Source organism: Haloarcula japonica DSM 6131 (assembly GCF_000336635.1).
Classification (GTDB): Archaea; Halobacteriota; Halobacteria; order Halobacteriales; family Haloarculaceae; genus Haloarcula; species Haloarcula japonica.
Map to the genome: position 1 here is coordinate 54,546 of NZ_AOLY01000006.1, position 48,034 is coordinate 102,579.

Annotated in this window: 52 protein-coding genes and 5 tRNA genes (1 of these 57 running past the window's edge); 23 read left to right on the forward strand and 34 right to left on the reverse strand. The window is 63.8% G+C overall.

From position 1 onward, the window contains the following. From C444_RS02945 to C444_RS02955, 3 genes are all read right to left on the reverse strand, one after another. Positions 1–323, reverse strand: partial view of a UvrD-helicase domain-containing protein gene (locus tag C444_RS02945; RefSeq protein WP_004590841.1) — the start only. It extends 1,519 nt beyond the left edge of the window; the window shows 323 of its 1,842 coding nt (coding positions 1–323); it begins with the start codon at positions 321–323; its stop codon lies beyond the left edge, outside the window. An 81-nt stretch (positions 324–404) separates the two neighbouring features. After that, positions 405–704: a DUF7521 family protein gene (locus C444_RS02950; protein WP_004590842.1), complete on the reverse strand. Its 300-nt coding sequence runs from the start codon at positions 702–704 to the stop codon at positions 405–407. A 28-nt stretch (positions 705–732) separates the two neighbouring features. Then, positions 733–1,083, reverse strand: a complete 351-nt coding sequence (locus tag C444_RS02955) for a winged helix-turn-helix domain-containing protein (protein WP_004590843.1) — start codon at positions 1,081–1,083, stop codon at positions 733–735. Positions 1,084–1,215: 132 nt separating this feature from the next. Here C444_RS02955 and C444_RS02960 point away from each other — a divergent pair, with 132 nt between their 5' ends. Continuing rightward, entirely contained in the window at positions 1,216–1,713 is a 498-nt protein-coding gene (locus C444_RS02960) for a PadR family transcriptional regulator (RefSeq protein ID WP_004590844.1), read from the forward strand. Between the two features lie 276 nt (positions 1,714–1,989). Here C444_RS02960 and C444_RS02965 read toward each other — a convergent pair whose 3' ends face one another. Beyond that, entirely contained in the window at positions 1,990–2,169 is a 180-nt protein-coding gene (locus C444_RS02965) for an HVO_0416 family zinc finger protein (RefSeq protein ID WP_004515335.1), read from the reverse strand. 197 nt (positions 2,170–2,366) lie between these two features. Beyond that, on the reverse strand, positions 2,367–2,939 hold the full coding sequence (locus C444_RS02970) for a YbhB/YbcL family Raf kinase inhibitor-like protein (RefSeq protein WP_004590845.1): 573 nt from the start codon (positions 2,937–2,939) through the stop codon (positions 2,367–2,369). Positions 2,940–3,114: 175 nt separating this feature from the next. On the opposite strand from C444_RS02970, the gene C444_RS02975 reads away from it, so the two are divergent. Then, the gene (locus tag C444_RS02975) at positions 3,115–5,397 is read left to right on the forward strand and encodes a nitric-oxide reductase large subunit (protein WP_004590846.1); all 2,283 of its coding nucleotides are present in this window, start codon (positions 3,115–3,117) and stop codon (positions 5,395–5,397) included. Positions 5,398–5,479: 82 nt separating this feature from the next. Here the strand turns inward: C444_RS02975 and C444_RS02980 are convergent, their stop codons facing one another. From C444_RS02980 to C444_RS02990, 3 genes are all read right to left on the reverse strand, one after another. After that, on the reverse strand, positions 5,480–7,240 hold the full coding sequence (locus tag C444_RS02980; RefSeq protein ID WP_049909060.1) for an alpha/beta hydrolase: 1,761 nt from the start codon (positions 7,238–7,240) through the stop codon (positions 5,480–5,482). Between the two features lie 260 nt (positions 7,241–7,500). Further along, positions 7,501–7,872 (reverse strand): hypothetical protein, encoded by a 372-nt coding sequence (locus tag C444_RS02985; RefSeq protein WP_004590848.1) that lies wholly within the window; start codon positions 7,870–7,872, stop codon positions 7,501–7,503. An 82-nt stretch (positions 7,873–7,954) separates the two neighbouring features. Next, positions 7,955–8,944 carry a ring-cleaving dioxygenase gene (locus C444_RS02990; protein WP_004590849.1) on the reverse strand — a complete coding sequence of 330 codons (990 nt, stop codon included), beginning with the start codon at positions 8,942–8,944 and terminating at the stop codon, positions 7,955–7,957. Positions 8,945–9,081: 137 nt separating this feature from the next. On the opposite strand from C444_RS02990, the gene C444_RS02995 reads away from it, so the two are divergent. After that, a complete protein-coding gene (locus C444_RS02995; RefSeq protein ID WP_004590850.1) occupies positions 9,082–9,609 on the forward strand; it encodes a phosphopantetheine adenylyltransferase in 528 nt (175 codons plus the stop codon). 41 nt (positions 9,610–9,650) lie between these two features. Here C444_RS02995 and C444_RS03000 read toward each other — a convergent pair whose 3' ends face one another. From C444_RS03000 to C444_RS03015, 4 genes are read right to left on the reverse strand one after another with little or no spacing between them, the layout of a single operon-like run. Next, positions 9,651–10,463, reverse strand: a complete 813-nt coding sequence (locus C444_RS03000) for an energy-coupling factor ABC transporter ATP-binding protein (protein WP_004590851.1) — start codon at positions 10,461–10,463, stop codon at positions 9,651–9,653. Next, positions 10,460–11,251, reverse strand: coding sequence for a cobalt ECF transporter T component CbiQ (cbiQ, locus tag C444_RS03005; protein WP_004590852.1), 792 nt, complete (start codon positions 11,249–11,251; stop codon positions 10,460–10,462). The genes C444_RS03000 and cbiQ overlap by 4 nt, the downstream gene beginning before the upstream one ends. Before the next feature lie 3 nt (positions 11,252–11,254). Beyond that, positions 11,255–11,569: a PDGLE domain-containing protein gene (locus tag C444_RS03010; RefSeq protein ID WP_004590853.1), complete on the reverse strand. Its 315-nt coding sequence runs from the start codon at positions 11,567–11,569 to the stop codon at positions 11,255–11,257. Further along, a complete protein-coding gene (locus C444_RS03015; RefSeq protein ID WP_004590854.1) occupies positions 11,569–12,207 on the reverse strand; it encodes an energy-coupling factor ABC transporter permease in 639 nt (212 codons plus the stop codon). Before C444_RS03015 ends, C444_RS03010 begins: the two co-directional genes overlap by 1 nt. 120 nt (positions 12,208–12,327) lie before the next feature. Between C444_RS03015 and nikR the strand changes: the two genes are divergently transcribed. Further along, a complete protein-coding gene (nikR, locus tag C444_RS03020; RefSeq protein ID WP_004590855.1) occupies positions 12,328–12,738 on the forward strand; it encodes a nickel-responsive transcriptional regulator NikR in 411 nt (136 codons plus the stop codon). A gap of 91 nt (positions 12,739–12,829) precedes the next feature. On the opposite strand, the gene C444_RS03025 is transcribed toward nikR, so the two are convergent. Both C444_RS03025 and C444_RS03030 read right to left on the reverse strand, forming a co-directional pair. Then, positions 12,830–12,904 (reverse strand) — tRNA-Ile (locus C444_RS03025). A 179-nt stretch (positions 12,905–13,083) separates the two neighbouring features. Further along, a tRNA-Asn gene (locus tag C444_RS03030) sits at positions 13,084–13,156 on the reverse strand. 95 nt (positions 13,157–13,251) lie between these two features. On the opposite strand from C444_RS03030, the gene cca reads away from it, so the two are divergent. Beyond that, a complete protein-coding gene (gene cca, locus C444_RS03035; protein ID WP_004590856.1) occupies positions 13,252–14,652 on the forward strand; it encodes a CCA tRNA nucleotidyltransferase in 1,401 nt (466 codons plus the stop codon). Here the strand turns inward: cca and C444_RS03040 are convergent. Genes C444_RS03040 through C444_RS03050 form a run of 3 tightly spaced genes read right to left on the reverse strand, consistent with a single transcriptional unit; the run spans position 14,631 to position 17,592 of the window. Further along, positions 14,631–15,638 (reverse strand): histone deacetylase family protein, encoded by a 1,008-nt coding sequence (locus tag C444_RS03040; RefSeq protein WP_004590857.1) that lies wholly within the window; start codon positions 15,636–15,638, stop codon positions 14,631–14,633. The two genes, cca and C444_RS03040, sit on opposite strands and share 22 nt — an antisense overlap. Then, complete coding sequence (locus tag C444_RS03045) at positions 15,639–16,076, reverse strand: histone (RefSeq protein WP_004590858.1); 438 nt, start codon at positions 16,074–16,076, stop codon at positions 15,639–15,641. It lies immediately after the preceding gene. Positions 16,077–16,131: 55 nt separating this feature from the next. Then, positions 16,132–17,592 carry a single-stranded DNA binding protein gene (locus C444_RS03050; protein WP_004590859.1) on the reverse strand — a complete coding sequence of 487 codons (1,461 nt, stop codon included), beginning with the start codon at positions 17,590–17,592 and terminating at the stop codon, positions 16,132–16,134. A gap of 370 nt (positions 17,593–17,962) precedes the next feature. On the opposite strand from C444_RS03050, the gene C444_RS03055 reads away from it, so the two are divergent. Beyond that, a tRNA-Arg gene (locus C444_RS03055) sits at positions 17,963–18,035 on the forward strand. A gap of 249 nt (positions 18,036–18,284) precedes the next feature. On the opposite strand, the gene C444_RS03060 is transcribed toward C444_RS03055, so the two are convergent. Further along, on the reverse strand, positions 18,285–18,677 hold the full coding sequence (locus tag C444_RS03060) for a hypothetical protein (protein ID WP_239641254.1): 393 nt from the start codon (positions 18,675–18,677) through the stop codon (positions 18,285–18,287). 85 nt (positions 18,678–18,762) lie between these two features. On the opposite strand from C444_RS03060, the gene C444_RS03065 reads away from it, so the two are divergent. Beyond that, on the forward strand, positions 18,763–19,380 hold the full coding sequence (locus tag C444_RS03065; protein ID WP_004590861.1) for a DUF309 domain-containing protein: 618 nt from the start codon (positions 18,763–18,765) through the stop codon (positions 19,378–19,380). Between the two features lie 26 nt (positions 19,381–19,406). Here C444_RS03065 and azf read toward each other — a convergent pair whose 3' ends face one another. Continuing rightward, positions 19,407–20,180, reverse strand: a complete 774-nt coding sequence (gene azf, locus C444_RS03070) for an NAD-dependent glucose-6-phosphate dehydrogenase Azf (RefSeq protein WP_004590862.1) — start codon at positions 20,178–20,180, stop codon at positions 19,407–19,409. Between the two features lie 74 nt (positions 20,181–20,254). Here azf and C444_RS03075 point away from each other — a divergent pair, with 74 nt between their 5' ends. From C444_RS03075 to C444_RS03085, 3 genes are all read left to right on the forward strand, one after another. Then, positions 20,255–20,602, forward strand: a complete 348-nt coding sequence (locus C444_RS03075) for a dihydroneopterin aldolase family protein (protein ID WP_004590863.1) — start codon at positions 20,255–20,257, stop codon at positions 20,600–20,602. Between the two features lie 74 nt (positions 20,603–20,676). Continuing rightward, a complete protein-coding gene (locus C444_RS03080; RefSeq protein WP_004590864.1) occupies positions 20,677–21,783 on the forward strand; it encodes a DUF7544 domain-containing protein in 1,107 nt (368 codons plus the stop codon). A 105-nt stretch (positions 21,784–21,888) separates the two neighbouring features. Continuing rightward, positions 21,889–22,335: a DUF5790 family protein gene (locus C444_RS03085; RefSeq protein WP_004590865.1), complete on the forward strand. Its 447-nt coding sequence runs from the start codon at positions 21,889–21,891 to the stop codon at positions 22,333–22,335. 157 nt (positions 22,336–22,492) lie between these two features. Here the strand turns inward: C444_RS03085 and C444_RS03090 are convergent, their stop codons facing one another. Further along, a complete protein-coding gene (locus tag C444_RS03090; RefSeq protein ID WP_004590866.1) occupies positions 22,493–23,017 on the reverse strand; it encodes a DUF6789 family protein in 525 nt (174 codons plus the stop codon). 118 nt (positions 23,018–23,135) lie between these two features. On the opposite strand from C444_RS03090, the gene coxB reads away from it, so the two are divergent. Genes coxB through C444_RS03105 form a run of 3 tightly spaced genes read left to right on the forward strand, consistent with a single transcriptional unit; the run spans position 23,136 to position 26,765 of the window. Continuing rightward, positions 23,136–23,927, forward strand: a complete 792-nt coding sequence (gene coxB / locus C444_RS03095) for a cytochrome c oxidase subunit II (RefSeq protein ID WP_080509671.1) — start codon at positions 23,136–23,138, stop codon at positions 23,925–23,927. After that, a complete protein-coding gene (locus tag C444_RS03100; RefSeq protein ID WP_004590868.1) occupies positions 23,924–26,494 on the forward strand; it encodes a cbb3-type cytochrome c oxidase subunit I in 2,571 nt (856 codons plus the stop codon). Before coxB ends, C444_RS03100 begins: the two co-directional genes overlap by 4 nt. Before the next feature lie 4 nt (positions 26,495–26,498). Continuing rightward, the gene (locus tag C444_RS03105) at positions 26,499–26,765 is read left to right on the forward strand and encodes a cytochrome C oxidase subunit IV family protein (RefSeq protein ID WP_004590869.1); all 267 of its coding nucleotides are present in this window, start codon (positions 26,499–26,501) and stop codon (positions 26,763–26,765) included. A 77-nt stretch (positions 26,766–26,842) separates the two neighbouring features. On the opposite strand, the gene C444_RS03110 is transcribed toward C444_RS03105, so the two are convergent. The 4 genes from C444_RS03110 to C444_RS03125 all read right to left on the reverse strand — a co-directional run bounded on the left by C444_RS03110 (position 26,843) and on the right by C444_RS03125 (position 31,534). Further along, on the reverse strand, positions 26,843–27,283 hold the full coding sequence (locus C444_RS03110; protein ID WP_049909064.1) for a hypothetical protein: 441 nt from the start codon (positions 27,281–27,283) through the stop codon (positions 26,843–26,845). 55 nt (positions 27,284–27,338) lie between these two features. Beyond that, the gene (locus tag C444_RS03115) at positions 27,339–28,916 is read right to left on the reverse strand and encodes an ATP-binding response regulator (protein ID WP_004590871.1); all 1,578 of its coding nucleotides are present in this window, start codon (positions 28,914–28,916) and stop codon (positions 27,339–27,341) included. 80 nt (positions 28,917–28,996) lie between these two features. Then, complete coding sequence (locus tag C444_RS03120) at positions 28,997–30,919, reverse strand: ABC transporter ATP-binding protein (RefSeq protein WP_004590872.1); 1,923 nt, start codon at positions 30,917–30,919, stop codon at positions 28,997–28,999. A gap of 39 nt (positions 30,920–30,958) precedes the next feature. After that, positions 30,959–31,534: a DUF192 domain-containing protein gene (locus C444_RS03125; RefSeq protein ID WP_004590873.1), complete on the reverse strand. Its 576-nt coding sequence runs from the start codon at positions 31,532–31,534 to the stop codon at positions 30,959–30,961. Between the two features lie 97 nt (positions 31,535–31,631). Between C444_RS03125 and C444_RS03130 the strand changes: the two genes are divergently transcribed. The 4 genes from C444_RS03130 (at position 31,632) to C444_RS03145 (ending at position 33,312) form a co-directional block, all read left to right on the forward strand. Beyond that, positions 31,632–31,705: transfer RNA gene (locus C444_RS03130), tRNA-Val, on the forward strand. Between the two features lie 478 nt (positions 31,706–32,183). Continuing rightward, positions 32,184–32,257, forward strand: a tRNA-Phe gene (locus C444_RS03135). 134 nt (positions 32,258–32,391) lie between these two features. Next, positions 32,392–32,961, forward strand: coding sequence for a hypothetical protein (locus tag C444_RS03140; protein ID WP_080509673.1), 570 nt, complete (start codon positions 32,392–32,394; stop codon positions 32,959–32,961). Positions 32,962–33,066: 105 nt separating this feature from the next. Further along, positions 33,067–33,312: a hypothetical protein gene (locus C444_RS03145; RefSeq protein WP_004590876.1), complete on the forward strand. Its 246-nt coding sequence runs from the start codon at positions 33,067–33,069 to the stop codon at positions 33,310–33,312. Here the strand turns inward: C444_RS03145 and C444_RS03150 are convergent, their stop codons facing one another. Both C444_RS03150 and C444_RS03155 read right to left on the reverse strand, forming a co-directional pair. Beyond that, positions 33,313–33,987, reverse strand: a complete 675-nt coding sequence (locus tag C444_RS03150; RefSeq protein WP_004590877.1) for a class I SAM-dependent methyltransferase — start codon at positions 33,985–33,987, stop codon at positions 33,313–33,315. Between the two features lie 158 nt (positions 33,988–34,145). Next, entirely contained in the window at positions 34,146–34,646 is a 501-nt protein-coding gene (locus tag C444_RS03155; protein WP_049909066.1) for an Hsp20/alpha crystallin family protein, read from the reverse strand. Positions 34,647–34,865: 219 nt separating this feature from the next. Here C444_RS03155 and C444_RS03160 point away from each other — a divergent pair, with 219 nt between their 5' ends. Beyond that, a complete protein-coding gene (locus C444_RS03160) occupies positions 34,866–37,931 on the forward strand; it encodes an FAD-binding and (Fe-S)-binding domain-containing protein (RefSeq protein ID WP_004590879.1) in 3,066 nt (1,021 codons plus the stop codon). On the opposite strand, the gene C444_RS03165 is transcribed toward C444_RS03160, so the two are convergent. Then, positions 37,923–38,450 (reverse strand): hypothetical protein, encoded by a 528-nt coding sequence (locus C444_RS03165; RefSeq protein ID WP_004590880.1) that lies wholly within the window; start codon positions 38,448–38,450, stop codon positions 37,923–37,925. The two genes, C444_RS03160 and C444_RS03165, sit on opposite strands and share 9 nt — an antisense overlap. A gap of 52 nt (positions 38,451–38,502) precedes the next feature. Beyond that, a complete protein-coding gene (locus tag C444_RS03170) occupies positions 38,503–39,699 on the reverse strand; it encodes an ATP-binding protein (protein WP_004590881.1) in 1,197 nt (398 codons plus the stop codon). A gap of 222 nt (positions 39,700–39,921) precedes the next feature. Here C444_RS03170 and C444_RS03175 point away from each other — a divergent pair, with 222 nt between their 5' ends. Together C444_RS03175 and C444_RS03180 are read left to right on the forward strand one after the other, a co-directional pair. After that, positions 39,922–40,116 carry a cold-shock protein gene (locus C444_RS03175; RefSeq protein WP_004515390.1) on the forward strand — a complete coding sequence of 65 codons (195 nt, stop codon included), beginning with the start codon at positions 39,922–39,924 and terminating at the stop codon, positions 40,114–40,116. 2 nt (positions 40,117–40,118) lie between these two features. Next, on the forward strand, positions 40,119–40,313 hold the full coding sequence (locus C444_RS03180; protein ID WP_004515391.1) for a cold-shock protein: 195 nt from the start codon (positions 40,119–40,121) through the stop codon (positions 40,311–40,313). A gap of 166 nt (positions 40,314–40,479) precedes the next feature. Here the strand turns inward: C444_RS03180 and C444_RS03185 are convergent, their stop codons facing one another. The 3 genes from C444_RS03185 to C444_RS22170 all read right to left on the reverse strand — a co-directional run bounded on the left by C444_RS03185 (position 40,480) and on the right by C444_RS22170 (position 41,717). Continuing rightward, the gene (locus C444_RS03185) at positions 40,480–41,220 is read right to left on the reverse strand and encodes a DUF429 domain-containing protein (RefSeq protein WP_004590882.1); all 741 of its coding nucleotides are present in this window, start codon (positions 41,218–41,220) and stop codon (positions 40,480–40,482) included. A 111-nt stretch (positions 41,221–41,331) separates the two neighbouring features. Further along, a complete protein-coding gene (locus C444_RS03190) occupies positions 41,332–41,517 on the reverse strand; it encodes a hypothetical protein (protein WP_004590883.1) in 186 nt (61 codons plus the stop codon). A 41-nt stretch (positions 41,518–41,558) separates the two neighbouring features. Further along, positions 41,559–41,717, reverse strand: a complete 159-nt coding sequence (locus C444_RS22170; protein ID WP_004590884.1) for a hypothetical protein — start codon at positions 41,715–41,717, stop codon at positions 41,559–41,561. A 74-nt stretch (positions 41,718–41,791) separates the two neighbouring features. Between C444_RS22170 and C444_RS03195 the strand changes: the two genes are divergently transcribed. Continuing rightward, positions 41,792–42,514: a nucleotidyltransferase family protein gene (locus C444_RS03195; protein ID WP_004590885.1), complete on the forward strand. Its 723-nt coding sequence runs from the start codon at positions 41,792–41,794 to the stop codon at positions 42,512–42,514. Between the two features lie 65 nt (positions 42,515–42,579). Then, entirely contained in the window at positions 42,580–43,182 is a 603-nt protein-coding gene (locus C444_RS03200) for a DUF4864 domain-containing protein (RefSeq protein WP_004590886.1), read from the forward strand. Here C444_RS03200 and C444_RS03205 read toward each other — a convergent pair. The 3 genes from C444_RS03205 to C444_RS03215 are packed head-to-tail and all read right to left on the reverse strand — an operon-like array spanning position 43,179 to position 46,510. After that, positions 43,179–44,258 (reverse strand): sugar ABC transporter permease, encoded by a 1,080-nt coding sequence (locus tag C444_RS03205; RefSeq protein WP_004590887.1) that lies wholly within the window; start codon positions 44,256–44,258, stop codon positions 43,179–43,181. The two genes, C444_RS03200 and C444_RS03205, sit on opposite strands and share 4 nt — an antisense overlap. After that, positions 44,258–45,220, reverse strand: a complete 963-nt coding sequence (locus tag C444_RS03210; RefSeq protein WP_004590888.1) for a carbohydrate ABC transporter permease — start codon at positions 45,218–45,220, stop codon at positions 44,258–44,260. Before C444_RS03210 ends, C444_RS03205 begins: the two co-directional genes overlap by 1 nt. 9 nt (positions 45,221–45,229) lie before the next feature. Next, positions 45,230–46,510 carry an extracellular solute-binding protein gene (locus tag C444_RS03215; RefSeq protein ID WP_004590890.1) on the reverse strand — a complete coding sequence of 427 codons (1,281 nt, stop codon included), beginning with the start codon at positions 46,508–46,510 and terminating at the stop codon, positions 45,230–45,232. Between the two features lie 212 nt (positions 46,511–46,722). Between C444_RS03215 and C444_RS03220 the strand changes: the two genes are divergently transcribed. Further along, the coding region (locus C444_RS03220; RefSeq protein ID WP_004590892.1) for an alpha-amylase family glycosyl hydrolase at positions 46,723–48,034 on the forward strand (1,312 nt) is incomplete at its 3' end.

Below are 48,034 nucleotides of genomic sequence, written 5' to 3' on the forward strand. Positions count from 1 at the left end.
TAGTCAATGCCGAACTCCTCGCAGAAAGCCTCCTTGTCGTCCTCGCCGACGACGTCGCCACGGGAGAGGTTCAGCAGTTCGTACGCCTTCGCGTGCATCGTACAGACGTTGCCGCGGAGGGCACGAGGGGACAGGCCGAGTCGGTCCGCGAGTCGCTCACGGATCTCGGCGGCCGCCGCACGCGTGTACGAGACAACCAGTACGTCACGGAAATCGACGTCGTCGTCTTCCAGCAGTTCGTCGACGCGGTCGAGTAGCGCCGTCGTCTTCCCGCTACCGGGCCCACCGAACAGGCGGACAACCTCGGTGGTCGAATCAGTCATTGAACATGTAGTGGGACCGCGGCCAAATAAACAACGTGCTTTACCGAGGCGACAACTGACGGGCGCACCCGAACGGTTTTCTCATCGGTACAGCGATACGTACAGCATCGCGAACCCGATGATGAACGGGATCGTCTCCGACATCTGGAAGAAGACGCGAACGAGGGCCCCGGTCTCGCCGGCGCTCAATTGCGTGATGACGCTGGATATAGCGACGCCCATACTGATGAATGCAAAGCCGACGAACGCGTACTGGAGTCGTTCTGACGGGCGTTTTCGGTAGGCCTGGAAGCTAATCAAGGTGATACCGAGCGTCAGTCCGAACACCACCATCCGCATCAGGATGAGCGCGCTACGTGCGATAGTCACGCCAGTCGTCATGCGGTCACCCGTTCACTGATCGGCACGCTCATTCCGGATTCAGCTCGTCCCAGAGCTGACTGAACCGGTCCGGGAGGTTTTCTTCCCGATAGATGCGTACTTTGTACTCCTCGTCTTCAAGCGAGATGACCGTCGACTCGAAGTTGGACTCGTACACTTTGTAGTGGTTTCCGTCCTCGGCGACGAGCGTCCGGTCGGTGACGAGGTCGTACTCGTCGAGAAGTTCGATACGGCGATACACCGTCGGCAGCGAGAGGTCACACTCCTCTGCGAGGTCCTTCGCCGACTGCGGTTCTCGACTGATCGCAGCGAGCACGCGGCGTGCGTGCTTATCGCCGATAGTATCGAGAATCTCCTCGATGCTCTGTTCCTCAGCCACTACACCAAGATTCGCGTCATGTTATATAAGCGTTTTCGAGCACTGTGGTGGTTTCACTCTCAGAAAACACTGCCCCGTTTATATCACGATAGCCACTGTAGCACTCACTGCGGATTGCGTTCAGGTGAGACGATGTCCGGAGACAACCTCCGTCGCGTGACGACGGGCAAGCTGCAGGGCCAGAACGCCGACGAGCAAGTGACCCCTCTCGGCGATACAGAGCGCCCGGAATCGCATGACCCACCCAGTCGTGACGCCATCACGGAGTCGCTGTTGGCTCCGGTCATTGACGACGTCGTCGACGGCGAGACCGCAGTCGATGACGGCCTGGTCACACAGAGTCTGGAAGAGATCCTACTGGCGATGATCGCAGTCGCCGATGGTGGCACCCACGGGACCGGACTGATGGAGGAACTGGAATCCCAGTTCGGTGCCGAACTGAGTCCGGGGACAGTGTACCCCCGGCTGCACGAGTTAGAAGCGGATGGCACGCTCCAGATGCACGAACTCGTCCAGACGAAACAGTACGGAATCGCGGACAGTGCGGCTGCGAAAGAGCAGATCGCGACGTCCGCGTACCAACATCTCGCGCTCGGGCTGTTCCTCCATGCGTCGCTCGATGCGCTGTAACCACCACAAGCCGGTCAGCCCGTCGACACACGACCCCCCAATCGTCGGCTACGAACCGGTCGGCCTGCCGACACACCTCCCCCCAACCGTCGGCTGGCCACGCAAAGACTCCCCATTTCCTTTCTGCGCAACGTGATACAGTCCCGACTGCCTGAGCCGTTGCTGTCCTGATAGGAGACGTAGCGAGGCACATCCCGGCAGAGAGGAACTGTCGGTTCTGCGGATCAGCACCACCGCTACCGGATAAAAGATGGAAGACCGAAAAACGGAGTATCCTTACCGTACCGGTGTCCAGCCACACACCGAGCACTGTGCCGCTGTCGACTCGTGAAGACCGCCACAATCAGGGCACTGCTTCTTGTTATAGCTCTCTTCCCAACCACTCTGGTCCACGTCGTGGCCACGCTGGGAGAGGAACTCGTCGAACATATCGTCACTACTCGGTGCGGACGCCATACATGATATGGTATAGCACATCAGTATATAGGTTTAATGGTATTGTGAAACATTGCCATAAGTAACGACGCACCACGCATGACGAGACGGTCAGTCACAGCGAGCAGTGCCACTCAGGAGCCGTACGACCAGAGGCAGCGTTAAATGAGCAGTCGGTCAGACGGTGCGCTGGACCCGAGCATGTCCGGTACCACCGGTTAGCTTTCGGTTTCAGCCGGGTGGGTGTAGTCAACAGTGATGCGGGTGCTTGCGATGAGCGCGTTCGCGATGGTCTCTGACGCTTCTTCCTGCTCAGTTTCGCCCTCGATAGATAGTTTCTCACCGAGTGCGTACACCTGAAACCGATGTTCATAGGGCTGTCCGGCCGGTGGACACGGCGGCTCATACCCCGGCTCGTTGGGGGGCTGTGTTCCCTGTCGAGCGCCGCCGAGCGTATCGAGGGCCGGCTCGCGCGGGAGTCCGGCCGGAATCCGCTCCGTCTCCGGCGGGACATTCCACAGCGTCCAGAACACTGGCTGGCTGAACACGCCGCCGTCGTACTCAGCTGTGACGGCAAGCGCTGCCGTCGGCTCCGGGACGCGCTCGATGACAAACGGCGGCGAAACGCCGTTGCCGTCGCAGGTGAACCGGGACGGGAGCTCGCCTCCGGAACTGAACGCGGGGCTCGACACATCGAAAGTCGATGTTGTGTCGTCCGACTGCCCGATACAGCCCGCGTTCCCGACCAGGGCTGACACCCCGAGCGTCTGGACGAAGTGGCGACGGCGCATATCAGAGAGGGAGGGGCAGGTCGTAATCTACCTTGTGATACCCAGCCACGTCTCACGTCGAATCCAGAGACAGGAGACCACCGGTCCCTATCAGGGCGAACATGTTCTCCCCCGTCGCCAACGACTGGGAATGTCTTACCCCCTTCTTATTTTGGGGTACTTGAGTTCTAACTACATGGAACTCAAACGCAAAACGATCGCGAAGGTGATCGCCGCCGCGTTCGTCTTCAACCTCATCGTCATGGGGGCTGGCGCGTGGATCGCGTATCAGGAAGCGCCACCCATCCCGGAGCAGGTTGTCGGACCCGACGGCGAGACGCTCGTCACGGGTGAGGACATCCGTGAGGGCAAGAAGACGTTCCAGAAGAACGGGCTGATGAACCACGGTTCGATCCTCGGGAACGGCGCGTACTATGGCGCGGACTACACCGCAGACTCGCTGGAGTTGAAAACCCAGCATATGCGGACGTACTACGCCGAGGAGCGCTACGGGACCGAGTACGAATCGCTGTCGACGGCCGAACAGGCCGCCGTCGATGACGACGTGAAACAGGACCTCAGTGGGGAGTTCGAGGGCGGGAATATCGAGTACTCCGCCGCAGAGCTATACGCCCACCAGCAGGTCCGTCAGGAGTACGTCGAGCGGTACCACGAGGGAAGTCACGAACGGGGCGTCCCCGAGGGGATGATCGACTCCGAAGCCGACGCCCGGCAGTTCGCCGACTTCGCGATGTGGACGGCGTGGTTCTCCCACACCGACCGCCCGGGCGGCGAACACTCCTACACGAACGACTGGCCCTACGAGCCCGCCGCCGGCAACGACGCGACCGGTGCGGCGATGACCTGGAGCGTCATCGCGATGGTCCTCCTCGTCGCAGCCGCCGGTGGCGGCATCTGGCTGTACCAGTCTGTCAGTCTCCCGGAGCCGTCTGCCAGTGATCTCTCGGTGCCCGAACCGGGCGATGTGAGCATCTTCCCCAGCCAGCGGGCCGCCTTGCGGTTCATCCCGGTCGCCGCCGGGTTGTTCCTCGCACAGGTGTTACTCGGTGGGTTGCTCGCCCACTTCTACATCGAACGGGCCGGCTTCTTCGGCATCGAGGAAATATTCGGCGTCCACATTCTCCAGCTACTGCCCTTTGCCATAGCGAAGACCTGGCACATCGACCTGGGCATTCTCTGGATTGCCGCGACGTGGCTCGGCGCAGGACTGTTCCTCCCGCCGCTGCTGACCGGCCACGAGCCCAAGCGCCAGTCGACGTACATCAACATCCTCCTTGGAGCCATCGTCGTCGTCACCGTCGGCGGCCTCGGCGGTATCTGGCTTGGCTCGCATGGTTACTTGGGTGACCTCTGGTGGATCGTCGGCAACGAAGGACTGGAGTACCTCGAAGTCGGGAAGCTCTGGCAGGTCGGGCTGTTCGTCGGCTTCGGCCTGTGGGCTGTCCTGTCGATTCGGGGCCTGAAGCCGCTGCTGGACCGCGAGCCGGTGTTCGGTCTCGCACACATGATCCTCTACGCCGGCGGCTCCATTGCCCTGCTGTTTACCGCCGGGTTCTTCTTCACCCCGGAGACCAACATCGCCGTCACGGAGTTCTGGCGCTGGTGGGTCGTCCACATGTGGGTCGAAGGGGCCTTCGAGTTCTTCATCGTCGCCATCATCGGCCTGACGCTGGTGTCGATGAACCTGCTCAGCCGCCGCAGCGCCGAGAAGGCGGTCATGCTCCAGGCCTTGCTGGTCATGAGTACGGGCGTCATTGGCGTCTCCCATCACTACTGGTGGGTCGGGATGCCCGACATGTGGGTCCCTATCGGGAGCGTGTTCTCGACGCTGGAACTGCTTCCGCTGGTGTTCATCCTCTATGAGGCGCTGGGCCAGTACCGGGCGATGTCCGAGACCGGCGGCTTCCCCTACAAGCTCCCGTTCATGTTCATCATCGCCAGCGGTGTCTGGAACTTCGTCGGGGCCGGCGTGCTCGGGTTCTTCATCAACCTCCCGCTGATCAACTACTACGAGCACGGCACCTACCTCACGGTCGGCCACGCCCACGCCGCGATGTTCGGGGCTTTCGGCTTCCTCGCGCTTGGGATGGTCACCTACATGCTCCAGCTCGCCATCGAGCCCGGCCGCTGGGACGGCTCCTGGCTCCGGGCGGCGTTCTGGTGCTGGAACGTCGGCCTGGCGCTGATGGTGTTCGTCTCTGTGCTGCCCGTCGGCTTCCTCCAGCTGGAGGCGGCGTTCACCGGCAGCTACGCCGCGGCCCGGAGCGTGGCGTTCTACAACCAGCCGCTCGTCCAGACGCTGTTCTGGGCACGGCTCCCCGGTGACACGCTCATCATCCTCGGGACGGCTATCTACGCGGCCGACCTGATCCGCAAGCGGTTCGTCCTCCGGAGATCTGAGGACGACCCCACGGTCGAGGACATGGCCGTCGCTGAGGGCGTCATGAGCGACGACTGAGTCACTGCCGGGTTTCGGCTGGGTCGTCACCGCCGAAACACGACTTGGCCGACAGAAACGAGAAGAGAGTGAAACGCCGGATCTACACGGGGAACTGTGTCGCCGTTCCGGCGACGATGACCCACGTCACGAGGACGGCGTTGATCGTCGCGCCGACCCAGATCCGACCCGTCTTTCTGAAGAAGTAGGTACTAACGAAGGCCACGATACTGAGCAGGGCGACGAACTGCAGCGCCAGAATGGTCAACAGTGGGTGGCCAAGCGGCAGGGGCTGGCCGGTCAGCAGCGGGATATACTGAATCGCCAGCAGGACGACGAACCCACCGACGACGATGAGCCAGTTCGTCGCCATCGCACGGCGAAGCGACCGGGATTCGCCCGCAGGGCGGAGCTGGCCGTGCAGGAGCGCGCCGAGAACGACGAAGAAGGCAAACAGCGGCAGGAGATACGAGAAGCTGATCCGGAACTGCGCCGGAGACAGGAGTTTGATGGCGAACACCCAGATGCGGAAGTCCGTCTGGAACAGGAACGCCACGGCGGCTTCCAGCAGGTACAACACGGCGACGGTAGCGACGCCGGCCAGTACCGAGACACCGACCGTTCGCGCACCGTCGCCCGTATCGAGGCCGTAGTTCGCCAGCGACACCGACGGGTCGTCCGCGTTGCTCGTGTAATGCCACACCGCGAACAACACCGCCGTGATGACCGTGTTCCCCAGCGCCCAGACGATTACGCCGTTGTTGATCTGCTGTGGGAACAGCCAGCTGAGCCCGATGATCGACGGTGCGATGTCCTGTAACGGGAAGTACGTCACAATCGGGATGGCCGCTGCGAGGAGTGACGCCGCGTACCGCTTGCCACCGGTCATCCCCTTCCCGTCAGGATACTCCCGCCGGAGCCTGTCAGTCGATGCCCGTTCGGTGAGTAACCCACCGACCGGGAACAGCGACAACACACCGCCGATGAGGGCGATAAAGGTCCCCAGCGATTTCCAGTACCAGACCTGATTGCTGGGATCCATCTCGTCTTCGCCGTCGAGCGTGAGTTGGAGCCATTCGATGGACGCGCCGATGGCTGTGGTCGAGAAGTGGTCGCCAGGATGGGTCGTTGCCGGGGTGTACAGCCGGCGTGCGGTTCCGTCCTCGACGCTGCCGTAAGTACGCCCCTCCTCGACGGCGCTGTCCGTCCCGAACACCGTCTGGAGTTTTTCGCTCTGCTCAACGTCGGAAGCACTCGCAGTCCCCCACATCAGCGGGGAGAACTCGTCGTATTCGCTGAACACGACGGCGAAGTTCCGCGGGAACGAGTCAGTGCCTTTGGGGGCGCGGTTCGACCCCGTCGAGGAGCCTTCGATGACCATCGATTCGTACCCGTCCGGGTGGGCCGCGGCCGCCGTGACGACGGTCCAGCCACCCATCGAGTGCCCTTCGAGACCGATGTTTTCGTTGTCGACGTAGTCCAGCGACCGGAGGTATTCGAGGCTGTCGGGGCCGCCGTACCCGTTCTTGAACGCCGGCGGGTCCGAGTAGCCGTGGCCGGTCTGGTCGATAGCCAGCACGACAAAACCACGCCGTGCGTACTCAATCGCGAACGGCGACTGCGTTTCTTTCGAGTTGATGTACCCGTGGACGGCCAACACCCCCGGTTGCGGGGAAGCGCTGCTCGCCTCCTCGGGGATGTACAGCGTCCCGCTCATCATCGTTCCGTTGGTCCCGGAGAACGTCACGTCGCGAACCTCTACGGAACCACTGTCTGTCTGTACCGTCCATGCGAGCCCGCTCCCGCTGAATATCAGGAGCAGCGACACTGCAGCTACGACCCAAAGTCGTCTATCATCGTTCATTATAATTCCACGAGCACAGGTGAAACACTCAGGGAATTAAAGTTACTATAAACTCCAAGCCGACGGTAAAGAATTGAGAGAAAATCCTGACAAGGGCATTCTAACCCTCGTTATAGGGGCAATATTCTGTCTCGCGTATCGTGCTTCGGCCAATCCACCAATTCGTTACCAACTAGTCTGGGGCATCAATAAACCGCGTTCTAGGCGTTTACGGGCAGAGAGAGCAACTCTCGTCTCTGCTGCTCGTCTCACCGACGAGGTTACGCGCCGCCGAGTTCGTTGGTCCAGAGGTGTTCGATATCGGCTTCGAGATCGGCCGTATCGAGCGCCTCGACACCGGAGAGGTACTCGCGGGCGTCAGTGAGGTGCTGCTGGACTGCGGCCACGTCATCGACCGACTTTGCGGCACAGAGCGATACCCGCGCGCGGTTGATTTCCAGTCGCTCCGCGAGCGCCTCCGTCACCGGGATGTCGTGTTCGTCGCTGAGCTCTGCCATGCGGTCTAGCACGCTCGTCGGGACTTCCAGCTGAGCCGCAAGCTCCCGCGACGGCAGGTCGACCGTCACGTCGGTCGTCTCACACTCACTCTCCCCCCATGGCGCGATAACGTACTCCTGTCCCTCTGTGGACATATGACACAGGACACTCCGGGTACTGATATTTACTCACAGGCTACCAGGAAGAATAAAGCGGATACCGGTCGGTTCGGCGGCGTTAGTCGTCAGCTTCGGCCGTCTCTGGTCGGGGAATCGTCACGTCCGTGAGCCCCGCCTCGATTTCCTCCCGCCGGCCCTCGAACTTGCCGGGCAGCACCAGCCGGCCACCGAGGTCATCGAGCGGTTCGTCGCTGTCGTAGCCGGGGCCGCTCGTGGCGAGTTCGAACAGCACACCGCCGAACTCCCGGAAGTAGACCGAGCGGAACCAGTGGCGGTCGATCTGTGACGTGGGGCGCAGCCCCGCACCGCGAACGGCCTCACGCATCGACTGCTGGTCCTCGTCGGTCGGCGTCTGGAAGGCGACGTGATGGACCGTACCGTGGCCTTGCCGGCCGCCTTCGATAGTCGGCAATACGTCGACGTACTTCCCGACGGACCCCGTCGCGGCGAAGCGGGTCCGCTCGTCGCCGGGCGTGTCACCCTGTGCCTGCTCGGTCCCGACTTCCTCTAGGCCCATCGTCTGGAGCAGTTCCTCCGTCGGTTCGGGGTCAGCCAGCCACAGCGTCACGGAGTGGAAGCCGCGGATCGCGGCGTCTTCGGGGACGAACTCTGTCCATGGCTCAGTCGGGTCGTCGTCAGGAACCTCGACTTCGACCAGTTCGACCGGCAGTCCGTCCGGGTCACGGAACGGAAGAACCGTCTCACCGAACCGTTCAACGCGGTCGTCGTAGTCGACGCCGTACTCATCGAAGCGGTCTTCCCAGTAGTCGAGGCTTCCTTCGGGAACGCGGAACGCGGTGCGTGAGACCTGTCCGGAGCCGACCTTCCCCTGTGCGTGGTCCTCCCACGGGAAGAACGTCATGCTCGTCCCCGGGTTCCCTTCGGCGTCGGCGAAGAAGAAGTGGTACGTACTGGGGTCGTCCTGATTGATCGAGCGCTTGACGAGCCTGAGCCCGAGCGTCTCGACCCAGAAGTCCATGTTCTGCTGTGGGTCGCTCGCGATACACGTGACGTGGTGGATACCCGGTGTCGGGGTGATTTCGGTCATTGGTATCGATACGTACCGAAACTACTTGAATGACTGCTGACGCGAGTGTTACCGGGTTACTGTCGACAGAAACAGCTGGGACTGATGAGTCGTGTGATGGACAGCAGTTATATATAACGCTGGTGGGACATTCGCGTATGGCAGACGCGGATCGGACGGCGATTCTGGGCGGAACCTTCACACCGATTCACAACGGCCACCGGGCGCTCCTCCACAAAGCGTTTCAGACCGCAAGCCACGACGGGAGCGGCGACGGTCACGTCATCGTCGGTCTGACCAGTCCCGAACTGGCCACAGAGACGCGGAGCGACCCGATGCATGTCGAGCAGTTGGGTGCGTACGATGACCGTCGAAGCGCGCTCGCTTCCGAGTTGGACCAGTTGGGTGAGCCATACACCGCCACGTATGAGATTGTTCGGTTAGACGATACACAGGGACCGGCCGCGACACGAGCGGACGTGGATGCCCTCGTCGCGTCCCCGGAAGCAAAGGCGCAGCGCCGCGCTTACGAACTCAATCAGCAGCGGCGGGAGTCGGGGCTCCACCCGCTTGAGATCCACACGCCGCCGTTCGTCGTCGCGGAAGACGGCACGCGAATCAGCAGCACCCGGATTCGGAACGGCGAGATCGACGTACACGGCCGCCTACTCGATGCGTCGGAATGAGAGACGACTACTGGAAAACGGAACTCCAGCACGGTAGACCGTCACTCTATGGTATCTAAGCCAGCCCCGTCCAGCCGCTCGGCGGCCTCCTCGACGGTCAGTGGCACGTCCTTCGCTCGGCCTTCGAACAGTCTGACGACCTGTGGCGGGCGCAGGTCACAGTCCCTCAGTAACTCGGTGTCGGTCAGGATACGCCGAGTCGTCCCCCTCGCAGCAATCGTACCGGTATCGTCGAGCAGCAGTACCCGGTCCGCGACGTGCGGGACGAGTTCGGTATCGGGCGTCGAGACGACGAGCGTGACGCCGTCGGCCGCGAGTTCGTCGAGCAGATCGAGAATCGTCGCCCGGTTCGCGGCGTCGACGTTGCTCACCGGCTCATCGAGGAGGAGCACGTCCGGGTCGACAGTGAGCGCGCTGGCAAGGGCCGCCCTGCGCTGTTCGCCGCCGCTGAGCCGGAACGGCGGCTTCGACAGGAGGCCGTCGAGGGCAAGTCTGTCTGCGACTCGCTCAACGCGACGGTCGACTTCCGCACGGTCGCAGTCGAGCTGTGCCGGCCCGTAGGCGAGGTCCTCGCGGACGGTCGGATTGAACAGGTAGTCGGCGGGGTTCTGCGTGAGGACGCTCAGGCGACTGCGGACGGTGTCGGCATCGGTCGTTTCCTCGAAGTACCGTACCTGCCCGCCATCAGGGTCGACCAAGCCACCCAGCAACTCTAGCAGCGTCGACTTGCCGGCCCCGTTCGGGCCGAGCAATGCCACACGCTCGCCGTGCTCGATGGACACGTCAACGCCGTCGACTGCCAGCGTCTCGTCGGGGTAGGCGTAGCGGAGGGCAGTGGCCTCGATGGCAGTCACGCGACCACCACCATGACGGCGAGTACGACGACCAGTCCGAAGGCGAGGTCGGCCCGCCCGAGCGGTTCTCGGGGCCGTGTCGGCGTCGAGCCGGTGCCGCCGCGGGCGCGAGCGGCCCGCTGGACCCGCTCGCCGCGTTCCAGGCTCCGAACAAGAAACGATCCCACGAAGTTCCCCGAATCGCGCCAGTTTCGCCGGAGGCTCGGCTCGGCGATGGTTCGGCTTCGTCGAGCCCGGACCATGCGTTCGAGTTCGGCGAAAAAGAGGAGCAGATAGCGGTACGTGATTCCGAGCAGCGAGACGGCAATCGGCGGCGCTCGGAGCCGTCGAAACGCCGCTAGCAGGTCGGCGAAACGGGTCGTCAACAGCAGGACGGAGAGGAAGCCGACACACGCAGTTACACGGACAGCGAACGTGAGTGCGTAATCGACGCCAGCGGCCGAGAGTGGGAGCGACCCCACTGAGGGGCCACCCATCAGGACAGCCTGCGGCGCGACGACGACCAGCGCGAAGGCTGGCGGGCCGGTCAGGCGACCCAGAAAAGTACGGACGGGGACCCGCGACAGCGCCGCGAGCACTGTGGCGAAAAGCGCGAGCGCGCTGACGACTGCCAACGCCCGCTGTGTCACGGTCAGGGCGACAAGCGTTGCGATGCCGACGAGCTTGACCGTCGGTGTGACGGCCTGAAGGAATCCGTCCCGATCCGGCAGGTCTTCGGCGAGCAAGAACCACTGGGCGCTAGCCGCGATGGCCGCGACGGTCCGGTCGAGCAGGTCCCTGCCGGACATACACTACTGTCGCCCGTCGGTATCCGCCCCGAGCAAGCGGCCGATGCCAGCCCCGAGGAGGAGCGTCAGCGCTGTCCCGACGACAGCCGATACGAACGTCCCGGTTGCACCGCCGAGGCCGGGAACACCATAGTCGGGGAACAGCGCGGTACCGACGGCGGTGGCGTGTTCTGTCGCGCCGGTCGCCTCGGCAGCATTCTCCAGCGGTTCGGCGTAACCGACCTGACCGGCCGCCCACCCGAACACCGGCGCTAACAGCGACAGGACCAGCAACGTGGCGAGGGCACGCGGAAGCCAGTCGGGGTATTCCCGGGCCATCACGCGCTCACCTCCGAAGCGGCATTTGGCCGGAGGTCAGGGCGAGCGCGGGCGAGGTAGCGGTACACCGAGGCGGTGATGGCTCCCTCAACCAGCCCCAGCACGAGGTGCCCGACGCCCATTATCGACAGCGTCGTCAGCAACTGGTACTGGAACGCCGAGGAGAGGCCGAGCTGGAGTGCGGCGGTCAGTGCGCCAGCCGTGATTCCCAGCCACCCCGCGGCGAAGGCGGCACGGAACTCGCCGTAGGGGACGAGCAGGCGATAGAACGCGTAGCCGACGTACACCTCAACGACAGCCATGTTGAACACGTTCGCGCCAAGCACCACGAGCCCGCCGTCACCGAAGACGAGCGCCTGAATCGTGACGACAGTCGCGACACAGAGTGCGCCCAGATGCGGGCCAAGGAGAATCGCCGCGAACGCGCCTCCGACGAAGTGGGCGCTGGTCCCGCCCGGAATCGGCCAGTCGAGCATCTGTGCGGCAAAGATGCTCGCCGCCACGACGCCGAGCAACGGTGCGCGCGCGTCGGATATCTCACCGTTGACGCGCTTGGCAGCGACGCCCAGAACGACGACCGCAAGCGCACCGAACAGCAGTGCGAGCGGCAGATCGATATATCCGTCGGGAATGTGCATGCTACTCAGGTCTGGTTTCGGCGCGGTAATAATACTTTTTCATCGAACAGTATTATCGCTGGCGGGTGAGTATTACCGAAGCCCGAGTATCCATATGCCGGCCCGTCCCTATCGACACACATGAGTGAGGATCTCGACCGGATCAGCCTGACACTCCCGTCGTCGATGGTCGACCGACTCGACAGTATCGTCGACGACTGGGAGTACGCGAGCCGGTCGGAAGCGATACGGGACTCGCTCCGTGACTTCTTTGCCACCTACGAGTGGGAATCCGGTGACGAACAACACCACCATGGGACCATTGTCATTGTCCACGACCACCACGTCTCGGGTATCGCCGACGAACTCCAGACGGTCCAACACGAAATGGCTGACATCATCACCTCCGTCCAGCACATCCACCTCTCCCACGACACCTGTATGGAGACGCTGGTCGTCGAGGGCGCGGGCGGCACGATCACGGAGTTGGCAAACCGTCTCCGGGCGATTGGCGGCGTCCAGCAGGTCAAGGTCGTCGTTGTCGACGAGTGAGTAGTGGACGGTGACCTAGAGTGGTCCGAAGCGATGGGGCTGTTCGGTTCAGCGGATGGCCATCTTATAGGCGACTGTGAGACAACAGAAATGGGCCCTGCCGGATTTGAACCAGCGCTCAATCGGTTATGAGCCGATCGCTTTAACCAGACTAAGCTAAGGGCCCTCAGAATGGTGTTGATGAGTCCGCATCTTTAGCCTGTCGGGTTGGAGTGGTGGGGTTCGGAGATACAAGCGGGCCGATACAGAGAGTTCTGAGCATTGCCTGTATATTCACCATCCAGCGGCCACGAAAACCGACAGTGAGGAGTCGCAACACTCGTCGGTTTGTGAATGAAAGAACGACGCCACCGCCAGGGCTCGAACCTGGGACAACCTGGGTAACAACCAGGTGCTCTACCAACTGAGCTACGGCGGCGCGAACGCATTCAGTCATTGCCAGAGTTGGTAATTAGGGCTTTCGTTTCCAGTCGGCATCGACACGCTTTCACGCACTTGTGTGCAAGCGGCGGTATGAGCGATGAGTTCGACGCCGTCGTCGATGCGGTGCGAGCGCGGGTCTCGCCCACTGACGACGAACGAGCGCAGTTACAGCGGGTCGCCGACGCGGTGATGGCCGACGCCGAAGCAGCTATCGCCGATCTCCCAGTTGAGGCAGAAGTGGTGCAGGTCGGCTCGACGGCGCGAGGGACGTGGACCGCTGGGGACCGAGACGTGGATGTGTTCGTCTGTTTTCCGCCGTCACTCGACCGCGAAACGCTGGAGGAGTACGGACTGGCTGTTGGGCACGACGTCCTGCCGGATGGGCGCGAAGAGTACGCCGAACACCCCTACGTCGTCGGCGAGCGTGAGGGATACGCCGTGGACTTGGTGCCCTGTTATGCGGTCGAGGACGCCACCGAGATCCAGTCCGCGGTGGACCGGACGCCGTTTCACACCAGATATTTGCAGGAGCGACTCGACGATGATAGCGCGGGCGAGGTCCGGGTGGCGAAGCAGTTCCTGAAAGGCATCGGTGTCTACGGGAGCGATCTCCGAACACGCGGGTTTTCGGGGTATCTGACGGAACTGCTGGTGCTTGAGTACGGCGACTTCCGGGCATTCCTTGAAGCGGTCTCGGACTGGCACCCGCCGATTCGGCTGGACCCCGAGGACCACGGGAGCGAGACGTTCGACGACCCGCTGGTCGTCATCGATCCGACGGATCCGGAGCGCAACGTCGCGGCGGTGCTGTCCGAAACGAACGTCGCCACGCTCCAGCACTACGCCCGGGACCTCCTCACCGAGCCGTGGGTGTCGCTGTTCACCGAGGAGGACTTGGACCCGTTCGCAGCAGCAGATGTCGAGGCCGCGGTGTCACGGCGAGAGACGACGCCGGTCGCACTCCGCTTCGCGGCCCCGGATGTCGTCGACGACCAGCTCTGGCCACAGCTCCGGAAGTCCCTCAGCGGACTCTGTAGTGAACTCGACCGACGCGGGTTCGAGATCCTGCGGTCGGTCGCGTTCGTCGAGGACGACAGTGGTTCGGAGGAAATGCCGGCCAACGAGAGTCAGGAACGGGACGCCGTCCTGCTGCTCGAATTCGCCGTCGCCAAGCGGCCGGCTATCGAGCGTCACGAGGGGCCGCCGGTACATGTCCGCGAGCACGCGAGCGGGTTCTTCGGGAAGTACGACGACGACCCCGAGGTGGCCGGTCCCTTCATCGACGGCGACCGCTACGTCGTTGAGCGGCCCCGGGCGTTCACCACAGCCACTGGTTTCCTGTCGAGTGATGCTGTCTACGACGTTGGGCTGGGACCGCGGATCGAGTCGGCACTGAAGAGCGGGTACGAGGTACTGGTTGGCACAGACATCGCAGCGCTTGCCGACGGCTTTGGCGTCGATCTGGCGAGCTACTTCGAGCCGAATCCCTGATCGGCGAGCTCGTCGAGAACATCGCGGGCGTCGTCGCTGACGTCGTCGTCTGGCTCCATCGGCTGGTAGCCGTCGAAGACTTCGTGAACGGTTGTAACCGAATCTGAGAGCGTATCAAGTCCGTACCCGCCTTCGAGAATGATCCCCAGTGCGGCGTCACAGGCATCTGTGAGCGAGCGCATCCGATCAGTCATCGCGCCGTATCCCTCTGTCGAGACGCGCATCCGTGAGATTGGGTCGTGTTCGTGTGCGTCGAAACCGGCACTGATGAGCAGCAGATCGGGGTCGTAGTCCTCCATCGCCGGCGCGATACACTCGTCGATTGCGGCGAGGTAGTCAGCGGTATCAGCACCGGGCTTGTACTTCACGTTGAGATTTGTGCCGTCGGCGTCGCCCGTGCCGGTCTCTTCGATGTCGCCGGTCCCAGGGTAGAGCCCGTCCTCGTGAATCGAGGCGTAGAACACGTCCGAACGGTCGTAGAAGATGTCCTGTGTACCGTTTCCGTGGTGGACGTCCCAGTCGAAGATTGCGACGCGCTCGGCATCGGCTTCGAGGGCGGCCTGTGCAGCGACGGCCGCGTTGTTAATGAAACAGAAGCCCATGGCGTCGTCGCCCACAGCGTGATGGCCGGGCGGTCGGCCCAGAGAGAACGGCGTGTCACGGCCGGAGTTCCCGTCAAGCGCGGCTTCCGCCACCCAGACGGCGAGGCCGGCTGAGGCAAGTGCGGCATCCCACGTCTCCTCGACCGCGACGGTGTCGGCATCCCAGTTCCCGCCGCCATCGTCGCAGAACTCGCGGAACTCCGCGATGTAGTCGGTGTCGTGGACCTCGCGCACGAGGTCGACATCGGCGTCGTCGGCAGCGACGTACTCGACCCCGTGGTTTTCCTTGAGCGCTCGTCGTATCGCTCGAAGTCTGTCGGGACTCTCCGGATGTCGCGGGCCGGTGTCGTGGTCCAGACAGACCTCGCGGTAGCCGAAATTCATTCAGTAGTACTGTTCGAGTTCGAAGTACGTTTCGACGTCAGCTGCCTTGATCGTCCGACGGTCAGCGTGACGAGCCAACGCGGCGGCCGCGGCGGCCGTGTCGTCGGCGTACGTTTCGAGGAGCGACGCGAGCGCGACGCGGGCGTCCATGGCGACGCGGTAGTCGTCGTCGATGTCGAGCCGTGCGATGCGGTCGACCGGCGCGACGGGGAGTTCGAGGCCGTCTTTCTCCGGGACCTGCTCAATGCCGAAGTCGGCCGGCATCAGCGTCTTTCGCCCGTCCGTAGTGGCCTCCGTGGCTGCCGTGACGGCAAGCGATGCGCCGTGGTCCTGTATTCGACGAGCCAGTTCCTCCGCAGCGTCGGCACTCACCCGGAGCCCGTCCGCGTTCCGCCGAATGACCGCATCCACCGGTGCGAACGGTAGCTCGACACTCATACCCAAACCCGGGAGTGTTGCGGTCTTAAGAGTTTCCGTAGCGTCGTTCGGCGACTCAGAACACGTCCTCAGCGTGGAGCCGGTCGTCACGGAGTTCGCCACGGACAGTTATCTCCTGCCCTAACTGCACGCGCTCGCCGGTTTCGACGCTCATCGTCTGCTCACCGTCGTCGAGTACGACCGGATCACCGGTCTGAACGACGGTGCCGGTAAATTCTACCTGCTGGCCAGCGCTCTGTGCGCCGCCGTCCGGAGAAGTGTCGCCGGAGCCAGCGCTGACAGCGGCCGCCTCGTCGCCGCTGCTGTCAGCGTCGTCCGTTTCGTCGCCGAAGGAGGACAGGCCGGCGTGTTCGGCGTCGGTCGTCTCAGCGCCGGCTCCGCCGCCTGCGCCACCAGTCGCCAGATCTGCGCCGTCGTCGAGCACGACAATCGTGGAGTTCCAGCTCGCCGACGCTTCCTTGTCGTCCTGCCAACCGTCCTGGATTTCGACGTCCGCCGCAAGCACTTCATCGCCCGGCGCGATGTCTTTGTCTGCCTTGTCGCCCCACAGCGCCACGCGGATGTCGCCCGTTGCGTCCTGAATCCGGACGTTCCGGACCTGCCCCTCGCTGCCGTCGTCGCGGTCGAACGTCCGCTTGGGGTCGGCCGAGCGGACGACGCCGGCGATGTCGACCGTCTCTTCGAGTTCGACCTCCGAGATGGGGTTGGCATCGGGCTCGAACGCCACGTCGTCTTCCACTTCATCGACGGCCCCCTGGTCGCCGACGTGGAGTTCCAGCGAGCCGTCCCGCTCCCGGACGTAGCCGTCGATTATTTCGACGGCCGCCCCTGCGTCGAGTTCCTCGGCGCGGTCGGCCCGGTCGTCCCACAGCGTCACCCGGATGCGCCCCGTCTCGTCGCCAAGCGTGAGATTCGAGACGCGCCCCTCGCTGCCGTCGTCGCGGTCGAAGGTCCGTATCGAGTCGGTGTCCAGAACGAGTCCGCGAAGCGACACGTCGGACTGGCCCATCGTCAGCGCGTCGATGGACGAGCCCGCGCCCGGCTCCACGTCGATTGTGGCGTCCTCGTCAGGCTCCGCCTTGTCGACGGACACCTCCAGCCCGTTGTAGCCGTCCTTCGGCCGGCCTTTGACCCGGAGCACATCGCCGACCTCCAGTTGCCCTTCGTCGATATCGACGGCCTGGCCGTCCCAGAAGGCGAGCCTAAGGCTGCCGCTCTCGTCGGCGGCCTCGACGTTGATGACCCGGCCGTCCTCGTCCTCGTCGTCACGTTCGAAGGTCTTCAGATCGCCGATGGCCATCACTTTGGCGAGGAATTTGACCTCGTCCATCCCAGGTTCGATATCGGCGACGGCGTTGACCTCGTTCTCGTTGAGCTCGTGGGCCAACAGCATCGCGGCCGTCTCCTCGTCGGCGAGCCCACCCATCTGCTCGACCTTCTCCTCGACGGCCTCGCGGAACTCCTCCTCGGGGACGTCCGTCTCTAGGTCCTCGTAAATGTCCTCTATCGCACCCATCTATCTATGGGACGCTGGGCTGGGGCGCGCTTAAGCGTTGTCGTTGGGCGAGCGAGCGGCCGCTGTCGGTCGATTTCGGTCGTATCTCGTCCATGACTCGAAGGTGGTCACGGGATGGGATATAAACCCTCGGAGCGAACGCTGCCTACCGCCCCATCACGCCAGTCGAGTCTTCACCATCACTCGATGCCTGTCCAGCAACCGGGCAGCGTATCGCTGTTGCCATATTCGTCGGGTCGACGCTGTCGTGTGTAGGTAACCCATCGCTATGGCTGGCGAGTCGCCGCTCTCAAGCGAGGTATGTCGACTCACCGCGTGACGGTACGCGAACCGTCACCCTTTTTAGGTGCACCATCCTCTCTCGATATGAGTCCGGATAGGGTAGTGGACTATCCTCTTGGCTTGCGGAGCCAGGGACCGGAGTTCAAATCTCCGTCCGGACGTTTCTACCGACGCAAACCGCCGAGCGACAGCGAGGCGACTGCGTCGGCGAAGTTCTGTGCGGAGATTTGAGCAGACGAGGAACGCGCAGCGAAGCGAGCATTTCTCGGCGAGTTCAAATCTCCGTCCGGACGTTCACTTCGTTCACGACCGGACGTGCTCCACGCTCGCTTCGCTCGCGTGGAACTCCGTCCGGACGTTTCTGCTGACGCAAACCACCGAGCGACAGCGAGGCGACCGTCTGTTACCGTTCAGACCTCTGTTCGGTCGTTTCCGTCACGGCTAGTCGTCCCGTTTTCGGTCGATGCTATCGTCAACGCGCTCCCGACGGCCAGGCTAAACGACGCGAGGCCGAGGACGGTGAGCGTCACCACGAACGCTTGACCACCGGGGAGCGCAAGCTGCTGCTGGAGCGTCACGACGACGTAGGTGGTGACGCCGGCGAAGGCTCCACCCCAAGTACCGCCCCTGCTGAATATCGGGAGGGCATTTCGTTGCGTGTAGAGGCCGACAATAGCGGCGAACAGCGTCAGGGCAAACGTCGACAGGAGCACGGGGTCGGTGACCAAGAACTGCCAGACGAAGACCGTTAGGGCGGACGCACCGGCCGCGCCGAACAACCATCGACGCCAGGATCGTGGCATACGCTAACTTTTGGTTTTGGTGATAAATCGCTTCGGTTACACGGGTGCCGATGTGGTTTTCCGACCGCGAGGCGAACCCACCCGTGTGCGCGACCATCTCCGCGCCGGCATCGCAGTGTACAACGAAGGTCGCTACCACGCAGCACACGATGCGTGGGAGGAGTACTGGCTGGACCTCGATTCGGGCGACGACGAGCGGTTCCTGCACGGCCTCATCCAGTTCACCGCGGTCGTCCACCACGCTAGCGAGGAGAACTGGTCGGGCGCGCAGGGATTAGCCGAGAGCGCGGCGACGTACCTCGACGGCTTGCCCGACCCGTATCACGGCGTGGCATTAGACGAGGTCCAGTCGTTCCTCGAGGCGACGGCGGCTGACCCCCACCATGCGGCGACGGACCCGCCGACGCTGACACATGAGGGCGAAGCCGCTGATTACGACGCGCTGGATTTCGATGCCACAGCCATCGCCGCCAAGGTACTGGCGGCGGCTGGCCGGTACGACGAGGCGGTCATCGCCGACGCTGTTCATCGCGCGCGGAGTGAGCTTGCAGGCGACGGCGACTCGCAGTTCGTCGGGATGGTGTTCTCGTTCGTGCGCGAGCGCGACCAGCGGCCCGTCGTCTACCAGCGGCTTCGGGACCACGTCGAACTAGAACAGCAGAAAGACGACGACGTACGTGGACTGTTCGACGGCTCGGGGTAGCGGGCGACAGCGGCAGTGGGAGACGCCTACGGTTCCGGCTCGGCAACGCGATCCTCGCCGTCGAAGTGCGCGGAGTTATCCTGTGGGGCGTAGCCGAGTACGTCCTTGGCGCGCTCGATGGAGTAGTACTTGCGGTCGTTGTCGGAGATGCCGTAGACGATTTCGTACTCGTAGTCAGCCTGGAGCGCACAGTCGTGGATGTGGGCGCAGTCCCGATAGGAGAGCCACATCGCCTGTCCGCGCTCGTAGTCGATAGGCGGGTGGCCGCGCGTGAGGTTGCCGATGCGGATGTTGCAGACAGAGAGGCCGTGCTCGTCGTGGTAGTAACGGCCCAGCACCTCGCCGGTGGCTTTCGAGACACCGTAGAGGTTGCCGGGGCGGGGGAGTTCCGTCCCGTCGAGGCGATACTGGTCGTCCGGGCGATACATCTCGGGCGTGCGCTCGTCCGTTTCAAAGGAGCCGACGGCGTGGTTCGAGGAAGCGAAAACGAACTTCTCGACGTCCTCGTCGACAGCGGCTTCGTACATCTTCTGGGTGCCGTCGATGTTGTTTTCGAGGACAGAGTCCCAGGGGGCTTCCGGCCGGGGATCGCCGGCCAAGTGGATGACGGCACCGACGCCGTCCATCGCCGCGGCCACGTCGCCCTCGCTGGACACGTCCCCGACGAGGTACTCGTGGTCGGGCTCCTCGGCGGGTGGGCTGTGGAACATGAGTTTCCACTCGTAAGCGTCCTCGAGTCCTTCGAGGATGGCCGCCCCGACAGCGCCGCCAGCGCCGGTGAGCAGAACCGGGTCGTCCATTCGTATGAGAGGATACGTCGCACGCAATAGGTAGCTTGCGGTTCGCTTTTGTGTTGCCCAGCCGGACCGATTGTATGGAACCCACAGATCCGCAGGAGGCGTGTTTCGAAGCGGGCGTCAAGTTCGGATCGCTGTATCACCAGTTCGCAGGGACGCCGATCAGCCCGGATAGCGCTGCTTCGCTCGCAGCGGCGATGGAGGAGGCTATCGAGAACCAGCCGTTCTGTGAGGCGGTCACCGTCAGCGTTCGCACGGAGGTGCTGGAAAACGCTATTTCTGAGGGCGGAGCGGACTACACGGAACTCACCGGACGGCTCATTGACGTCGAGATGCGAATCGAGTACGAGGGGGTCACGGTCGAGACGAGCATGGCGATGGAGGACGGCTACCCGCTGATGCAGGTCGACGAAGTACAGGAGTGAAATAGCCGGAGAGCGGCCTGAATCCCTGACACAGCCCCGAAAATTTTACCAGAGGGGGCTGTGAGACTTCCGATATGGCCCTCCACGCAGTCGACGATATCGACGACGCAATCGACGCGACGAAGTCGTTTCTATTCCCCTTCGAGAAAGGAATATGGCTCCGGATGGCGTTCGTCGTGTTCTTCATCGGTGGTGGCGGTGTCGGGCTGAACAACGTCCAGTCGTTCAGCAACTTCGGGGATTTCGGCGGGAACGGCGGACCGAGCGGCCCCAGCAGTCCGGGAAGCGACTTTCAGCTGACTGCGCCGCTTGAAACTGCGCTGTCCCTGCCGGGTGACCTTGCTATGCAAGTCTCCGAACCCGGTGTCCCGTCCGGCGTGCCGGACGAACTACTCGCCGGGGCCGGGATCCTTGTGTTCGCCGTTCTTGGTCTGTTCGTCCTGCTAGCGCTCGCATACGGTATCCTGAGTAACTTCATGGAGTTCGTGTTGACCCAGGCGCTCATCGACCGCGAGATACACGTCCGCCGGTATTTCAACGAGCACGTCGGGGACGGAATACGGCTGCTCCTGTTTCGGCTTGTCCTCGGAATTATCTGGCTCGGAATCGCGCTCGTAATCGGTGCAGCCGGGTTCTTCCTAGTACTCGGCGGCGAGGCCGCAAACGTCGGCGCATCGAGCGTCCTCGCGCTCTCGGGACTGTTCATCGCCGTGTTCGCGGTGCTCGCAATAAGCTACGGTATCGTTTTTGGCTTCACCACGGTGTTTGTCGTCCCGCTGATGGCGGCGGACAACGACGGCGTCCTCGCCGGGTGGTCACGGCTTTGGGGTTCGATTACAAGCCAGCCCAAGCAGTACCTCGCGTACCTGTTTTTCTCCATCGTCCTCCAGATCGGTGTCGGTATCGTCAGCGCGATTCTCGGCATTATCGCGTTCATCGTCGTACTGATACCGTTTGGGCTCGTTGCGGCCGCGCTGTATCTCGCACTTCATAATACCGTCGGCGTGGTCCTGGCCGGCGTTGTCGGACTACTAGGGCTGCTGGTCCTGCTCGTTATCGGTGCGCTCATACAGGTCCCGCTAACGACGTTCCTGCGGTACTACGCGATGCTCGTACTGGGTGACATCGATGCTGACATGGACCCGATTCCCGAGGTGCGCTCGGATATCCGGGCCGAGTAACCACAACGGCTTTTCGGTTTCAGCAAGTACCGACCGGTCACGTCCTGCGGTTTCACTTTCACTTTCAGGCGGGCTTTTAATCCCTCACCGCACCAACGGTTCCATATGAGTCAGTCAAGTCTGGACGACGACGAACTGTTCGGAGAGGCGGCCAATGAAATGCGCACGGACGTTGAGGAGTCACTCGCGAAGGCCCGCGACGCGCTCCCCGAGGCCGATTCGGTCTGGGACGTGGAAGCCGATAACACGCTCGGCGTGCTGAACTCGCTCAAAACGGCGCTCGACGTGGGCGACGCCGAGGACCACCTCCGCGACGCGAAGAAGTGGTACACGATGGGCGAGCGCGCGGACGCCTTCGAGGATGCCGACGACCTCGCCGAGGAGATCGAGACTATCGCGGACCTCATCGACGATGTCGACGACGCCCGCGAGCAGGTCGGTGAGCTCACGGCAACGATCCCGCAGCTGCGCAGCACGCTCGAAGAGTTCGAAGGCGAAGACGGAGCAGACGCGGAGGCGGACGGCGACGCCGACGCGGAAGCCGAGGCCTGAGGACGGAACGAACCCATTCGCGTCGGCTGTGCCACTGCCGCCAGCGCGTCGCTCGTGTCGTCCAGCGGCTTTTTTCGGACCCATGTCCCATCGTGATCGGCTACAGAGACGGTAGTTTCGACACCGTTCTATCGCTCGAACACGACAGCGGGCCGGCTCAGACGATCGAGTCCGGGCGCGTCGAGAAGTAGTTGAAGACCGCTCCGAGGCCGATCCCGTAGACGACGTGGGCGACGAGCGTCAGCACCGCGTACAGCACCAGCGCCAGCCCGGACTGGCCGGTGTAAAAGGCGAGCACGAAGCCAGTCCACATAGCGCCGCCGAAGAAGGCCCCGCTGATGGGGTCCGATTTGCCCGGAAGGTACGCTTTCAGTGAGGCAAACAGCAGCGGCCACGGGAACATCCCGCCCCCGAGGAACATGAAGAAGCCGAACAGTACCTCCGGGACATAGCCGGTCAGGCCCACGAGTTCGGTGAGGATGGCGAAGTCGTCGAGACTGAACGCGCCCAGCGACTGCGCGATGAGGAAGACGACGGTCATCATCGCCGTCCCGACCAGGCCGCCGGCAGCACCGACGACGCCGTCGGCGAGAATTCCGGCGAGACTATCGAACTCCTCGACCTCTGTGAGGCCGTCGTCGTTGATAGGCGGGTCCTCAACGCCGGGTGACGTGTCTTCCATGGGTTGTTGTAACATACCAATAGATAAAAAAGTTCCCGCACACGTTAGGCCACAGAAGGTAGTCTGTCAGATTTCTGTCCGCAATACCTATTACAGGGTGGGAAGAACCATGAAGGAAATGGCAGGAATCATGGTAACACTCACCGCGGTTGTGTTCCCCTTGCACGGTGGCGACGTCAGGGCACCCAGCGCAGTGTTCAACCAGATCTTCGAGGTGTTTCTCCTGCTGGGGACGGCGGTCGGGGTGGTTGTCGTGGCGTACACGATGTACCACGCGCTCAAGTACCGCGACGACGGGAGCGAGGAGGACCCCTACGCGGACAAGGTCGAGCGCCCAGAGATGGGTGAGATGCCGACCGGCGGAACGGGCGGCCGGAAGGTGTTCTACTCGTTCAGCATCAGCGCCATCATCGTCGTGTCGCTCATCGCCTGGACGTACTCGCAGCTGCTGTACATCGAGCAGGGCCCCGACCCAGCCCAGGAGGAAGCGCTGGAGATCGACGTGGAGGGCTACCGCTTCGGCTGGGACTTCATCTACCCGAACGGGCACACGACCAACACGCTCCGGGTGCCACAGGATCGGGTGGTCAGGTTACGGGTGACTTCGACGGACGTGTTCCACAACTTCGGTATCCCGGAGTTGCGGGTCAAGACCGACGCCGTCCCGGGCCAGCACACCTCGGCCTGGTTCACGGCCAACGAGACGGGGACCTACACCGCCAAGTGCTACGAACTGTGTGGCAGCGGCCACTCGCTGATGACGACCGAGGTGATTGTGATGCCACAGGACGAGTACGAGAACTGGTACGCAGAGACGGAGGGGCCCACCGAGACGGAGACGGCAGCGAACGAGACCGGCGGCGGTGACCACCAGATCGCCCCCGCCACCGTCGGAGGTGCCCCGGCATGAGTCAAGAGCACGAACACGGGCTGCCGCCCAAATCGTCGGTCAGCCGGTGGTTCCTCACGACCAACCACAAGGACATCGGCGTCCTGTATCTCATCACCGCGCTGTTTTTCCTGCTTTTCGGCGGCGTCCTCGCCCTGCTGTTCCGCCTCGAACTCATCACCTCCGGCGCTGACCTGCTGGGGTCGATGGGGTACAACCAGGCGGTGTCCACCCACGGCCTGCTGATGGTGTTCTGGTTCATCTCGCCGTTCGCCTTCGGCTTCGCGAACTACCTCGTCCCGCTCCAGATCGGCGCGGACGACCTCGCCTTCCCGCGGTTGAACGCGCTGTCGTACTGGCTGTACCTGTTTTCGGGCATCCTGATGGGCGTCTCCTTCTTCCAGGGGACCACCTTCGCGGGCGGGTGGACGATGTACGCCCCGCTGAACACGCCGGCGTACATCCCCGGTGAAGGACTGGGTGCGACCTCCGTCGTGCTGGCGCTCATCATGTTCACCGCCGCGGTGACGCTTGGCTCGGTGAACTTCCTGACGACGATGTACCGCATGCGCGCCGAGGGCCTGCGGATGCGGGACATCCCCATCTTCTCGCTGTCGATCAACCTCACTGTCTGGATGATGCTGTTCGCCTTCGCGGCGCTGCTTGCGGCGCTGATGATACTCGCTTCGGACCACATCCTTGGAACGACCTACTTCCAGTACTCCATCGACGGGACAACGATGGCCACCGACGCCGACAATCCGGGTGCGTCGCTGCTGTGGGCGCATCTGTTCTGGTTCTTCGGCCACCCGGAGGTGTACATCGTCTTCTTCCCCGCGCTGGGCGTGATGGCCGAGTGCTTCCAGACGTTCACCGGCCGGCGGCTGGTCGGCCGCAAGTGGTTCATCATCTCGATGGTGCTGGTGGCGCTCCAGAGCTTCGTCGTCTGGATGCATCACATGTTCCTGACCGGCATCAACCTCCCCATCAAGACCATCTTCATGGCGACGACCATCGGCATCTCCCTGCCCTTCGACCTGATGGTGTTCTCGCTCATCTACACGATGGCGAAGGGCCGGGTCCGGTTCACCACGCCGTTCCTGTTCTCGCTCGGTGCGCTCATCCTGTTCATCATCGGCGGCATCACCGGGGTGTTCCTCGGGGCGATTGTACTCGACTACCAGTTCCGCGGGACCTACTGGGTCGTCGCGCACTTCCACTACGTGATGGTGTCTGGTGCAACGGCGCTCTTCGGCGGCCTCTACTACTGGTACCCGAAGATAACCGGGAAGATGTACAACCAGACCCTGGGGAAGATACAGTTCGGGGTCTACTTCCTCGGGTTCAATCTGCTGTACTTCCCGATGTTCCTCGCCTGGGAGACGCCCCGGCGCGTGTTCGTCTACCCCGAAGGGCTACAGATCTGGCACTCGATGGCGACCGTCGGCGGGTTCGTGCTGGGCGCGAGCTTCCTCATCATGTTCTACAACCTCTTCGTGAGCCTCTGGCGCGGCGAGGATGTCGGCCCCAACCCCTGGGAGTACGCCACCTCCGCGGAGTGGGCCGTCTCCTCGCCGCCAGCGCTCGAGAACTTCCCCGGCGTCCCGAGCTACGCCACCGGCAAGCTGGAGTTCCTCGACGACGAGACGGTGGCCGAGCGGACCGAGGGGACGCCCGGTGCTGCGGCCCACGGCCACGCGGCCACCGACGGCGGGACCGCGACGGACGGCGGCGCGGTGACGGCGAGGGCCGCGGCGACGGCCACCGCGATGGAGCCCGCCCACGAGGTCGGCGGCGAGGAACACGCCAGCCACGCCAGCTTCTGGCCGTTCCTCGTCAGCCTCGCCGGGTTCGTCACGTTCCTCGGGCTGTCGGGCGTGCGGACGGGGAGCGTGTTCTACCTGTCGCTGGCGACCGTCGGCGGTATCGGGACGTTCGGCTCGCTGCTGGGAATGACCCGCGAGCCGTTCCACGCGCCGGAGATGGCTATCGCCGAGCGGTGGCCCTTCGAGCGCGTCGAGAAGATGAAACTCGGGATGTGGACGTTCCTCGCCAGCGACATCGTCCTGTTCGGGGCCTTCATCGGTTCCTACGCCTTCGTCAGAGTGGCATACGGCTGGACGGCCTGGCACCACGACCTCATCCCAGCCGAGCACGTGACGATGCCGGGCCTCATCAACACGTACCTGCTGCTCACGTCGAGTTTCCTCGTCGTCATCGCGATGGTCGCCGCCGAACGCGAGAGCAAGCGCGGGACCGTCGCCGCGCTGGTCGGGACGTTCGCGCTCGGTGTCGGCTTCCTCATCAACAAGGGCTTGGAGTGGCAACACCTGTTCCACATCCACACCGAGGCGTTCCCGAACGGGTGGAACCTCTCGACGAACATCGCGTCGTCGACGTTCTACCTGACGACGGGACTGCACGGGGCCCACGTCACCATCGGGCTCATCATCTGTGCGTACATGACCGTCCGGGCCTGGAACGGGGCCTACCAGGGCGACGACAGGGCCATCGAGTACTTCGGCCTGTACTGGCACTTCGTCGACATCGTCTGGCTGTTCCTGTTCCCGCTGTTTTACATCCTCTAGAACAATGGACTGGAAAGGCTACACCGTGATATACGTCGTACTGTTCGCGTTCGCAACCGCGCAGGCGGTCGTCGAGTTCACCGGCCTCGTCGACAGCGCCTACTGGGTCGCCTTCGCGCTCATCATGGTGCTGTCGGTGGTCAAGGCCGTCGGCGTCGCCGCGTACTACCAGCACCTGCGCTGGGAACCCCGCGCTGTCACGTACCTTGTCCTCGGGGGCACCGTCGCCGCACTCGCGCTGACCGGCGCGGCGGCGTACTCGATACTGTGACCGGCCGGGCTCGTTCGGTTGGGGGACAGCCGGAGCGGTCAGCGCTCTCGGGTGCGAAACTGAGTACACCGGGAACGTCAGGCCAGTAACTGGAGGCTGACCGCGATGAGAAAGAGCACGCCCGCGACAGTCGCGGACTCGGCAACCGCCAGCGAACGGGGGTGTCCGCGGCGCGTCGCCGAGAGGTATACGCCAAACAGGAGGTAGCCACAGAGCACCGCCCCGCCGGCGACGGCGACTGCCGCCCCGGCCATGGCCTGCGTCTCAACGGGGCCGGAGATAGACGCGACGACGCCGACGAGGAGGCCGACGACCAGCACCGCAAACACAGCGACCCAGACCATCGGCTTGTCGGCGTACGATTCGAACCAGCCCTCGCGGTCGCCCGCCGGGGACCGTGCGCTCGTCGACGACCCCGGGCTGTACTGATACCAGCCACGCCCGCGGATCATCCATGCGACCACCGCTATCGCCAACACGCCCATCAGTGCCGTGCTAGCGAGGTACGCGGTTGACATGTGGTGGCATACATGATGCTAGATAATAATCGTTTACCACGCTCAATCCCCGTCGTCAACAGCGCTGGCTGGTATCGATGCCGGTGAACTCAAAGCGGGCCCCGCCGCCCTCACCCGCGGTGACACGCAGGTCCCAGTCGTGGGCGTCGGCGACCTGTCTGACGATGGCGAGGCCGAACCCGGTCCCGGTTTCGACGGTCGTGTACCCGGTGTCGACGACCGCCTCGCGGTCCTCGGGTGGGATGCCGGGGCCGTCGTCCGCAACGTAAAAGCCGCGTCGGTCCGGGTCGTCAATGTCACCGACGGTGACCGTCACGGCGCGCTCCCCGTGTTCGACGGCGTCTCCCTGAGACAGCGAAGGGGAGGTCGCCGAACCGTGCTCCACCGCGTTCCGGATGAGGTTCTCGAACAACTGCTTGAGGCGCATCTCGTCGGCTCGGACAGTCTGGTCGGTGTCGATGACGAGTGTGGCGTCGGCGGTCTCGACGGTGTCCCAGCACGCATCGACGACCGCGGACAGCGAGACCGGCTCCAGCCCGTTGATGGGGCGTCCGTCGCGGGCCAGCGCCAGCAGGTCGTCGATGAGCGACCGCATCCGGTCGTGGGCGTTCGCCACCTCGGCCAGCCGCGGGCTGTCGCACTCCTCTATCGCCAGTTCGAGGTGACCCTCCGCGACGGTTAGCGGGTTCCGGAGGTCGTGGCTGGCGACGCTCGCGAACTCGTCGAGGCGGTCGCGCTGGCGCTGGAGTTCCCGTTCCTGGCGCTTCCGGTCCGTGATGTCCATCGCCGTCAGGTACACCCGTTCGAGCGTGTCGGCGTACTCCGCCGGGACGTTCAGTTCGATGATTTCGTGTCTGCGTTCGCCCGACAGCGTCCGGGCGACGGTCTCCCATCGGTAAGTCGTCTCGCCGGCGGCGAGCGCGAGCCACATCCCCGCCGCCGACTCGTAGGCCGCGTCGGTAAACACCGTATCGAGGTTCTCCAGAAGGGCCTCCTTCGACGGGGCGTCGTAGTACGCCAGGGCGTTCTCGTTGACGTCGATGATGTCGATGTCGGCCATCAGTTCGCGGACGACCTCCGGATTAGCCTCGAAGTGGGCTTCGAGGTCGTCGACGCGTGCGGCGATTTCGTCCAGCCGCTGCTTGCTCGCCGAGTAGTCCTCCTCCCAGATTATGTGTGGATTGTTCTCGAACAGCGAGCGGTAGCGCTTCCGGGCGTCGCCGGACTGGTCGACGAGGCGGCGCTGTTCGACGGCATCCCGGACCGTCGAGACCAGTATCGCCGGCCACCCAGTCGCGTCGGGCGGGCGTCGAAGCGTGCGGGTCGCGCCGTGTTCCAGTGCGGTGAGTTCGCGGGACCCGTCGCCGGTGTCGAACACCGCGACGAACGGGGTCGTGTCGTCGACGGCCTCCAGAACGGCCGAACCGTCGACGTCGGGGGCGTCGAACTCGCAAACCACACAGTCGACTTGGGCCGACGTACACTGCTCGATGGCGTCGACCGTCGTCGTCGAGCGGTGAACGGAGTGGATCGCCGACTCCGATTCGAGGGCCTCGACTGCCAGCCGAGTCCGTTCGTCGGTCCGGCCGCCGACGTACCGGACCGAAACGGGGTCCCCGACCTCGCTACTCATGGGGCTACGCATGGGATGCATCCTGATAACGTTGTGCGTCGCCGGGCCGCCGCTCCTGGTTCCCGGTATTCGAGCCCGTCTCAGTCGTCCGCGTCGGTCCGTGCCCGTCGCTGGATCGCCCGCTCGACGAACTCTTCGGGGAGTTCGTCGATTTCGCCTGCCTGGACCGCCCAGAGGTTGGCGTAGAGGCCATCTGCGGCGAGCAGTTCGTCGTGGCTCCCCCGTTCGACGATGCGGCCGTCCTCGACGACCAGAATCGTATCGGCGTCTTTCACCGTCGAGAGGCGGTGTGCGATGGCGAACGTGGTCCGGTCGGCGGTCAGGTCGTCGAGCGACCGCTGGATGAGCATCTCCGTCTCCGTGTCCACGTCGCTGGTTGCCTCATCGAGAATGAGGATTTCGGGGTCTTTCAGGATCGCCCGGGCGATAGCGATGCGCTGGCGCTGGCCGCCCGAGAGCTTGACGCCGCGTTCGCCGACCATCGTGTCGTAGCCGTCGGGGAGGTTGCGGACGAACTGGTCGGCCTCGGCAGCCTCCGCGGCAGCCACGATCTCCTCGTCGGTGGCGTCGAAGGTTCCGTAGGCGATGTTCTCGCGGACGGTGCCGTAGAAGAGGAACGTCTCCTGGCTGACGTAGCCGATGGCGCGGCGGATGCTCTGGATCTGGACGTCCTGAACGTTTTGGCCGTCGATGCGGACCGCGCCCGCATCCACGTCGTACATCCGAAGCAGGAGCTTCAGGACGGTGGATTTCCCCGCGCCGGTCGGACCGACGAGGGCGACCGTCTCGCCGCCGTCGGCCTCGAAGGCGATGTCCGAGAGTACTGGTTCGTCGTCGCTGTCGTAGCCGAATGACACGTCGTCATACTCGACGCGACCTTCAGTCACGTCAAGCGGCGGCGCGTCCTCGGCCTCTTCGAGACGGCCGGGCGTGTCCATCAGCCCGAACACGCGCTCCGCGGAGGCGTAGGCCCGCTGGTACATGTTGATTATCTGCCCGAACTGGGCCATCGGCCAGACGAACCGCTGGGTGTAGATGATGAAGGCGACGAACTGCCCGCGGGAGAGCGGTGCCGTCAGCGGTCCGGGTGCCTGGCCGGTGACCATCAGCCCGCCGACGACGAACGTGACGACGAAGCCGATACCAGAGACCAGTCGAAGGCCGGGGAAGAAGGTGATACGCGTCTCGATGGCGTCCCAGTTGGCGTCGAGGTAGTCCTCGGATGTGTCCTCGACCCGGTCGGCCTCGTACGGTTCGGTGTTGGCGGTCTTGATGATCTGGATGCCGCTGAGGTTGTTTTCGAGTCTGGAGTTGAGCTTGCCGACCGTGGACCGCACTTCGGCGTACTTGGGCTGGATGGTCTCGATGAACCGCTTGGTGAACACGGCGATGAGCGGGACCGGCAACAGGGCCACTAACGCCAGTTGCCAGTTCATGTAGAACAGGTAGGCGGCGATGCCGATGACCATGATTACCATCCGCGAGGCGGAGTTCAGGCCGTCGTTGAGGAACTTCTCCAGCCGGTTCACGTCGTTCGACAGCACCGACATCATCTCGCCGGTCTGCTTGTCGGCGAAGAAGTCCATGTTCAGCCGCTGCATCGTCTCGTAGGTGTCCGTACGGACAGCGTGTTGGACGTGCTGGGCGAACTTGTTCCAGCCCCAGTTCCGACTCCAGTGGAAGACGGCCCCGAGGCCGAACGACGCCGCGATGATGCCAGCGGTGAGCCACAACTGCGGTCCCTGGCCGTCCGGAATCCAGGCGTCGGGTATCAGGAAGAGGCCGTATTCGGCCTCCTGAAGGAAGATGGCATCGATAGCCAGCGCCAGAAGAATCGGCGGCAGCAGGTCCAGCATCCGGGCCACGATGGAACTGAACAGGCCGACGACGAACGCCCCCAACTGGCCCCGGCCGTAGCCGGTGAACAGTCGGAGCATCGGCCGGTCGACGCGTTCCCTGGCGTCCTCGAACACGTCGTCGTCCGAACCCGCGTCGAAATCCATTGTCGAATCCAGGGGTTGAACCCGCAAAAGGCCGTCGGGCTACGCGGCTTCGGGCGGCAGTTCGACCCGGTCACCGATGGAGACGCCGGTCCGGTTCGTCCACCCCCGGTTCACTTCGAGGACGTACTTTCCTCGCCCCTCGTAGCGCGTCAAGTCGTTGTCGCTGGTCCCCTCCGGCGGGACGGGTGCGTGGTGGATTGTCGTGATGGTTCCGTTGGTGTCGATGAAGATGATGTCCAGCGGGAACGACATGTTCCGCATGACATAGGTGTGCTCGCCCGCCTCGTCGTGGACGAACAGCATGCCCTCGCCGGGGCCGAGCGACCCCGTCTCGCTCAGGCCGACATAGCGCTGCTGCCAAGTGTTTGAAATATTGACTGTGACGGTCGCCAATTGCTGGGAGTCAGAACAGGCGACCACCTCCGTTCCGTTGGGCGAGCGGTCACATTGCAGTGGGGTCGCCGTCTCGGGTGTGGTATTGTCATGGACTACCACTGTACCCTCCTCGTACCCGTCGGTTCCCAGAACCTCGACCCAGAGGCCGGTCTGGAGGACTACGGCGGCGGCGACGAGAAGGCCCACAAGTCCAAGCACGACTACGGCGGGGCGCTGCATACTCCGTGTGAGGGACAGACCGTGGGTAATACTGTCGGTGCCCACTGTCGACCGAGAGAGAAAGCGTTATTCCTACCGATGGAAAACGATGGCATACGGGTCCGTGGTCTAGTTGGTTATGACGTGGCCTTTACAAGGCCGAGGCCGGTGGTTCGAATCCGCCCGGACCCACTTCTGACACCGACTGCGACGAGTGCAACAAGGAGCCAGCGGTGTCTGTGCGGCCGGGCGGTTCGAATCAGGGAACGATGCAGCGCGGAGTGACCGCGGTTCGAATCCGCCCGAACCCATCCTGCGACGACCGAACATGAGGAACGGATGGTTCCTGTGGATTCGATTCCCGCCAGTCGCGCGCAACATCGTAGCCCAGGTATCAGGGTGTCTATCTCGATTGATAGTCGCCCGTAATCCATATATCCGGAGTGGTGGTAGTGCGTGGCATGATAGGTGGCTCGACGTGTCCGGCCTGTAGCGGGCACGTCTCGACGACCAATGGCACTGAGTACGAATGCGACGACTGTGGTGAGACGTTCGACAGCGCGGACCTGTTTCTCCCGTAATCGGCAGTCGAACCTCCCGACGGATGCGACAAAACCTGCGCCCGCTTTCGAAATGCTTTTTTCTACCCTCGTCATCGATTGGAGTGCGCGCCGCCTTAGCTCAGACTGGGAGAGCACTCGACTGAAGATCGAGCTGTCCCCGGTTCAAATCCGGGAGGCGGCATTTTTCTACGAACAAAGTGAGCAGTGAACACGCTCTCGAACGGATTTGAACGAGGTGGCTAAGTAGCGACCACTGCATCGCCCTATTGACTCGCCGCGGTCGCCGGAACAGGTACTTCCGTAGCGACGAGTAGCATGGGTATGACAGAGGAGCCAGCACACGAACAGATGGAGCGCCACGCGACCCTGACAGACGAACTCACGGCACTCAGTGCAGAGCGGGACGCCGTCGCGGCGTCAGTACAGGACCGGCTTGCCGACGCAGTTTCGGAGGCGATAGCAGAAGCGGGGACGAACGTCGGGAGTCTCGGACAGTCCAAGGACGGCAAGCGGTTCCGGTTCGAGGCACGGCTCGACCGGGCAGCATTGGTGGCGGCGGTGACGGAAGCGCTGCCGGACGGGTTCGTCGTCTCCCATGTCAACGAAGATGGGACCTTAAGCGTGGACTGGACCGGCGACAGCACGACACCGTCGAAGCGGGAACACGGTGCCATCCTGAAGGCAATCATCGCAGAGGAGACGGAGACGGACAGCGACGGCTTCATCGAGGCCGTACCCAGCCGCGACCGCGTGCTGGCGCGGGCGGTAGAACTGGGTGTCGACGAGGGTGACGCGGCGGACCGTCTCAGTCGACTGGCGACGCTTGACGTGGTGGACATCACCGACGAGGGGATATATCCCGACGATAACTTCTCACGGTACTAGCGAGCAAGAGCGGATACCGGCTGACGGCAGACGGTAGGGACACGGGTGGTCGGCGTCGGCGTGACCGACGTTTATTACTGGGTCCAGCCTGTGGTGTCAGACGAAATGGCAGTCTTATCGACAGAAGACGAGGGGAAGTTCCTCATGGACGCACAGGGCGAACAGATCGGTATCGTGACCGAGGTTGACCCGGAGGAGCAGATTGCGTACGTCGAACCGGACCCGGACCTCACCGAGGCCTGGGTGCAGGGGCTCGGGTTCGGTGACGCCGACGAGGACGATATCGAGGTCGCCGCCGACGCCATCGGAACAATCACTGACAGCGAACTGCGTGTGACTGTCGACCTGTAGTCACGCGCCGGACTCGGGACGCTCGCCCACCACGAGCGTCCACCACTTGACGAACTGCGTCCGTTCGTAGAGGTCGAGAAGCCGCGCCGACGCATCCGACTCGGAGATGCTCGCGAGCATCAGCGGCGATCCGAGCGTCTGTTTCTCGATGACCTCGAACGAGTCGGAGACGAGGTCAGTAACGGCGGTCTCCGAGAGGTGGCCGTAGATATCTGTGTCCTCCTCCAGAAGCCCCAGTCGGAACGCAGCACCTTTCGTGAGCTTGCGGTACAGCCCCGGCGTCCCTTCGAGCAGAGCGAGACGGCCAACAGGACGGAGGACGCGGGCGGCTTCGCGAATGATCTCCGGACGGTCCGCGGGCGGGACGTGATGGAGGAATCGGCGGCCGATGACGGCGTCGAAGGAGTCGTCGTCGAACGGCAGCGCGCGGGCATCACCAGCCAGTGCCGGCTTGCGGACGGTTTCGGCGTTCGACGGCCAGCCTTCCAGTCCGACATCGGCGCGGGGATGCATATGCTGGCCGAACGCGAGTTCGAGCGTTCGGCCGGGCGGAAGCTGTTCGGCTATGAGCCCGTCATGTCGTTCGTATATTCGGTGCAACAGCGGGTGCTTTCGGACGTTCCGTGGCTGCTCGACGATTGCACCGTCCTGAACGTCCCAGGTCGCTTCGGACATATCATGGCCTCACAGCACGGAGTCGACAGCGGTCGCAGGAAACTATAGAGGCGATAAGAAAGCAGCAGTAGCTGACTAATACCGGGATAGCAGGTTGCTAAGGGCGTTCGCACTGGGACAGTCGTGTAACATCGGCAGACAACAGCGGGAAAGCGGGTCTACTCGATATCAATTCGGTTCGAATCGTCGGTGTCGTCTGCGCGTGGCAGGGTTACTTCGAGAACCCCGTTGTGGTAGGTAGCGGTTATCTCGTCGTCCACGACCGGTTCGGGGACGGCGACCCGTTCGGCGACCCGTCGGCTGTGGCGGCGAGCGCCGTCACTGGTCTCCGTAGCGACTGTGGTCTCGCCCTGAATGCTGAGGACGCCGTCTTCGAAGCGAACGGCGAGGTCGTCGCGCTCGAAGCCCGGAAGGTCGACCATCACGGCGTACCCGTCGTCGGCCTCGTCGACGTGAAGGTTCGTGTCGATGCCGTGTCGGCGGTGGTTGCTTCCGCGTGGGCCCGTGGCCGGCCGGTCGGAGCGGTATTCGGAGCGGTCGTCTGTTCGGCGTCCCAAATCGCTACCCATCCGCCGGCTCAAACTGTCGTTCATCATCTCCTGTTGCGTCTGTGCGAAAAGTCGGAGCATCGTCTCGAAGGGGTCGTTGCTGGGTGTCATAATCACCATATATAAGCTCGTACTGATATTAACAGTTGCGTAACACGTGCTATCATAGGGAGGCGGAAGTACCGTCCACGGCCCGCGTTCGACGACTCGAAGGCGCGTGATGGGATACCGTAGCGGAACTGTTTTGTCAGGCGTACAGCTAGATCAGCCACAGATAACTGCCGAGTGCCCGGTCCGTTGGTAACCGGGCAACTGGACACGAAACACACCATGGCAACCGATTCCGGCACCCGGATAGACCCTTCGGCCGACGAGGTATCGAACTACGACTATCAGAACGACAGCGTCGCCCGGTCGGGCCTCGTCGACGACCTGCAGACGCGTATCGACGGCGAGGTCCGGTTCGACGAGTACTCGCGGCAGTTGTACGCGACCGACGCCAGCCTCTACGAGGTACTGCCAATCGGCGTTGTCTATCCACGGTCGACCGAGGACGTGGCCGCGGCCATGTCCTACTGTGCACAGCGGCAGATTCCGGTTCTGCCACGAGGAGGCGGGACGAGTCTCGCCGGCCAGACGGTCAACGAGGCCGTCGTCCTGGATTTCTCGCGGTACATGAACGACCTCATCGAAGCCCGGCCCGACGACCAACGAGCGCGGGCCCAGCCGGGCATCAAGCTCGGCGATCTGAACGCCGAACTGGCCGACCACGGGCTGAAATTCGCACCAGACCCGGCGTGGGGCGACAAGAGCGTGCTCGGCGGCGCGATTGGCAACAACTCTACCGGGGCCCACTCCCTGCAGTACGGCAAGACCGACGCCTACATCGAGGAATGCGAGGTCGTCCTTGCGGACGGTACCGTCACCACGTTCGGCGAAGTCACCCGCGGGGAACTGCGCGTGCGGGCGGACCCCGAGGGCGACCTCGAAGCCCGGATTTACGCCGAAATCGAGCGGATACTCACTGAGGAGGCCGAGGATATCGAGAGCCACTACCCGGACCTGAAGCGCAACGTCTCGGGGTACAACCTCGACTGGGTGCTCGAAGACGCACAGGACGGGACCGTCAACGTCGCCTCGCTGCTGGCCGGCAGTGAGGGGACCCTGGCAATCGTCACGGAGGCTGAGATCTCGCTGGAGCCGATTCCCGAGACCAAGTCGATGGCCCTGCTCACCTACGACGGGCTCATCGAAGCGATGGAAGACGTCTCGGACATCCTCGAACACGACCCGGCGGCCGTCGAGGTGCTCGACGGCGTACTCATCGACCTGGCCCGGGACACCGCCGAGTTCGAGGACGTGGTCGGACTGTTGCCCGACGGGACCCGGGCGGTCCTCATCGTGGAGTTCTACGCTGACGACGAGGAGAGCGGGCGGCGGAAGGTCGCCGACCTGTTGGCGGACCGAACGAACGGGGTCGACCCCGAAGCCACTCCGACCCAGGGCCGGCCCGTCGTCGACGCGCCGGTGCGGGCCTTCGACGCCATGGAGGCCCACGACGAGGCGAAACGCGAGACGTTCTGGAAGATGCGCAAGTCCGGCCTCCCGATACTGCTCTCGCGGACGACCGACGAGAAACACGGCTCGTTCATCGAGGACACCGCCATCCCGCCTGAGAACCTCCCGGAGTACGTCGCCGACTTCCAGGAAATTCTGGAGAAACACGACACCTTCGCCTGTTTCTACGCCCACGCCGGCCCCGGCGTGCTCCACATCCGCCCGCTCATCAACACCAAGACCGTCGAGGGCGTCGAGGCGATGGAGTCCATCGCCGACGCGGTAACCGACCTCGTGGTGAAATACGGCGGGAGCGTCTCGGGCGAACACGGCGACGGCCGCGCCCGAACGCAGTGGAACGAGAAACTCTACGGCACGGACCTCTGGGAGACGTTCCAGGACCTCAAATCCGCGTTCGATCCCGACTGGCTGCTCAATCCCGGCCAGGTCGTCGGCGTCGATGCGGGCGAGGTCGAGTCCGGCGCGATGCCCGAGCGGGCACGCACGGTCGAGATGACCGAGAACCTCCGATTCGACCCGGAGTACGAGTTCGACACCGGCTTCGATCCCACCCTGGAGTGGGACAACGACAACGGGATGCAGGGGATGGTCGAACTCTGCCACGGCTGTGGCGGCTGTCGCGGCCCGCAGGAGACCACCGGTGGCGTGATGTGCCCGACCTACCGCGCATCCGAGGAGGAAATTACCGCGACCCGCGGCCGCGCGAACATGCTCCGGCAGGCCATGAGCGGTGACCTGCCGGAGGATCCCACGGACGAGGAGTTCATGCATGAGGTGCTCGACCTCTGTATCGGCTGCAAGGGGTGTGCGAAGGACTGCCCGAGCGAGGTCGACATGGCGAAGCTCAAAGCCGAGGTGACCCACGCCTACCACCAGGAACACGGCTCCAGTCTGCGGGACAAGCTGTTCGCGAACGTCGATGCGCTCGCCGGACTCGGAAGCGCGTTCGCGCCGTTGTCGAACCTTGCGACGAAAGTGCCGGGCGCTCGCACAGTGCTGGAAAAGACGGTCGGTATCGCCACGGACCGGACGCTGCCGAGCTTCCAGCGGACGACGCTGCAGGACTGGTTCGACGAGCGCGGCCCGCAAGTCCCGGCCGATGAGGCCGAGCGGCGAGCCTTGCTGTTCCCCGACACGTACACGAACTACAGCCATCCCGAGGTCGGGAAAGCCGCCGTCCGCGTGCTCGAAGCCGCGGGGGTCTACGTCCAGCTAGCCAATCGGACCGACAGTGGGCGGCCGGCCCACTCGAAGGGATTTCTGGACCAGTCCCGAGCGACCGCGCGGGACAACGTCGACGCGCTTGTCCCCGCCGTCGAGGAGGGCTGGGACGTAGTGCTGGTCGAACCGAGCGACGCCGTGATGTTCCAGTCGGACTATCTGGACCTGCTGTCGGGTGAGGACGTGGAGACGCTGGCCGCGAACGCCTACGGTGTCTGTGAGTACCTCGACACCTTCCGACTGGACGAGGCGGCCGACTGGGACGTGCCGGCCGAGACGCTGACCTATCACGGCCACTGCCACCAGAAGGCGACGAAGAAGGACCACCACGCCGTCGGCGTCCTTCGGCGGGCCGGCTACGACATCGACCCGCTGGACTCGGGCTGCTGTGGCATGGCCGGCTCCTTCGGCTACGAGGCCGAGCACTTCTCGATGAGCAAGGCCATCGGCTCTATCCTGTTCGACCAGATCGGAGAGAGCCACGGCGACACCGTGGTCGCGCCCGGCGCGTCCTGTCGGACGCAGTTAGAGGACTGGGACGAGAGCGACGGCGAGCCGCCGCATCCGGTAGAGAAACTCGATGCAGCCTTAGCCTGACGGCGTTTCGGCCGACTGGCGGACCGCCTGGCCGATGCCGACCGTCTGGCCGACTAGCGCCAGTCCGATGCCGGCAAGCAGTGCGGTTTCCGCCGCCGGGAACAGCGCGCCGGCATAGACCGCTGCACCGAGAACGCTCAGCACTGCGCCGGCCGTGTACATCCGCTGGCCCACCGGAACGTGCGTCCCGGTGTAGTAGAGGCCGATGCCGGGAACGGCCATCCACCCCAGTATTGTCGTCGTGAGGAACGGGACCCGAAGCGGCGAGTAGAGGAGACCGACGATGCCGCCGAGAGTGAGCAAAAGTCCGACGAGGAGAATATCACGCCAGATCCGGAGGACGCCCGTCTCCATCTCGTCCCACGAGAGGGCGGCGAACGCAGCGATGAGGACGGCAGCGACGACGTGGAAGATCAGCACTGTCCGGTCAGTGACCACATCGAGATGGGCCAGCCCCACGAGCAGCCACGCCAGCGGAATGAGTACAGTCGGGCCCTGTGCGCGCAAGCGAGGGAACATACGCCTCACTGTGCCGCCCACAATCAAGAAACGTCGGTCGTGCGGACCGGTGTCATGCCCGCGGGAGTTCGACGACGAAATGTGCGCCGTCGAGGTCGGTGCCGGGGAAGTCCGTGTCGGCTTTGCTGGCGGTGTCAGCGAGATAGATATCGCCGCCGAAGCTCATAACGAGCGTCTCGACGAGATGGAGTCCGCCGCCGTGTGTGTCGCCCGCCCGCGGGTCGAAAATCCTGTCGCGCTGGCCCTCGGGAATCCCTGGGCCGTCGTCGATCACGTGGATCTCAATGACATCGTCGGTCTCGCGGATCGCGACAAATACCGACGGGTGATCGTGCCCGTCTCCCGTCGGCTGGACCGTCTCCGCTCGCTGTGCCTCGTCCTGCGGCACTGCCCCATCCGTCGCGGTCCCCTCGGCCGATAGTTCGGTCGCTGGCGTCCCGTGCTCGATAGCGTTCTCTATGAGGTTCCGGAAAACCGGGCGAGCGGCCTCGTTGGTGTATGCCATCGCGCTCTCCGGGGCTCGAAGCTCGATGGCGATGGGATGTGTTTGCTCGATGCGCTGTATTACCGCCTCGGCGATCCCGACGATGTCAGTCGGTTCGAAGGACGGGTCGGAACCGAGGGTCTCGACGACAGCTCCGGCGTTGTCGACCAGATTGTCGAGTTCGGTTACCTGCTCCTGGATCGCGTCCGCCGCCGTTTGAACCGTCTCCGAGTCGGCGTTACGCCGGATAATCGTGGCCCGGCCGTCGATAACGACCAGCCCGTTCGCGATATCGTGGCGAAACAGGTCGTTGACAAACGACAGCGTGCTCGCGGTTCGAGTCGCACGGCTGGCATCCTGACGGGCCCGGACCGCGAGCGTGCCCGCGATGAGTCCCGTGACAGCGCCCGTCTCTATCGCCAACAGGGTGACGAACACCGGTTCGGCGATTGCTCGGCCCTCCATCATGCGGATGAGGACGCTCAAACCGATGACGGCTCCGACCGCAACACTCCCGGCAACGCTCCAGACGAAGACGGTCCAGATCTGCTCACCCGGTGTCGACGACGAGACGAGGCGATAGCTGCCATACACCAACACCAACGGTAGTAGCCCGTCGAGGACCAGAGCGAGCGCGGGGCCGCCGATCTGTCCGATGCGCTGTGTCTCGACACCGAGGTGCCAGACGATGGCCGCACCTGTAAGAGCGAGACCGAAGCCAGCGAGCAGCCACGGCGCAAGGCGGGCCCGGGCACCACGGTACATGGTTACCACTTGTGCTCGAATGGCTAATTCCATTCGGTTAGTGAGCCGGTAAGACCAGACCAGCGCTGGAGCGCCTATAGCCAGCCGGGAGAGCCGGCTGCGTGTGTGGTATGACAGTATTACACACTCCCTAATCGCCAGACTGCGGTCGATTTTCTCTGTTTCCCACCATAGCATCGTACCGACACTGTTATCCGTGGTGCTGGCATCTCTTTGGTTGCAATGGCGAAAGGAACGGTTGATTTCTTCAACGACACTGGCGGTTACGGTTTCATCGACACTGAGGACGCGGACGAAGACGTCTTCTTCCACATGGAAGACATCGGCGGCCCGGACCTCGAGGAAGGACAGGAGCTCGAATTTGACATCGAGCAGGCGGACAAGGGTCCGCGCGCCAACAACGTCACACGGCTCTAACAATGGCGGAAGGCACTGTCGACTTCTTCAACGACACTGGTGGTTACGGCTTCATCGAAACCGACGATGCGGACGAAGACGTCTTCTTCCACATGGAAGACGTCGGCGGCCCTGACCTCGAAGAGGGGCAGGAAGTCGAGTTCGACATCGAGCAGGCGGACAAGGGTCCGCGTGCGACCAACCTCACGCGACTGTAAGACGGCTTCTGTCTACAGTCTAGCACTATAATCACTTGTCAGCGGTCGCGGTGTACCATAGCGTACACGACGGTGGCGCTGGCACGTACATAACTCACGACGAGCGACGGCGCTCACCGGGACACGTCACTACGTGAGCAGTCGCGACATCGCTCGATAGATAATTCTACGTGAGTAGTGGCGACGCCGCCCGGTAGACGATCTCCATCGGGAGGCCCACCGCGTCCCGCGGCGGCTCAGGCGGGAGCGTGTACAGCTCCCCATCACCCGGGGCAGCCGTGTACGCGAGCACAACGGCATCCAGTACGTCGTCGATGGCCACCGCTGCACCACCGGTCGCTTCGGCGGCTTTCTGGACTGTCGGGGCGGCGTCGCGGTCGTACTGTGCGAGGATTCGCATCCGTTCGGCGTATCCCCCAGCGGTGTGTTTTGCGTAGCTGAGCGGCTCACCGGCGAAGGCCCGGAAACAGACCTCCGGGTGAGATTCCCGAATGGCTGCAGCGGCCTCGGGTAGTTCCTGTAGGAGTTCGTCGACCCGGGCAAGGCTGTCGCTACGTGCGAACGCCGTCTCGGAGAGTTCGTGGTCGGTCTTGCGCCTGTGGACGCGGTTGGCCGTCGAGTAGCGCTGTTTCCGGGTCGCTTCCCGTACTGGCGGTGTGCGGATCGTCGTGCTTCGCGCACCGAGGACTGACCGGGCGAGGTCGTCACATCGGCGGTCCGGCTCGCCGGATTCCACGAGTCCGATTGGGACGCCCACGAGTATCCGGCGAGCACGCTCGTCGTAGGCTGACCAGCACTCGCCGATACTGTCGAACACCGACGCGTGGTCGAAGCCGTCGCCGGTGAACGCGACGGCAACCCATGCCCCGTCGCTCCGGTCGACGCCGACGTACAGCGGTTCCGCCATTGTGAATACTCGTTCCGACGGACGCAAAAGTGTATCCCGAGGTGTTTTTGATCCAACTGGTCCGGGCTCCAGCTATCTGTCGAAACGCTGACTGCGCCGGTCCGAAGTCGCTTACGACCGTCCGAACTTCGTGAGGTCCTTGAGCGGCACTAGCCGGTGTGCCATCGCCGGCTTCGTGTAGCCGGCCGACTCCTCGGAGACCCCGCTTGTGAATACCAGCATCTTCTGCTGGAGGACATGGGGAACGCCGTCGTTGTCCCGGATGATGTCCACCGAGCGCCACGCTTCGTCTTCCATGTGTCTGAGTCACACGCTGCTCCCACCTGTCTCTTTCCCCGTCAGGAGTACGGCCCGACGAAGACAGTCCGGAGCCGTGCACCGCAGTTCGGACAGCACAGCGTCTGCCAGCGGTCGGCGTCGAGGTCGCCAAACGTCTCCCGGCGAATGGCTTCCTCGGCGGAGACCGACCGGTCGCAGGTGTCACACTCCTCGACCATACAGATTGTTGGCAGGCCACAGACAAAACCCGCTCGTCCACAGGCATTTAGCCGGCCCGAGCGTCAGGCCGGATATGGATGGCGTCGTACTCGCTGCCGGCAAAGGGACGCGGATGCGACCGCTCACTGCGGACAGACCGAAGGGACTGGTCGAGGTGGCCGGAACGCCGCTGCTGACACACTGCTTCGAGACGCTGCTGTCAATCGCTGTCGACCGCTTGGTCGTCGTCATCGGCTACCGCGGCGACGATATCGTGGCCCACTACGGCGACCAGTACCGGAACGCGCCAGTCGAGTACGTCCGGCAGGACGAGCGGTTGGGGCTCGCCCACGCACTCGAACAGGCCTGCTCCGCCGTCGACGGGACCTTCGTCATGCTGAACGGCGACAATGTCTGCCGGGCGAACCCCGGCGACGCGCTCGACCGCCACCGCGAGACCGACGCCAGCGCGACGCTGCTCGTCGAGGACGTGTCGCGGGCGGTGGCCAAGTCGACCGGCGTCGTCACAACGGACGGCGAGGGGAGAGTGACCGGCCTCGTCGAGAAGCCGTCGGACCCGCCGTCGACACTGGTGACGCGGGGCTTTTTCGTGTTCGAACCGGCCATCGGCCACGCCTGCGCGCTGACGCGCCCCTCTGACCGAGGTGAGTACGAACTCCCCGACGCAATCGACCTGTTGCTGAGCGCCGGCCACCACGTCGAGGCGGTCGAACTCGACGGTTGGTGTCACAACGTCAACGAACCGAGTGACATCGAGGCGGTCGAACAGCGACTTGGCGAGAGCGTCGACCGCTGACGAGCGAACCGACGCCCGGTACGCGGTGACAGAACACCGAAGGGGCTCCACCCCAATACAGGGGTATGACACCCGTTCGGCCGCTGGTGTTCGTCGCGCTCGCCGTTCTCGTCTCACTGGCGGGCTGTGGGTCGCTGTTCGGCAGCGGCGAGCAGGCAGCGACCGAGGCGACGGTGACACCCGCCGAAGTACCAACAGAGGACGCGCAAGCGGTCGAGCCGGTGGGAGCCGAACGGGAGTACTGGGGGAACGTCTCCGTTGACGCCAACAGATCGGCGGTGACGCAGCCGCGGGTCCTCGAACTGCGACCGAACTGCGAGCGGCCGCCGGGACTCGTCGTCCACATCCAGGTGCTGGCGCTGCAGAACAACGACCCGGCGACGAACGAGGGCATCAATACGACCTGGCAGTTCGCGTCCCCGTCGAACCGGGACCTGACGGGACCGTACTCGAACTTCGTCCGGACAATCCAGAGCGGGTTCGAGCCGCTGTTGAACGCGACGGGCGTGCGGTACGGGCCGCTCGACCGCGACGGCGACACCGCGTCACAGCCGGTCACGGTCGTCAACGAGAACGGAACGACAACGAGCTATCGGTGGACGGTCGAAAAGCAGACCGAAGGGCGTTACGAGGGCTGCTGGATGACGGCGGGCGTCGCGCCGGCCTAACCTTCCATCCCGCTGAACGAGAGGCCGCCTTCGATGTAACGCTGGGCGAACAGATACGCCAGCATGATCGGCGAGGCGAAGGTGAGCGCGAACGCGGAGAAGCGCGCCCACGGGATGGAGTACTCGTCGACCATCGCGTACAGGCCGACCGGCAGGGTGTAGTTCTCCGTTCCCAGCAGCGTCTGAGCGACGACGAACTCCGTCCAGCCGGTGAGGAAGACGAAGATGAACACCGTCGCCAGCCCAGCGGTCGACATCGGGATGATGACCTCGGTGACGACCCGCCACGGCGGCGCGCCGTCGACGACGGCGGCCTCCTCGTAGGAGACCGGAATGCCGTCCATGTAGGTCTTCAGCAGCCACGTATTGAACGGTACGGCGGTCGCAGCGTAGTACACCGCGAGCGCCAGTTTGCTGTCGTTGATGCCGAACTGGACGTACAGCGCGTACATCCCGATGAGCAGGGCGACCCCCAGACCGCCTCCGACCTGTGTCATCAGGACGTAGAGGAACAGTATCTTCCGACGGAAGAGGAATTTTCGCCGCGAGAGTGCATAGGCCGCCGGAACGATGAGCGACATCGCGATCAGCACGGTGGGAATCGCCACCATGAGGCTGTTCCAGAGGAAGCGCTTGAACTCCGACGGGCGGTCGACGCCGTAATCTGAGGCGTCCAGAATTTCGATCCCCGGCGTCTGGAACACGAAGGCGAGATCGGTGAACGGGATGGCCGCAGATATCGAGTACGACGGGACGATGAGGTCACCGATGACCCAGATGAACGGCTTGATCGTTGGATTGGAAGGCAGCAGTGAGAAGCTCTCGGACGTGTACAGCGAGCTTCCGGAACCGGAGAGGGCCGCCATCAGAATCCAGTATATCGGGAAGAGCAGTGCCAGCACGACCAGTGTCGCGCCGATGGTCGAGAGAATGACCTTCAGAACCTCCGATGCGGGTAGCTCACCCCGACGGACGGCCTGCACGGTGTAGGACCACTTTCGAACTGTTCGGGCGGGCATCGTGGCGAACGTCTTGATGTCGTCGCCGAGCTTTCTGGCGATTGCACCGAGCAACATCAGTCGTTCACCCCGTCGGCGAGCTTTCCTTTCTTGACGTTGAGCCACATGAACGCGCCGATGAACACGAGCGCGATGATACTGATAGCCGCACCGCGGCCGTACTGCTGGAACGACAGCGCCTCACGGTAGCCGTAGACGACGATGAGTTCGTTCGCCCGCGCCGGGCCGCCCTGATTGAACACGAACGGGATGAGGAACTGCTGGAACGACGCCGCAGATGTCAGAATCGACGCGAACAGCACGGGCCGTTTGATCGACGGTAGGGTGATGTGCGCAAAGCGTGCCAGAAACCCAGCGCCGTCGACGACGGCCGCCTCGTGGAGTTCCTCAGGCACGTCCTGGAGCGCGCTGACGGTGATGATGACCATGAACGGGTACGCCAGCCACGCCTCCGTGACGTTGTACGCGACGAAGGCGGTCCAGCGGCCCGACAGCCACGCGACCGAACTCGCCCCGAACGCGGTCAGCAGTTGGTTCATCAGCCCGAACTCGGCGGAGCTGAAGATGCCGCGCCACACGGTGATAGTGAAGATCGGCGGCAGCCCCATCGGGAAGATGATGAGCGAACGCAGGACGCGCTTGCCGCGGACGAGGTCGCTGGTCACGACGAGCGCGATCGCCAGGCTCGCCCCGATTTTGAGCGTGACGCTCGTGGCGACGAACAGCCAGGTGACGCCGAAGGAGTTCCAGAACTGGCCGTCGGTCAGCACGTCGGCGTAGTTCTCTAATCCTACGAACAGCGCGTCACCGAACGTGAGCACGGCGACGACGCCCTCGCCGGCGAACAGGTTCGCCGGCTCCGCGTTCGTAAAGGAAATACCCAGCAGGTAGAAGACCGGGAACAGCATGAACGCCGAGAAGACGAACAGCCCCGGGAGCACTAGCAGTAACGACGCGTCGTCCCGCGTCAGAAACGGGACCGACTCGATGCGGTCCGCCGCTCGTGAAACGGTACTCATGGGCGTTTCTCACTCCCAGTTGCTGCGGATTTCCTCGGCGGCGGCCGTCAGCGCCCCCTCGGCAGTCGCGTCGCCGTTGAACGCCTCGATGAGGGCGTTTTCAAGCGGCGACCACACCTTGTTCATGCGCGGGTCGGTCGGCATCGGCACCCCCTGACTGACGGTCTGGGAGTACGTCCGGACGTGGTCGGGGAGTTCGTCGCTGCCGACGAGGCTGTCGAGCACCGGAATCGCGCCCTGCTCCTCGGCGAGCCGCGTGGCGTGGTCCTCGTTGGTGGCGAACCACTCGACGAAGTTCCGGGCGGCCGTCGCGTCGGCCCCGCTCTCGCTCATCGCGTCCGCGAAGTACCACATCGAGATGCCGGTGTACGGCGTCACCTCGCCGCCGTCGATTTCGGGGAACGTCGCCACCTCGTAGTTCACGTCGTTCTGGTTCAGCGTCGCCAGGTACCACGGCCCGTTGACCGCGAAGGCGGCGTTCCCCTCCGAGAACGTCGCGGCCTGCGGTTCGTAGGTCGGGTCGTCGGGCATGTACGGGCGGAGTGTGTCGAGAGCGAACTGGAGCCCTTCGATGGCTTCGTCGGCGTCCAGCCCGAGCGCCGGGTCCCGGTCCGGATCGAAGATGTAGCCACCGAAGGCCTGGATCCAGCCGCTCGTGAAGTACGGAACGAACGGCGAAGAGAGGCCGTACTGGCTGCTGGACGGGTCGTGATATTCCTCCATCACCGCCACCATGTCGTCGATGGTCTCGGGCGCTTCGTCGACGACGTCCGCGTTGTAGATGAGCGTCACCGTCTCCGCCGAGTGCGGAAGGCCGACGACGGCGTCGTCGAACTGGACGGCCGAGGCGGCGGCGTCCGTGAACTGGTCGAGGCTCACGGAGAGTTTATCGGACTGGTCGACGACGAACTCCCGCTGGTAGTAGTCGCCGACCCAGTCGTGCGCCCACTCGAAGATCTCCGGCCCCTGCCCGGCCGGAATCGCGCTCGTGGTCTTCTTTTCCATGTCGGAGATGTCCGACCCGTCGACGCCGAACTCCGTCTCGCTCTCGAAGGTCCGGATCGCGTCCTGGCGCGCGGGCTGCTCCGAGTCCTGAAGCTGGTACCACGCCGTCGCAGTCCCGCCCGACTGCTGCGTCCCGCCGTCGGCTCCGTCGCCAGAACCGTCACCGGCTGCCTGCTCCCCGTCCGAGCCGCCACTCCCCTGCTCTTGCACACTACAGCCAGCCAGGGCTGCAGCCGCGCCAACGCCGCCGATCCGCTTGAGCACCGTCCGTCGTTCCATTGTCATGGATAGATATGGGATGAAATAGTCCTTCATAACTTAAATCATTCGGAAATCGAAGGAGACAATGATGACAGATTCGGGAGATCGACACGCAATAGCTCCGCTGTGTGTCGGTTTCAGTGGAGTCGGGCAGGTCAATATATACGAAGTAATAATCATTCTCAAATTCAACCGGAAACGTAACACTCATCGGACCGACCCCGTACCGTAGGCGTATGCACCATCCAGGCCCGCCGCGGTTCGCCGCCGTCGGCGAATCTGTCGAACTGGCCCCGCGTCAGCCCGAGCCCGACATGGCCGCCGAGTGGCGGCTAGCCGAGCGACCGGCAGCGAGCACGGCGACGCTCGGCGACGGCCCGGTCTGTCACCTCGAACCCGACGTGCCGGGCGTCTACCGAGCAGCGGTGTCGACAGCCGATGAGACACACGAACAGGTCGTCCGAGCGTTCCCGGCAGTCACCGAGACGGCCCGATTCAGCGTCACGGCGAAGGACTTCGACTGCGACGGCGATACCGCCGACCTCGCCGACCGCGCCATCGTCATCGGGAAATTCAACGACTTCACGATGGGGACCCACTGGGCCGAACGCGACGGGGACGAGTGGGTTATCGAGGCCGACCTGCCGCCGGGGACCCACCACGCTATCTTCAGCTTCGACGGCTCCTTCGAGTCGACCGCGACCGACGAGGCCACCGTCGAAGGCCCCGGTCGACCGCGGGTCGAACTCACCAGTGAAACGGTAGATGAGGTCCTCGTCGTCTCGGCGGACGCCCACGCGGCCCCGTCGGGGAGCGAGCCGGAAGTCGAGTTCTACCTCGACGGCCGGGACGCGCTGGCGGAGTCGGCCGTGATTATCGACGGCGACGAACTCCGGGTGCCGCGCGAAGCCCTGCCCGAAACGGCTCGGATTCACGCGGTGGCCGTCGCCGAACGCCACAGCGTCGCAGACACGCTGGTCATAGGGCACGACGGTGAGACTGGAGAGGCGACCGCTGACGACACAGCGACCGTCTCACGGCCGGCCGACCCGCCGGCCTGGGCCGGCGACGCCACCATCTACGAGATATTCGTCCGGTCGTTCGCCGGTGAAACCGTCGACACGACCTTCGAGGCCATCGAGCGGCGGGTCCCCTACATCGAGTCGCTGGGCGTCGACGTGGTGTGGCTCACGCCAATCCAGGCGAGTCCGACCCGGCACGGCTACCACATCACGGACTTCTTCGACACCGCCACGGACCTGGGGACGCGCGAGGAGTTCGAATCGCTGGTCGACCGGTTTCACGACGCCGGGATTCGAGTCATCTTTGATCTGGTCATCAACCACAGTTCGCGGGACCATCCGGCGTTCCAGCTCCACCGAGCCGGCGTCCCCGAGTACGAAGACTACTACGAGCGAATCCCGGCGTCGCAAGATGTCTCCGACGTCGATTGGGCGGGCGAGGACGCACCGGGGCACTACTTCAACTGGACGCGGATTCCGAACCTCAACTACGACTCGCTCGAACGAATGAGATCGGAAGAGCGGT

Excerpts from the sequence above, each read along its gene's own strand:
- C444_RS03040 (WP_004590857.1), bottom strand. The coding sequence starts at position 15,638 with ATGAATTTCGGCTACCGCGAGGTCTGTCTGGACCACGACACCGGCCCG.
- C444_RS02995 (WP_004590850.1), top strand. The coding sequence starts at position 9,082 with ATGGCAGACGCGGATCGGACGGCGATTCTGGGCGGAACCTTCACACCG.
- C444_RS03075 (WP_004590863.1), top strand. The coding sequence starts at position 20,255 with ATGGAACCCACAGATCCGCAGGAGGCGTGTTTCGAAGCGGGCGTCAAG.
- C444_RS03120 (WP_004590872.1), bottom strand. The coding sequence starts at position 30,919 with ATGGATTTCGACGCGGGTTCGGACGACGACGTGTTCGAGGACGCCAGG.
- C444_RS03010 (WP_004590853.1), bottom strand. The coding sequence starts at position 11,569 with ATGGCCCGGGAATACCCCGACTGGCTTCCGCGTGCCCTCGCCACGTTG.
- C444_RS03105 (WP_004590869.1), top strand. The coding sequence starts at position 26,499 with ATGGACTGGAAAGGCTACACCGTGATATACGTCGTACTGTTCGCGTTC.
- C444_RS03150 (WP_004590877.1), bottom strand. The coding sequence starts at position 33,987 with ATGTCCGAAGCGACCTGGGACGTTCAGGACGGTGCAATCGTCGAGCAG.
- azf (WP_004590862.1), bottom strand. The coding sequence starts at position 20,180 with ATGGACGACCCGGTTCTGCTCACCGGCGCTGGCGGCGCTGTCGGGGCG.
- C444_RS03115 (WP_004590871.1), bottom strand. The coding sequence starts at position 28,916 with ATGAGTAGCGAGGTCGGGGACCCCGTTTCGGTCCGGTACGTCGGCGGC.
- C444_RS03100 (WP_004590868.1), top strand. The coding sequence starts at position 23,924 with ATGAGTCAAGAGCACGAACACGGGCTGCCGCCCAAATCGTCGGTCAGC.
- C444_RS03190 (WP_004590883.1), bottom strand. The coding sequence starts at position 41,517 with ATGGAAGACGAAGCGTGGCGCTCGGTGGACATCATCCGGGACAACGAC.
- C444_RS02950 (WP_004590842.1), bottom strand. The coding sequence starts at position 704 with ATGACGACTGGCGTGACTATCGCACGTAGCGCGCTCATCCTGATGCGG.
- C444_RS03080 (WP_004590864.1), top strand. The coding sequence starts at position 20,677 with ATGGCCCTCCACGCAGTCGACGATATCGACGACGCAATCGACGCGACG.
- C444_RS03110 (WP_049909064.1), bottom strand. The coding sequence starts at position 27,283 with ATGTCAACCGCGTACCTCGCTAGCACGGCACTGATGGGCGTGTTGGCG.
- cbiQ (WP_004590852.1), bottom strand. The coding sequence starts at position 11,251 with ATGTCCGGCAGGGACCTGCTCGACCGGACCGTCGCGGCCATCGCGGCT.
- C444_RS02965 (WP_004515335.1), bottom strand. The coding sequence starts at position 2,169 with ATGGCGTCCGCACCGAGTAGTGACGATATGTTCGACGAGTTCCTCTCC.
- C444_RS03180 (WP_004515391.1), top strand. The coding sequence starts at position 40,119 with ATGGCGGAAGGCACTGTCGACTTCTTCAACGACACTGGTGGTTACGGC.
- C444_RS03165 (WP_004590880.1), bottom strand. The coding sequence starts at position 38,450 with ATGTTCCCTCGCTTGCGCGCACAGGGCCCGACTGTACTCATTCCGCTG.
- coxB (WP_080509671.1), top strand. The coding sequence starts at position 23,136 with ATGGCAGGAATCATGGTAACACTCACCGCGGTTGTGTTCCCCTTGCAC.
- C444_RS03210 (WP_004590888.1), bottom strand. The coding sequence starts at position 45,220 with ATGAGTACCGTTTCACGAGCGGCGGACCGCATCGAGTCGGTCCCGTTT.
- C444_RS03050 (WP_004590859.1), bottom strand. The coding sequence starts at position 17,592 with ATGGGTGCGATAGAGGACATTTACGAGGACCTAGAGACGGACGTCCCC.
- C444_RS03085 (WP_004590865.1), top strand. The coding sequence starts at position 21,889 with ATGAGTCAGTCAAGTCTGGACGACGACGAACTGTTCGGAGAGGCGGCC.
- C444_RS03170 (WP_004590881.1), bottom strand. The coding sequence starts at position 39,699 with ATGTACCGTGGTGCCCGGGCCCGCCTTGCGCCGTGGCTGCTCGCTGGC.
- C444_RS03125 (WP_004590873.1), bottom strand. The coding sequence starts at position 31,534 with ATGCAGCGCCCCGCCGTAGTCGTGCTTGGACTTGTGGGCCTTCTCGTC.
- C444_RS22170 (WP_004590884.1), bottom strand. The coding sequence starts at position 41,717 with ATGGTCGAGGAGTGTGACACCTGCGACCGGTCGGTCTCCGCCGAGGAA.
- C444_RS03195 (WP_004590885.1), top strand. The coding sequence starts at position 41,792 with ATGGATGGCGTCGTACTCGCTGCCGGCAAAGGGACGCGGATGCGACCG.
- C444_RS03090 (WP_004590866.1), bottom strand. The coding sequence starts at position 23,017 with ATGGAAGACACGTCACCCGGCGTTGAGGACCCGCCTATCAACGACGAC.
- C444_RS02990 (WP_004590849.1), bottom strand. The coding sequence starts at position 8,944 with ATGACCGAAATCACCCCGACACCGGGTATCCACCACGTCACGTGTATC.
- C444_RS03145 (WP_004590876.1), top strand. The coding sequence starts at position 33,067 with ATGGCAGTCTTATCGACAGAAGACGAGGGGAAGTTCCTCATGGACGCA.
- C444_RS02985 (WP_004590848.1), bottom strand. The coding sequence starts at position 7,872 with ATGTCCACAGAGGGACAGGAGTACGTTATCGCGCCATGGGGGGAGAGT.
- C444_RS03200 (WP_004590886.1), top strand. The coding sequence starts at position 42,580 with ATGACACCCGTTCGGCCGCTGGTGTTCGTCGCGCTCGCCGTTCTCGTC.
- C444_RS03160 (WP_004590879.1), top strand. The coding sequence starts at position 34,866 with ATGGCAACCGATTCCGGCACCCGGATAGACCCTTCGGCCGACGAGGTA.
- C444_RS02960 (WP_004590844.1), top strand. The coding sequence starts at position 1,216 with ATGTCCGGAGACAACCTCCGTCGCGTGACGACGGGCAAGCTGCAGGGC.
- C444_RS02980 (WP_049909060.1), bottom strand. The coding sequence starts at position 7,240 with ATGAACGATGATAGACGACTTTGGGTCGTAGCTGCAGTGTCGCTGCTC.
- cca (WP_004590856.1), top strand. The coding sequence starts at position 13,252 with ATGAGCGATGAGTTCGACGCCGTCGTCGATGCGGTGCGAGCGCGGGTC.
- nikR (WP_004590855.1), top strand. The coding sequence starts at position 12,328 with ATGAGTGAGGATCTCGACCGGATCAGCCTGACACTCCCGTCGTCGATG.
- C444_RS03045 (WP_004590858.1), bottom strand. The coding sequence starts at position 16,076 with ATGAGTGTCGAGCTACCGTTCGCACCGGTGGATGCGGTCATTCGGCGG.
- C444_RS03185 (WP_004590882.1), bottom strand. The coding sequence starts at position 41,220 with ATGGCGGAACCGCTGTACGTCGGCGTCGACCGGAGCGACGGGGCATGG.
- C444_RS03015 (WP_004590854.1), bottom strand. The coding sequence starts at position 12,207 with ATGCACATTCCCGACGGATATATCGATCTGCCGCTCGCACTGCTGTTC.
- C444_RS03060 (WP_239641254.1), bottom strand. The coding sequence starts at position 18,677 with ATGCCACGATCCTGGCGTCGATGGTTGTTCGGCGCGGCCGGTGCGTCC.
- C444_RS03215 (WP_004590890.1), bottom strand. The coding sequence starts at position 46,510 with ATGACAATGGAACGACGGACGGTGCTCAAGCGGATCGGCGGCGTTGGC.
- C444_RS03155 (WP_049909066.1), bottom strand. The coding sequence starts at position 34,646 with ATGACACCCAGCAACGACCCCTTCGAGACGATGCTCCGACTTTTCGCA.
- C444_RS02975 (WP_004590846.1), top strand. The coding sequence starts at position 3,115 with ATGGAACTCAAACGCAAAACGATCGCGAAGGTGATCGCCGCCGCGTTC.
- C444_RS03205 (WP_004590887.1), bottom strand. The coding sequence starts at position 44,258 with ATGTTGCTCGGTGCAATCGCCAGAAAGCTCGGCGACGACATCAAGACG.
- C444_RS03175 (WP_004515390.1), top strand. The coding sequence starts at position 39,922 with ATGGCGAAAGGAACGGTTGATTTCTTCAACGACACTGGCGGTTACGGT.
- C444_RS02970 (WP_004590845.1), bottom strand. The coding sequence starts at position 2,939 with ATGCGCCGTCGCCACTTCGTCCAGACGCTCGGGGTGTCAGCCCTGGTC.
- C444_RS03140 (WP_080509673.1), top strand. The coding sequence starts at position 32,392 with ATGGGTATGACAGAGGAGCCAGCACACGAACAGATGGAGCGCCACGCG.